The organism is Erythrobacter sp. EC-HK427, assembly GCF_902498745.1.
Classification (GTDB): domain Bacteria; phylum Pseudomonadota; class Alphaproteobacteria; order Sphingomonadales; family Sphingomonadaceae; genus Alteraurantiacibacter.
In genome coordinates this window covers 623782-681452 of sequence record NZ_LR701479.1, presented here as the reverse complement: position 1 = coordinate 681452, position 57671 = coordinate 623782, and the positions used below count along the sequence as shown (strand labels likewise).

The window sequence follows — 57671 nt, the reverse complement described above, 5'->3', positions numbered from 1 at the left end:
CATGAACACATTCTGGTTGTGGCTGGTAGCCGATGGCTGCGGCTACGCCTCGCCTTACTGGATGACCTACCACCAGTGCCAGAAGCTCGGTGGACAGGTCCGCAAGGGTGAGAAATCGACCATTGCGATCTTCTACAAGAGTTACACCAAGGAGGTCGAAAGCGCCGCACGCGAAGTAGATATCGAGAACCGGCGCGTGCTCAAGGCCTATGCCGTGTTCAATGCCGACCAGTGCGACGGTCTCCCTGCGTTCTATCATCCCAAGCCGTTGGTCGCAGCGATTGAGCCCGAAGGACGCGCAGACCGTCTTGATGCCTTTTTTGCGCGCATCGGCGCAGATCTGCGCCATCATGGCGCGCAAGCCTATTATGAGCCGCTGCGTGACCGCGTCACCATGCCGCCAGCCGAGCTCTTTGCAGCCTATGACCACTACTACGCGACGCTCGCGCACGAGTTGTCGCACTGGACCGGACATTCTTCGCGGCTCGATCGAGATCTCAAGAACCGGTTTGGCAGCGACGCCTATGCCGCTGAGGAACTGGTCGCTGAACTCTCTTCGGCCATTCTTGGGGCCGAACTGGGTCTTCCGGTCACCCACCTCGACCATCACGCGAGCTACATCGCATCTTGGCTCAAGATCCTCAAATCGGACGAGCGCGCGATCCTGACGGCTGCGGCCAAGGCCGAGGAAGCGGCCAGCCTGTTGCTTGACCTTGGGGGTCACCAATCCCGTGAAAGCGAGAGCGATTTCGATCTCGCTGATGCGGCTTGAGCAGGAGACTGTAGATGGGACGCTCCGTCAGTTATCCGACCGGCTCCGTGGTGGCCTTTCGTCTGCTTGATGGCAGCGAAGACGAAGATTTCGACTGGGCCTATGAGTGCCTCGTCGACGAGATCATCGATACCGCGAAAACGGCCTTTCCATCCTTCGAGCGTTTCGATGGATGGCGCGGGCGCGAGGACCGCATCTTCTTGCGCAACGCGTTCGCCGATTGCGGCATATCGACCTATTGCGGGCTCGCCGCGATCTGGATCGCCGAGCGCGATGATCCCGGGTATTGGGAAGCTGATCTCTGCATACCAAGAACGGCGAGGGCACAGCACTGGCTCGCCCAGGTGTCGGGAAGGTTCATCGATCTGTTTGGTGAGCTGCGCATGATAGGTCGCTTCTCGAATGGCGAAGCGATCTTCGAGCGCTCCCGATCCGCCGGTGACACAAGGTCCTGATCCTTCCTTGTCCCTGTCCGCCGGGAGAGGCCCTTGGGCCGGTCGGGGCGCGCCGCAACCTGCGACCCGTCGGCCCGTGTTGCCCGCGCCAGCCTAGGGCCGCAGGTTTCCCGCTACGCGGTGCGTCTCACCCCTTGCTCCGGCCCTGATCGGACTCCGGCGGACAGAGCCGAGGCAATGATGCCTCCTCTTCTTGTCCGCGCGATCAGATCAGGAGACACCCTATGTACGACAGCTTCATCGACCAGTTGAGCGGCCTCGACCTGTCAGGCCTCAGCATCAAATCCGCTCCTTTCAGCCAGACCGACTTTCCCTGCGAAGACGCGATCGACCAGACGCTCACCGCAATTTGGTCCGACCTTTTCGCGATCTTTTCCGACACAGCCTTGGAAGCCGATGCCGAGGATATTGCGTGGGGCGTGGTCAATCTGTTCCACCGTGCTGCCAGCCGCAAATCGGCTCAGCTGGACCGGGCCAGCGACGAGATACGCGTCCTCCTCGCATCTTCCGATGGTTCCGAAGTGCATTCGAGCAATCTGGAAGAACAGATTGAACGCGCGCAGGCTGCCGAAGCCAGCATGTTGGCTTTTGAACAGATGCGCGAGGCCGCAGCAGCACTCTATCGCGACGAGACCGGCTCCTCATGGAAGCCTGTTTCCGGCTCGCGCACGAGCCATTCGCGCCACCTCACTTCGGCCGTGATCGATGCCCGCGACTTCCTCCGCGCTCGCACGGAAAATCGTCGACTTGCCCTGATCCCCGAAGGCACTCCGGTCCTCTTTGCCGGGGGTCGCCCGAGCTTCGAAAGTGCCGAGGATGCGCGTGCTTATGCCGACAATATCTGGGCGACCCTCGACAAGGTCCGCGATGTTGTTCCTGATCTCTTCCTTGTCCATGGCGGCGACGGCAAAGGTGCCGATCGCTTGGCTGCGAGCTGGGCTGAACGCCGCGAGGTCCAGCAGCTGACCTATTCGCTCGATCGCCGTCTCGGGGCGCGTGCAGGATTCAAGCGCAACGAGCAGATGCTCTCCCTCAATCCGCGCTACGTTGTTGCCTTTCCGGGCAATGGCGTGACCGAACGGCTCGTGATTGATGCCAAGGCGCGCCGGATCACTGTGGTTGATCGCCGTGGCCCGTTGGGCACCTCTCCCGGGTCCTGATGGGCCTTTCATCATCTGGTTCTGAATTCCCTGGATGTGCATCCGGCGTCAACCCGGCTATGCTTCAGGCATGCAACTGGACGATCTGCTCCGCCGCTATTTCGCTACAACCGACCTCTCTGGGGCGGCGCCCGACACTTTGGCAGCCGGCATCGAGCATTGCCGGGTCGATCTCGGCCTTGAGGAAGACCGGGGTAAGCGCTTTGCTCTGTGGTCGCTCCTCCACATGTTCGGGTCCGCCCCTGACCTTGATGTCGCGTTCGAGAGTGAGGAAGACCGGGACGCTGCCCGCAGCTTCATGGATCTGCTCGCGGCAAGCGAAGGCGATGCAGAGGGGTAAGGAAGCGTTGGATCTGCGGATCACCTTCATTCCCGACCGAATGCCAATCCGGCTTTGTTGCGAACCTGTCTGAACCAGGTCAGCGAAGGACAGCAACCTGTTCCTTGCCGGCCGTGTTGCCTGCTGCGCAGGCTGCCCGCACCACCCGACAAGGAACAGGTTTCCCTTAGTCCCTACGGGCCTGCGGTGCAGTCCTCCCATGCCCTGTTTCTCTTCGACGTTCGCAAGCCGGAAATGCCTTCCGGTTTGAGACCTGAAGGAGAATTACCATGACCAATCTCGTTATCCTCACTGGCCGCGTTGCCCGCAAGCCTGATGTCCGCACGACCCAGGGTGGAACCAACGTTACCGGCATTACCGTCGTCACCGATCGCCCCGCACGCGACAAGGATGGCAAGACCTACAAGGATGAAAACGGCTACACCGCGAAGGACAGCGAATTCCACCGGGTGACCTGCTTCAACGGCCTCGCCAAAACCGTTGGCCAATATTGCTCCAAGGGCCAACTGGTCTCGGTGCAGGGCCGTCTTCACTACACCCAGTGGGAAGATCAGGATGGCGTCAAGCGTTACGGCTGCGAGATCCTCGCCGACAAGGTCGACTTCCTCTCCCGCGCCAATGGTTCTGACGATCAGGAGAACCAGGACGCTCCCGAGATCGAGTGACCTTCACAGCACCGCTGCCACGAGGAAGAGGCCCCTGCCGCAAGCGGCAGGGGCCTCTTCTGCTGTGACTACCGCGCTTGCAGAGAGGGTTTTGCGTTTCGGTCGCTCGCGGCTTCTGCCAGTCTTTGCGTTGCGGCCGCTTCACCCAGCTTGCCGAGCGCTTCGGCGACCTGCCTCAGACCTTTCTTCGAAAAGGTTTCAAGGCCGCTCCCGAGGATGATTTCGCCAAGTTCTCTGGCTGCTTCGGCTTCGAGTTGCCGCTGCCTTGTATCCAGCGCTTTGCGGTCCGCTTCGAGCTTTTGCAGGGCAGCAATCGCGCTCTTGTTTCGGGGCATGTCTGTGGTCCTTTCCTTCCCCCTTCAAAGCCTCCCGAGGACCATCATGTGCGCATCGACGGGGTGTAGGAAAGCCTGCTTGTGCCCGTCTGCCAAATTTTGCGCACTGGGCGGGAGGGGGAGGGTCCTTGCTCACACTTGTCCCAGTATGATGGCCTTGTGTCCGCCGCATCAAGGACGCGCGGGGCCCCACCATTTTGCCCGCCACCGGATTGCATCCGGCGTCGAACAAAATCGTTTCCCCCGCCGCCGCTGACGCGGTCGCCCGAACGGGCGATCCTGTGACCCGGCAGCCCCAACACCATCACGCACGCCTCCTGTCGTCTCACGACAGAAATCAGGAGGATTATCATGACTTATGCCAAACGTTACGCCGTGCCGTCCCGGAGCTACTTCGAGGCTTTGGAAACCGCTGAACGCAGAGCATTGCACAGCTTCTTTGATCAGCACGTCATCGAGGATGATCAGCTCGGGTATTTCGCCATCGACGAGGGTGACTACAACGCCCTGCCGGCGCATCTTGCAGGCCGCGTCGTCCATACCGTCCACGGGGGTATGCTCGACGAATTCTGACGCTTTCGACAGGGCGGGAACCGGTGCCGGTTCTCGCCCTATTTTCTTGTTCGCCGTATATGCGGAGCGGGTTGGTCATACCCTCTTTCGGACGTGCTGACGGGCGCGCGCCGCAATGCGGCGGCGCCCGAAGAATTGAGCGGGGCTGCGGACGCTCTCTGTCCCGCGCATCTGACGATGCGCTCCTGAGGGAGCGGCCTGATGGGCTCTTGGGCCCCGCAAGCACTTGCGCACCGGCAACGGGTCGGGCGGCGGGAAGCGGCGGCCGCGACAGCTCCCGCGGGCCTTGCTGCCCACGCGCCCTTGGCCGCTGCCTCCTTCGCAGGTGCTGTCTCTTCCTGGTAGCGTCGTTGTTCGGCCGAATTGCTTGCGAAAACGTGCCGTATGACCGCTGCTCGCGCTCCGTTCGGGACATGGGCAAAAGGCATCAGCAGCAAGGACCCCGGAGTTACTGGTTCGATCCTGCGCATAGGGGAACAGGGAGCACACCCTACCCCGCGAATTCGGGAAGTATCATTCGGAATGTATTGAGAAATCCCGTTTTGGGCGGAAACAACCCGTCTGCGGGTCGAGCGGGTTTGCGCTGATCCGTGCACAACTCACATCGGCATAGAACATTGTAATCATGTCCTAAAGTTTCCATTGACTGTGAGTTGTTCACGATTTATTCTCATCCTCACCTTCCGCAAGGTGAGCCAGGTTCCGTCGGCCCGACAAGGAACCTGTTTCATGACCCGACAAGATCGGCTCCAGACATTTGTATCGCCTCCTGTCGGCAACTGGGTTCGCCAGTGTGCTGCGGATCAGGGCGAGAGTGTGAGCGTCTTCATCCGCGACCTCATTGTTGCGGCCTGGCACCGCGATAACCAGCCGAAGGACAGGCCTCCAGCACTCGATCCGGCGCGGCAAAACGTCTTCATTTCCGTGGCTCTCGATGCCCTGCTTGCCGGTCATCCGGACCCGACATTGCGGGACCGGACCCACGAGGCTTACCGCCGCCGTCTTGAACGGCTTGGCCTGCCGTTGCGCACCAACATGGGGGGCAGTTCCCATGAAGCATAACCTTCTCAACTTCACCCGCGGAAGCCAGTTGCTTGGGCACTTTGCCTTCATGTTTGCAGCGGGCTTGAAGGGCCCCGCAATCGTCACTGCGCTTGTCGTTCTTGGTACTTGTTACTGGGAAGTGCGAACGACCCTGAGCGATAACCAGTTCTACCTGGTCTGGATGCATGTCTATGCCAGCCTCTACGCCTTTATGGAGTTTGATCCGGCAAAACTGGTCAACCTTACGTTGGCCGACGGAGAGAAGGTTGGTCTCCCATTCGCGGTGGTCCGCGACTTCCCGCCCATGATCGCCGCGATGGACGCATTCCGAACGGCAGCAAAGCAGGGTTTGCTTACCTCTGCAGTTCTTCTCGGTCCGGCTTTCGTGTTCTTCTGGTGGTTCGCCGAGCGCTTCGGAGGAAAGTCAAAAGAACGTAAGCACGAGCGCGGAGCCATGCTGGTTTCGCTCGATGACCTCGAGGACGAAATCGAACGCTATAACGCCAAGCGTCGTGCCGAAGAGCTCGGGCAAAAGTTCGGTTGGAAATGGCGGCTGGCAAGCTCTTCTGCACTTGCAGAAGCAGGTCATTACGCGCCCGCGCATCTTGCTGGCGTGAGCTGGCCATGGCGGCTCGAGCAGAGCCACACCATGCTCATTGGCACGACCGGAACCGGTAAGACGGTCGCGTTGACAGAGCTCGTGACCGAGGCCCGGGCGCGCGGCCAGCGCGCGGTGATCTTCGATCTCACCGGTGCTTTTATCGAGGCCTATTACGATCCGGCACGCGACATTATTCTCAACCCCATCGATGCGCGTTGTCCGCTTTGGAGCGTGTTCAACGACTGCTCGAACGAGGCCGAATTCCATGCCGCAGCCGAGGCGCTGGTGCCTCATGATGGCGGCGGATCGGAACAGTTCTGGGTGCTTGCGGCGCGGATGCTGTTTGTCGAGATGTGCCTTCATCTCTCACGCAATGGTGCCGCAACCAACGAGGCCCTCGCACAGAAACTGATGACGGCGGATCTGGCCGAGGTGCACAAGCTGATGCGCGGGACAATGGCCGACCCGCTCACCGCTCCCGAGGCTGCCCGCATGGCAGAATCGATCCGTGCGGTGTTCAATGCGAACGCGAAAGTGCTCAAGCTGTTGCCCTCGGAAGGGCCACGCTTTTCGGTCCGCGACTGGGTCAAAGGTGACTGCGAAACGGGTTCGATCCTGTTCCTCTCCGCGCGCTATGTCGACATGAGCATCTCATCGCAATTGCTCACGCTTTGGCTCGATACGGCGATGAACACGCTGATGACGCTTGAGCGCACGCAGGACCTCAGAATGTGGTTCCTGATCGACGAGCTCGGTGCCCTGCATCGGCTGCCTGCCCTCGAAAAGGGGCTGCAGACCGCACGCAATTTCGGCGGTGCGATCATCACCGGGGTGCATGCGTTTGCCAAGCTCAAGGAAGTCTATGGCGAGAACATGGCCATGACCTTGTCTTCGCTTGCGCGGACCAAGCTTATCCTGGCAACAGCCGACCGCGAGACTGCGACATGGTGCTCCGATTTCATCGGTCACCGGCAGGTGCGCGATATGGAAGAGGGCTATAGCTACGGCTACAACAATGCCCGCGACGCAGTCAGCCTGACACCGAGGCGGCAGGTCGAGCCTCTGCTCCTCCCGGACCAGTTCATGAACCTTCCCAGGCTCTCAGCCTATATCAAGTTTCCTGACGGGTTCCCTGCCGCCCCGGTATCGCTCATACCCCGTTCGCGCGATCGTATTGCCGAGGGTTTCATTCCGCGCGAGAAACCGTCTGCGAAGAGCGCAAAGGGTTCGGGCACCGCTTCGGCGAAGATGCGAAAGGCCCGCTCCAAAACGGATGGTGAGCATCCTGCGTCTAATGACGATGGTGCTGGAAAGCCTGTCGATCCCAAGCAGCTCAACCTCAGTTTGTCAGGACCAGATAGTCCCGTTGCTGAGGCGCGAGATCATCAGCAAGCGGATTCCCGCGAGCAGTTGGAGGCATGGCGTCAGGCCGGAGAGGCCAGGTCCAGAGCTGGCGGCAATGCAGTCGTTGACGCGTCTGCGACGCTGCCACCATCTGCCGTGCAAACGGGCGATAACTCTCTGGTCGAGGCTGGTAAAAAGGACCTGGCTGAGCCCGGATCTGCCAGCGATCAAAACCCCGACAAGGCTCTTCCTCCAGCCCAGGAACGATCACGCGAGAGTGAGCGCCGGTCCATCAAGCCGGCCGAAAGGGATCTGCGAGAAGGCGCTGTAAGCGATCCGCCTGCGAAGGATTTGGGAGAGTTTGAGCCCGATATGTGACGTGAACAAGGGAAGGGATTTTTCGGCCCGGAGGGGAGCCGTGACGAGGATCAGAGACGATGCTTTCCGTTGCCAATGTGCGCTCCCCTTCGGCTGCAGCGGCCTACTTTGCCGCCGACAATTACTACACCGGCGCTGATGCCGATCGCTCGGGAACCTGGACCGGCAAAGGAGCCGAGCGACTTGGCCTTGAGGGCAGCGTCAATGCGGAGCAGTTCGACGCCTTGCTGCGCGGAGAACTGCCCGGCGGCATCCAGGTTGGTAACGCTGGCCAGTCCCACAGGCCCGGAACCGACCTCACCTTCTCGCTCCCGAAGAGCTGGTCGCTCCTTGCGCTTGTTGGCGGAGACAAGCGGATAATCGAAGCCTACCGAGAAGCAGTGGTCGAGACATTGCGCTGGGCCGAGACCAACGCGGCACAGACCCGGATGGGCAGCAAGGAGGGGTACGGGAAGGTCGCGACCGATAACCTTACAATCGGCCTCTTCCAGCACGATACCAATCGCAACCAGGAGCCCAACCTGCATTTTCACGCGGTTGTCGCCAACGTCACGCAAGGTCCCGACGGCAAGTGGCGGGCGCTGCGCAATGATAAGCTCTGGTCATTTAACACGCTGCTCAACGCGATGACCATGGCCCGCTTCCGCATGGACGTCGAAAAACTGGGCTACGAAGCCGGTCCCGTCGGCAAGCACGGCAATTTTGAAGCCGCCGGCATCACACGCGAGCAGATCAGGGCGTTCTCGTCGCGCCGCGAAGAGGTCCTTGATGCGGTCCGTCACCTTGGCGAAAACTCCCCGAAGGCGCGTGACGTTGCCGTGCTTGCTACGCGGAAAAACAAAGCACCTGTAAGGGACCGTGAAGGCCTCCTTGGGGAGTGGCAACAAAGTGCAGGGGAGGTCGGGCTTGATCTGCCGGGTATGATCGATGCATCCCAGATGCGGGCAGCAGCCAGGACCATCGCAGATGCAAAAGCGGAAAGCCTCCTCCACCGCGGCATGGCCAAGCTGCGGGAGTTTGCGCAGCGGATCAAAGGCGATCCGGGAGACCCCCTTATCCCGGCCCATGTGCTGAAGAAAGACGCGCCTACGATAGCCGCTGCGCAGGCAGTCGCTTCCGCAGTACGCCACCTCTCGCAGCGCGAGGCAGCGTTCCCCCGCGAGGGATTGCTCAAGGCTGCGCTCGATTTTGGGCTTCCGACGACGGTAAAGCATGTCGAAACGCGCGTAGCCGCCCTGCTCAGAAGCGGTGCGCTCGAGCGGGGCAAGGGCGAGCATCAGGGCTGGCTGGCAAGCCGTGAGGCGCTTGATCTTGAGAGCTCTGTTCTGGCCGATGTCGATCTAGGGCGAGGAGCCGTATCGCCCATTCTGGATCGCAAGGATGCCGAGGAGCGGGTCCAGGCCGTCGCCGCGCTCAATCACGGCTTCGCCCTTAATGCGGGGCAGCAGAATGCGGCCAGTCTAGTCCTGTCCTCGCGCGACAGAATTGTTGCGATCCAAGGCATTGCCGGGGCGGGCAAGAGCAGTGTGCTGACGCCGGTTGCGCAGCTGCTTCGCGAGGAGGGCAAACAGGTACTGGGGCTCGCGGTGCAGAACACGCTCGTCCAGATGCTCGCGCGCGACACCGGCATCCGTTCGATGACGATTGCCCGCTTTCTGGCCCAGTGGGGCAGGCTCTTGCAGGAGCCCGGCAATGCCGCGCTCGTGAACGCGGCGCGCGATGCGCTTGGCGATCATGTGCTGGTGCTCGATGAAGCATCGATGGTGTCGAACGCGGACAAGGCAAAGCTGGTTCGCCTCGCGAACCTTGCAGAAGTCCATCGCCTCGTTCTGGTTGGCGACAAACGCCAGCTGGGTGCCGTCGATGCCGGCAAGCCCTTCGATCTTGTCCAGCAGGCGGGAATCGCGCGCGCCATCATGGACGTCAATCTGCGCGGGCGCGATCCTGATCTGCGCCGCGCGCAGGCAGCCGCGCAGGACGGGCGCATCGATGATGCACTGAAAGCGCTTGCGCCTGCGACCATTGAGACCAGCGGGGACAGTGCAATCGTGGCTGCCGAGCAATGGTTGTCGCTGGGCCCGGCGGATCGCGAGCGGACGGCGATCTATGCCTCGGGCCGGGCGCTGCGCTCTGCGGTTAACGAGGCCGTTCAGCGCGGCCTCAGGGCCAATGGCGAGCTGGGCCCGGGCGCTGCGCAGCTGACTGTCCTGTCGCGGGTGAATGCGACCCGCGAGGAGCTGCGCCACCTGCACGTCTATCAACCCGGAATGGTGCTCGATTTGCGTTCACGCGACAGCACGCAGAAGCTTTCCAAAGGGCACTATACCGTCAACACTGTCGACCATGCGCGCAAGCGGATCGTGCTCGAAGACAAGAAGGGACGGCTTCGCACATTCACGCCGGCACGCCTGCGGCCGGGCGCGGACGGCGACCGGCTGTCGCTCTTCGAGCGCCGGCAGCTGGCTCTGTTCGAGGGGGACAAAATCCGCTGGACGGACAATGACCACAAGCGCGGGCTCTTTAATGCCGGCCAGGCGAGGATCACGCAGATCGACGGCAAGGGCATCACCGTGGAAGCCTCAGAGGGCAAAGTGCTTCGCCTGCGCCGCGAGGATCCGATGCTCGCACGCGTCGACCTCGCTTATGCCCTGAATGCCCATATGGCGCAGGGACTGACGGCGGATCGCGGGATTGCGGTGATGGACAGCCGCGAACGCAATCTCGCGAACAAGCAGACCTTTCTTGTTACCGTCACCCGGCTGCGGGATGGGCTGACGCTTGTCGTGGACAATGCAGAGAAACTCGGCCGAGCCATCAAGTCCAATAGCGGCGAGAAAGCGTCGGCTCTTGAAGTCACGCAACGGCTCAAGATGGCAGCGGCGAAGGGGCATACACCAGGCAAGGGCAATACCGGTTCGTCACCGGCCAGCGAGAAACCCGAACTCACCCGCGAACTCACCAAAGAGAGGGTTAAGCCGTTCGAAGTTGGTATCTGACGCTTGTCTGACCTACTAGATCGCGCGGCCAAACCAGATCACCCGCCCGACCACCTGGATCCCGGACCGGTCGACATCGTCCCAGCTGGGATAAGCCGGATTGTCGCTGCTGATAGTGAGCTTGCGGCCACCAGGCTTGAGCGTCACCCGTTTGACAACCAGCGTGTCATCGGCACGCAGAACGTAGATGCCATCGCGCAGGCGCGAACCCTGATCGGACGCATCGACGAGCACCTCGTCACCATCGCTGAGTGTCGGCTCCATGGAGTCGCCCAGCACATGAATGATCGAGAGGCTGGGGCCTTTTGCCCGGGTCAGCCGCGCGAGCCAGCGCTCGTCGAAGCCGAAACGGGTATAGGCCGTCTCGCTTTCGGCAATCGCGCCAAAGCCCGCCGATGCATCAACATTCAGTATCGGGATTTCGATCAGCCCGTCGCGGACCGGTGCGGCCGGGCCGCCGAGGACCTGCTCGTCGACGCCGAAGAAGCTGGCAAGCATGCGCCGGTCGTCGTCATCCAGCTTGCGCGGCGATCCGCGCTTGATGAATTGCTGGATGTAGGACGCATTGCGTCCGATCATTCGCGAGATTTCAGAATATCCGAGCCGTCGCTGCTGGATCAGGCGATCGAGCTCCTCTCTGACATGTTCCATCGTGTCGTTCCTTCTGAGGGTCTGAGGAGAGAAGGAAATCTCCTAGACTCGATGGAACCTTCCTAATAAGAACATAACAAGAACGCAAGTCTTGGGTGAGTCGAGGAGAGCCATGGAACTGCTGGAGCGCATTGAGGAGCATCTCGAGGCATCGCATATGTCGGCGACACGATTTGGTCGTCGCGTCGTAGGCGATCCGCGTTTCGTGGCTGACTTGAGGGCAGGACGCAGACCGCGGCGTCGGACGATAGAGAAGGTGGAGAGTTACCTGCAAACCGATACCGTCCCGCAATAGCTCCCGCATGAAGGATTTTCTCCCCGTTTAGAGGAAGTTGGGTTGGCGCGGGCTGGCATTGCCGTTATCGTCATTCCCGACTTGGGGCATTCCTTGCGTTTGCTGTCGGAAAGCTAGGCCTGCTTTCGAACCGACGGCCGGGGGCCACTGCGACTGCTGGTTCAGGGGGTTTTGCGTGGAAATTACCGAATGGCTCGGCCAAGGGCTAATATACTTTTTCACTGAAATCCCGCTTATCGGCGACGCGATGGCGGCGTTCCTGGCCATTGTCCTGGTAGGAACAGCCTTTGCCATCTCGTACAGATACCAGCGTCAATATCATGCACCACTCGCTCACGCGATCGAAGCAAGAGTCCGGTTGCTCGACGAGGTAACTGGCGGAAGCACTGCGGATGTTGATCACGCGCGCCTCGAATTCGCACGACGCTTCAACGATATCGATGTTCAAATGATGGAGGCGAACGATCCCGAGGCTTTGCCGCTTAGAAGAACCTGGGAAGAATATCGCGAAACCATCGTCGATCCGAGTGCTGAAATTCTCCAGAACTCTGCACGTCCGGAACACTTTTTTGTCAATCTAGGTGATCGTCATCGCGGACTGAACTGGTTCGCGAATATCTTTATCGCCATCGGTCTATTGATCACGTTCCTTGGCATCATTGCAGCACTTTCCACGCTCGACTTTAGCGGTGGTGTGGATGAAATGCAGGAGCGGCTGAATGATCTCATGAAAGTCGCAGGGGCCAAGTTCTGGGCCTCGGTCGGGGGTATCGTGGCGTCCATCATCCTGCGGTCTTACGATTATCGCTTCGGCAAGCGGATCAACGATGGGCTCTCGATGCTGTGTGACAAGCTTGAGCATGGGATGGCCTATTTGCCGCCGCAACGGATCGCGAGCGATCAGCTGGCACAGCTCAAGGAGCAAACCCCGGCACTCCGGTCGTTCTCGGAACAGCTTGCTGCCGCGCTCGATGGAGCGTTGGAAAAGCAGATGGCCCCCATGATCACGCACCTCGGGTCGATCCAGCAGGGCATAGATAAGATTAGCGGCGGGGGAGGGGAAGCCGTCCGCGATGCAATCGCGACGAGCGCCGGTGCCGAAATGGCCGGCCTCGCGGATGCCATCGGCGCCATGACCGTCTCGATGGCGACGATGTCTGAACGCATCGAAAAGCAGAGCGGCGAAGCCGACCGCCAGATCGAAGAAGCCGTCAGGCGCTTCGGACAGGCTTCGGAAGAGATGCGTTCGGCATTTGGTGAACTCAATCGAAATTTTGGCGTTGTCGCGGACCGCATGCGCGAGGAAAACGAGCAAGCCAGTGAGCTTGCCAGACAGCGGATGGACGAATTGTTGAGCAACCTCGGCTCTACGCTCGACGATATGAAGACAGGTCTCGCTTCGGCGGCCAGTCAGATGGGTGAGGCCTCTGCACGGGCAGCGAATGATGCGGCACGAATCGGCCAGGAAGCGATGGAAACGTCCTTCTCGGAGTTTGTAGAACGGTTCAACCAGACCGGCGGTCCGCTGGTTGGCAGCATGAAAGACGCAAGTGATGCGATTTCCTCATCTGCGGACCGTCTGTCGTCTGCACAAGGTGCGATCGGAGACCACGCGCGCGCCATCGAGCAGGTTGCAGCGCGTTCAAGCGATCTTGCAACGGCTTTCGGAGCGGTTGCCAACGACGTTGAAGCGGCGACTGGGCCCGTAAGGCAATCGGCGGTTGCCATCGCCGCAGCGGTAAGTTCGGTGGAAGCGATTGTGTCGAGAAATGCGCAATCGTCCGAAAGTGCTCGTGACGAAATGCGCCAGCTTGCAGCTGCCCTTAGCGAGACTGCAAACGCCGCTTCTTCCGCCTGGTCGGAGTATCGTGCGCGTTTTGAAGACGTCGACCGCGCTCTTGGCGATGCAATCGAGAAAATAACGGATGCCGCTGGCAATCACGCGTCGAACCTGAATGAGCGTGTAGGACAAATCGACAAGGCTCTCGGCGACGGTGTGGCGCAGCTTGCCGGTGCACTCGAGCCCCTGACGACCTTGCGCGATACCGTCGAAGAGCTTGCAGACATCCTCGCCAAGCAGAACCAGGGAGCCGCTGACTAATGGAGGGCGCGGTTCGCCGAAAACCGCCCGAGGAGGGCGAAAGCTATTTCATGTCCATGACCGACATGATGGTGGGCCTGCTCCTCATTTTCATCATCCTGTTGGCCTACTTTGCCCTCAACCTGCAAACCAAGACAGAAGAACTGACCGGCGCGAACAGGACCCGCGCCGAGATACTCGACAATCTCCAGCAGTCTCTCCAAGACAGAGGGCTCCAGGTTGAGATCGACACCAAGACCGGAGTTCTGCGGCTCCCCGACGATGTTCTGTTCGACAAAGGCCAGTGGGAACTCACCGACAGAGGGGAGGCAGCCATTAGCAAGATTGCCGGCGCAATGGTCGAAGTCCTGCCTTGTTACACCACATCCGACTTGTGTGACGGTGAGCGATCACCGCACCTGATCGATGCCGTTTTCGTGGAAGGGCACACGGATTCCGACCCGATGTCCGGCGGCATGAACAATTATGAACTTTCGGTTCGTCGGGCAGAGACGACCTTCACAATGTTGCAACGCAATCAACCGGCCTTGCGCGGCTTCCTCAACAGGCCGGTGGAAGAAGACGGATCGGCACCGATCCTTAGTCTGAGCGGTTATGGTCCCGATCGCCCTGTGGACCGGGGTGACTCGGAGGAAGCGAAGAAGCGAAATCGGCGCATCGACCTTCGTTTTCTCATGGCCACGCCAAGCTCCGGACTTGATACTGAAATACTGAGGCAGGAGCAGTGACTTATCTACGGTCTGCTATTGGCCGAATGGAAGCGTTGGCTTCAGCCGGACTGGCAAAGCCTCCGACCACGCAGCCTGAGTTGCAGCGGCAGCTGGCAAAGCTTGATTCCAGCGTCGGCGAAGCCGAACCCATTGTCGAGCTGAAGCCGTTTCTTCGGAAAGCTGCCACCAATGGCGCAGCGGGATTGCCCAGGTTTCAACTTAACCGGGTATTGCGCGGCGTATGGTGTGACGATGAATTTGATGACTTGGGAGCAGCAGCACTTGCGCGCGCCGATGGTGATCATCGGCGTAGCTCCGACCAAGCCGTGATCGATGGCTACCTTACCTATTTCCCGACAGGCCGGTCAATAATGCCAATGCTTGCAGAAGCTGCCTCCCGTGCGGCCAGTCGGCATGACTGGGCGTGGCGCGAGCGTGGCGCACGGTGGGATTTGTTCAAGCCACATCTGGGCCCAGCGAACGTAGCTCGCGAATTTGTCGCGCGCGATGCGGACGGCATTGCCTCGCTGATGCGCGAGACGGGCCTTGGCGCAAACCTCGCCGCGAGCGGGTTTGGTCAGGCAACTTTCGCCGAGACCTGCAAAGCAACCGCAGAGCTTCAGCCTGCCGAAGCAGTCGGACCGCAGCGCAGTATCCTGCGTATGTTTGATACAGAAGCGCAGGCAGGACAGTTGGAACTGGTTGTCCGCGCTCTGCTCGAGCCCTGGATCAGCACAAAACCTGAGCCCGAACATCGAAAGGCGATTTCTGAGTTTCTGCTCATTCAAGTCGGTGATCCACGCTTTCAACTCAAATCGAACCGTTGGGAGCAGATTGTGGCTTCGCTCGCAGAGTCTTTTGGCAAAGAACGTGCGCGCGAGGTTACCCAGGTTTTCAAGCGCTGGCTGACTGAAGTCGCGATGCGCGAGTTCTTCCGCGCCATTGCTAAGACGACAGATCGACCTGATCAGTGGAAGCAACGTGAAGCGTTTTGGATTGCATATCTCGATGAGGGGTTGGTCACCGACGCCTGGCCTGCGCTGGGATCACGCGCGAAACACCAAATCGATTCTCTTATCCGCCAGAGTGGCGAGCGACCAGAATACGGTCAAATTCGAGGAGGTCCCTCCCAATCTTCATCCATCATTATGCAGATTGGCGACCTGCGCATATCGGAATGGAGCGATAACGGATCCTGCCGCTTCTGGAGTGACACCGATCCCGGAGCCCCGAAACTCTACGCAAAGGTCTACGACGGCGGGAAGCTGCGAACCACCAGCGGACGGTCGGATTTTGAGTATGAGTCTCATGTCCCTGCGAGTCCTGGATGGGAAGGCAAGTTCGCTGGTATCATCCATCGTCGGACGTCAATCGCCCATCCCCGTCATGGGAGAGGCCGGGGCCGCAACTGGAATGATCGATGGTAACAACCAAGTTCATTGCCACACAGAACGAGGACGGCGGTGAGACGATTGCACTTCTCCGCGAACAGCCAGGCGGGCTTTTCCGGCGAGCATCAAGCGAAATCATTCCGGTCTCGGAGTGGCCAAGAGCAGCCCCGGAAGCCGGGCAGGCCGCTCTGGCGCTGGCTCGAGCTCTCGATGAAGATGGTCAGATTAGCGAGGAAGCGAAAGGCATAGTTCTTCCACCGCAGATCGTTGCACGGCTCGATGAGGCCGACGCCTTTGCCCTCGGTCTTCCTCCGGCTACGTCGATAACCCTTCAGCTCAACTCGGGAGGTTCGCTCGCTGAAGGAACAATCAAAGTTGATACGAAATGGGTCCGCCGCGGTGGCCTGCCAGTTCGAGCGGACATCGCTGGTGCACGTCTGCGCGAAGGCGGGCGTGTCGGAAGAATTCCTGAGCCGATCTACTCGGCCTTCCAGTCCGCACTTGCAGTCAACGCGGGTGCTGATCCCGATCAGCGCCGCGCAGCTTTTGCCGAGCTTCGTTCGACGCTTGGAGACGACATCGGCACCGGCATCCAGGCGGATGGCTTTCTCGAGCGTGTTCGGATTGCCTATGCCGCGAATTTTTCACTGAGCGCAAAGACCGACCATGGGCGTTTCGACTTCGACCCAGTCCTCTTCTCTAGAAGCGAAAACGAAAGCGCTGAGGGTGACCTGGTCGACGAAGAAGAAGCGTCGCTTCTGACGCCGCAGGACAATCAGCATTTCCAGCGCCGGTTCAAGGGGCAGGAGGGCGGGCGGCGAAGCTATCTGCTCTCCGACGGCACACTTTTGTTCCTTGATCCGCTTCTCGGCAAAGCACTTGACATCGTGCGCGCCAAACAGACTGGCACGTCACAGGAGAAGCGTGAGTTTCTGCGGTCGCCGCAACGTGTTCTGCGAGAAGAGCTCAAGCTCGATGCAGGAGGCGATGACGAGGCGGCCGATCGCCTCTTCATTGAAACGCAGCAATTCTCTGAACGGGTCAGCGGGATCGAGGTCTGGCAAAAGCCCGTCTTGCCTTGGATCAAACCCCAGCCGAACAGTTGGCTGCCGGAAGGGTTTGGTTTGCGGATTGGGGATCCGCCCGACGCGCGTCATGTCGAGTTGGCTCCAGGTGAAGCCGAGACGATTGTATGCGAAGTCGAGACTGCGATTGGCGCAGGTCAGGAAACGATCGCCTGGCGCGACGGAAGCATCCCCGCCACTCCCGCGACACTGCAGGCTGCACGCGCAATCGCAGACCTAGAACGTGAGATAGCTCTCGAGGTCGGAGGACCAGGCTCGGACAGAACCGAACGCGATAGCGTCGATATTTTCTTCCTTCAGGTCGGTGAGAATTTTGAGCAGCTGGACTATGCGCGGCTGCCTCGTCCCGACGCCGAAGTGCAGAATTTCGATGCTCCCGAGCTCCCCAACGGACTGAGATCAGAACCCAAGCCTCACCAGGTGCAGGCGTTCGCCTGGCTTGCCGAGGCCTGGGAGCGCCGAATGCCGGGCGTCTTGCTTGCCGACGATATGGGGCTCGGCAAGACCTTCCAAGCGCTCATGTTCCTGCTGTGGCTGCGCAGTAAAACGCCTCACCAGAAGCCCGTCTTGATTGTCGCGCCCACAGGTCTTCTGCGAAATTGGCAAGCCGAGCTTTCGCAGCACATCGAAGAAGAGCTCATGGGGCCCGTTGTCGAGGCGTTCGGCGCAAACCTGCGCAATTTCCGTCTTGGGTCGGGGAGCGATATTCGCGGGGGAACTTCGCGTATCGATGTATCCGAATGGTCTGACGCCGGAATTGTCCTGACGACCTACGAAACGATGCGCGATTATCATATGAGCTTCGCGCGCGTTCCGTTTGCAGCCATCGTCTACGACGAAATCCAGAAGCTCAAGAATCCTGCCAGCCAGATGACGCGGGCCGCAAAGGCGCTGAATGGAAGAATCCAGATCGCTATGACGGGCACACCGGTCGAAAACCGGTTACAGGACCTCTGGTCAATTGCCGATACTGTCTATCCAGGGTTCCTCGGCTCAAGCCGGGAATTCGAGAACAGCTTCCCCGCGAACGATCTCGAGCGCCTTGGCGATCTCCAGCACCGCCTCATCGATCGCGACAAAGAACTTCCACCGTTCATGCTGCGTCGAATGAAGGACGAAATTCTCACCGGTTTGCCGGAGAAAAGGGCGCGCAAATATCCGGTCGAGATGCCGCCTTCACAAGCGCAGGCTTACGACCTCGTACTCGCGCGAGCGCGAGCGCTGCGGGAAAGCGGTGAACAGGGAGCGATGCTCAAAGTGCTGCACATGTTGCGCGGTACATCGCTCCACCCGTCGCCGCCGCGCGGAATTACCAACATCGACGATTACATCGGGCAATCTGCACGCCTGAAGAAGACCTTTGAGATCCTTGAGGAGGTCAAGCAGCGCGGCGAAAAGGCTCTGCTATTCTGCGAAGATCTTGAGATGCAGGCTTTTCTCGCAATGGCAATTCAGGAACGCTTCTCGCTCGAGCGCCGCCCGATGTGCATCAGCGGGAAGGTCGCGGGCCATAAGCGCCAGGAAATGGTCGCTGCTTTCCAGAATTCTCAAGCCGCGTTCGATGTTCTCATCCTTTCTCCAAAGGCGGGCGGCGTCGGGCTTACCATAACCGCTGCAAACAATGTGATCCACCTGTCTCGCTGGTGGAATCCGGCGGTTGAAGATCAGGCGACGGATCGGGCCTACCGGATCGGCCAGACCAAGCCAGTGACCATCCACATCCCGATGGCTGTACACCCCGACGAAGCCATTGGCTCTTCAAGCTTCGACCAGCGTCTCGACGCCCTCATGGAGCGCAAGCGTTCGCTGAGCCGGGGTCTGCTGATGCCGCCGGAGAGCGATCGCGACGTAGAGGATCTGCTTTCCGACGTACTCGATGGGCGCCCTACAACAAACAGCGATATCCGCAGTTCGGCTGTTGCCGCCGAAGAGGCGCCAATGGAGATTGAAAGCTCCCTTCAAGGTGACAGAGCTGGGTCTCCCGACCCGCTTGGCCCTCAAGTGGTGTCACCTGCGCTTGAGAAACCGGCTGGCGACAGTGCAGGCACCCCTACCTTCGAAACCCCGCGCGAAAGCGCACGGGATGGTAGGCCGCTTGATCAGGATTCGGAGATCACGGTTGATCAGGCTTTTAAAGACGCGGTCTCTGCTGGTGCGCTGTCTGAGCCTGGAGAGGTTGCGTCCAGCGATGCCGAGCATCAAGAGCGGCGCCCGATACTTTCAATACGCACACCCGTCGAAGCGGCCGAAGCGCGTGTGCAATACGTTCGGCGTGTCGTGTTTGAGCAATATGGCCAACGTGACTGGACAATTTTCGAGCAATACGTCCGCGATGCGCGAATTGGATGGCTCGAAATTCAAGATCCCTATTGTTGCGCAGACGAGCAGGCGCGCGGGCGTCTCATCAATTTCATCAGCCGCCTCGCACAGCTGGCTTCGGAGATCGCCGCAGTCCAGATCGTGACCTTCGACGCCGATTCTGTGCAAACTCGCGAGCCCGAGAGCACGCATGACCAGCGGCAAGACCTCGAAGATCGCTGGCGGCGTATGCTAGCCTCGGTTCGCCTCCATCTCGCACAGAAATCGCGGCGCTCAGGTGGCGACTTACACGATCGTTATGTCAGAGCCCAATTAGAGAATGGCGATACAATTATCTGGGATCTTGGACGTGGTATCGATGGTGTGATGAATGCGCGCTGGTCTTGTGTGGTGAACGCGTTCCACGAGAGTTCGACGTCAGGCAGTGGAGTAATGCACTGAAAGGCCAGACCTTCGTCATTGTTTCCGGAACAAAAATCAGGGATGCTTTGGAACTTCCAATGTGGGTTCGTGTCAAAGGGTAGAATTGCGCAACTGGGGGGATGATGTGGAGGGCAATACGCGCGAACGGTTTCAAGAGGGACTAATTTCGGCTTTCCAAGGCAATGAGGTTTCGGAACCAGAATTAGTCTTCTGCAACTCTGGCTTTGAAGCTCTGCTTAAAGCCACAATCCACGTTCTTTCGACGGAAATGCAAGAGGTCATGGAGGTCGAAGAACAATGGGATTTCGATACCAGAAATGTAGAGTGCGCCATTGAAGCGATTGATAGTGGCGGGTCTGTATCAGATGCCGGAGACCTGCAGGAAGGGTTCTTTGCGCTATTCACCTTGGGTGGTCTTTATTCTCGGAATGTCCTTAAGTCGGGTCCTTTTGAAACGCTCCGGTCATGGCTTGAAAGCTCGTGCCATCTCATGGTTCCGCAGGCCCCAGCTCAGGACCTAAACGTGTTCTTTGCGAATTGTCGCGGGCTTGAGGCTATGGTCGAAAATTGTGTGAGCACGTGCATAAAGACGAGGGCTTCCGAGCTTTGCAAGCCAGACATGGACACGATGGTCGACCTCTATGACACGATCGATGACGGGCTCCAAGAAGCATGGCGGCATATCCAAAGGTTGACGCCTGCTGACCTTTGCGATCCCCGGATCAAGTCACCCCTTCGATTGTGGTGGATGTACTCATACAAAAATATCGTCTGGGCAAGCGAAGGTCCCAAGCACGTGTGGCAGGATCAAATGGGCCGGTTACATCGCGATGATGGCCCGGCAGTCGAACTTGGAGAAGCGCAAGAAGGATACTTTTGGCATGGCGACCTGGTGCCCAAGCATTGGATCATGGAGGGACCCTCGCTGGATGAAGTCGCCAAAGTACGGAACTTTTTTATCGAGTATCGCGAGATTGGCCCCTACCGTGCCCAGAGCGTGATCGCCGATATCTTGCAGGCTAGAAATGACGAAGGCAGAGGGAAGCGTTCGCCATGACCCGGGACTTTAAGCGCGAGATCGATGCGGCGCGAACCGACCCGGTACAACTGCGCAAGATCGCCGATGACATACACGCAATCAGCGGTTCCCGCATTTTGATGATCCGTGCCATCCATCTGGCCCGGTCCGCAGAAAGCGGCCCGCATCCGTTGGGAAAAGTCTGCAGTGATCTTGGTATACCCCGTCCTACGGGGATGCCGCTTTACCGCTACAAGCTAGCTCCGGAGATTTTTCAGCGGATAGAAGCCAAGCTATCCGCCACTCTTGGATCAGCAATTCTGCGCCACTCTCTGGCCCCCGCTTTCGTCCTTTGGGCCGCCGACTGGTTTCGCCGCTCTTACCAAGGCGGCATCCAGCGATGGTCCGACATTGGAACCGTTTTGGGTCTCCAGCTTCCGCAGTCGGAATGGCGAGCCCTTGCGGATCGAGGCTTCGATGCCTGGGGCGTTAATCCGCTCATTACGGCGCATGGGAACCAACGACTTTCCAATCTGGCGCGACAGGGAGGATTCCCGGCAGCGGCAATCTCGAGCGGCGCCAGCTGGCCACGCCGTTACCTTGAACGGGTAGTCGGCGAACTGCTGGGAGTAGAGGTGCAGGATATCGCTAACGCTGTCTCGATCTGCGAACGTAACGATTATCTGCTTCCCTCAATCTGGCGCAGCCCGGAAATGCACGCAATCTGCGGGGAACTTGCCCTCAAGATCGTCGAGCTTCGTGCATTCATCGACAAGGAAGTGCCAGTTGACGGTCGCCCTTATTCGGCCCGGCTGGACCACGCTTACGAAGACTGGCGCGATGAACTGCCGATGACGCTCGACGGGGCAGCTGCGAGCCTCATCGATACGCTCCTTGAAGCCAGAAAGCTGACCGGAACAGGGAGTATCCGGGTCGGACGGCTGATGCGTTCGCAGGATGGTGAATGGTGCGAAAGCTTGGCTTTCCATCTCGAAGGTCGCTGGGACGACAAGGATCGTGTGCTGTCCGCAGGTGAATATGTCCGCGTGTTACTTCAGCCCTCGGGTGCCTTGGCAGACCGTATTTCCGGTCGGCTGGCTTACCTTGAGGTCGAATCAGGCAATTGCTGGGTAGCGCGCGCAATGCGCAGCGAAGCTGCGATCGATTTTCCCTTGGACCTCTCCGTCACCGCCGAATTCCATGCGCGCGGCGAAAGACTAGCCCAAAGCTTTGTCCTGCCGGGCGGCAAAGCGGTTGGGGATGGACTGCGGATATTTGAGCGGCGGACCGGAGACACGGAGCTAGGCACGTATTCCCTTATCGGTCAGGGGTCAGGTGGTTATCGCGCCGAACCAGTCTTTGTCGATGTTCCGCAGGATTGGATGCTTCGCGGCAAGGACAGCAATACAGAGATCGAAGCCGAGGACTTTGCTTTTGCACCTGGTCGCTCGCTCTACCGCTGTGCTGGCCAGATCATCGCCGAGAAGCCCAACGGCGACGCATTTCTGGTGCGGACGGGGCAGAGTGCAGATCGTAAGGATCGCCTGACCATAGTGGCCCAAGAGGCGACCGGTGTGCAGGCACCCGGCGGCGAGCGGTTGATCAAACATCCGCTGCATGCAGAAGTCGAAGACGGGGTTTCCCGGCGCACTGCAACGCGTGGAGAGGTCGGCTGGCGGTTTGCAGGGGAAAGCACTTGGCGCGATGATCTTGTCAACGCGGGCCCTGGGCATTGCGAGTTCGCCTGGCTCGATGGCGCGACCAAGCATGTTCGGGACCGGACGAATGCACTGGTTCTGCCGGCTGAATTCGCACTCAGCCAGCGGATAAATGCGGCCCATGCGGAAGTCCTTTTGGAAGGTTGGACCGGAGAAGCGGTGCTCAGCGATGAAACGCCGATTGCGGACCATCGCTGGCGGGTGCGGATCGATCCGCCCCGTCGCGCGGTGCTCGGCTTGCGCCTCACCCCCTATCATGGCTCCACTTTCGACCTCAATGTGCCTTTGCGATCGAAAGAATGGCTGACGACCTGGGATGGCGAACTTCTCAGGCGCGATACTATCGTAGGCCTCGCCGATCTTCGTGACACCGTTGCCCGCGCGCCGGGCCGTGCGATGCTGATGGGCGAAGTTGCCCATCACGCTGGAGCGTCGCTAGAGGCGAGTTGGAAGGTCGATGTCGAACTGGGCCTGTCGGCTCTGCGCAACGATATTGCCGCCTTGATGCGGCCGCTCGGCATCGATGCCCAGGTCCGGCTCGACTTTCACAACGGCAGCAATGACAACTGGTACGTCACGGAATTCGGCAATTCTCTTGAGTGGGAGCCTTCGGGAGGGCTGCGTCCGAAAACGGCCATTGTCGGCGAGGATGTCCGCGTTGGCGGCCGCTTTCTTGGTGCTCCCGAGAAAGAGGTGGATTTCGGTCCGTTTGACGGATTGCTTGGCGGCCTCGGAGGGCAATTGATCCAGCTGCCACGATTGCGCGGTCCATGGCTCGTCTATCTGCGCGAAGGTTCTCGCGTCCTCACGAGGCCAAAGTTTATCGACGGCGATCCGGTTCACGACGTTCCGCAACACAGGCTCGGCCGGGCCATGGCACAGCCTCTTTTGCAGGCGCGCGAGGACTTGGTGCGGCTGGCGGAGGAACTCGCTGCCGAGCCCATGTCTTCTGAAGCGACCCAGACCATTCGTGCAGTCATGGATTTGGCGCTGTCGCTCAATGGCTTGCCTCCGCAGACGTTCGAAATCTTCAGCAAGTTTGAGATTGCCGGTCCGCTTGCGCCGCTCCTTCTTTATCGCTGCGAGGAGCAACACCTCTCGACGATCCTCGAGCTGTTTGATGGCCTGTGCTCAAGCTGGTCTCTTTTGCCGATCAAGGCCTGGGACGCTGCCTTTCAGGCTCAAGGCAATTATCTGGTCAGCCGGCTCGATGACCCTCAGTGGGCGTTGGCAAACATCACGGAACGTCAGAACGAAATCGCGGCGCGTGCGCCGCAGCTTGCGCCACTCATTTGCCGGGACTTCTCACCGTTGAGCTGGGAAGAGCTTCGCAACCACTTCACGAGCCATACAAGCGAGGGCATCAATATGGATGCCGGCGGCTTCAACCCTTTTCGGCCTGCTTACAGCGAGCTACTGCCAAGAGAGAACTTCGTCGAAGCGCTGATGCGGGCCTTCGATGCTCCTTTCGCCGCTGCTCTGTCCGCTACCGGACGTGCTTCTCTCAAGAAGGAGCAAGTCCTCACCATCAAGGACGTCGAACGACGTCACCCCGACTATTTTGCCAAAGCCTTTGGCTATGCCCTTTCGGAGCTCAAGAATGGCCGCCAGTGATCCCCTCCCTACATCCCGATTGTCGCCGATGGAGGTGCACCAGCGGCTGAGGACTGGTCTCGCCGAAGCGGTTGTCTCGCGCGCAGGTATCCGGCACCAAGGGCTTAACGCTTTTCTCCGGAGCACTCTTGCCGGTACGGACCCCGTAAACGGTAGCCTCCTTTCCGAACAGCTTTTTCAGGCTGCTCCCGGCTATGTGTCGTCAGGAAAAAGTCCTGACCAACTTCATGCGCTGCTGCATCAGCGCACAATCGACGCGATCACGCAAACATCGGATACTGAATTACGCTTCGATTACCCTGCCTACGCGCACCAGCTGGCGGCATGGGAACTGCTCAGCACGCAAGAGCCGCATTCGGTCCTGGTTTCGAGCGGCACGGGGTCGGGCAAGACCGAGTGTTTCCTGGTCCCGATGCTCGATGATCTGGTCCGGGAGTCTGCAGAGTATGGTCCGCTGACAGGGGTGCGAGCCCTTATGCTCTATCCTCTGAATGCTCTCATTGCGAGCCAGGAGAAGCGTCTTACAGCCTGGACCAAGCCGCTCGGCGGCGCTGTCCGCTTTGCCCTCTACAACGGATTGATGGGAACGGCGCGGAAGTCCAATCGCGACAAGGCTGAGCACGAGATACCGCATCAGGTTCTTTACCGCGAAACCCTCCGGGCTAACCCACCACCGATCCTCGTTACCAACCAGACGATGCTCGAATACATGACGATCCGGCGCGAGGATCGTCCGATCCTCGACGCATCAAAAGGCAAGCTGCGCTGGATCATTATCGACGAAGCGCACAGTTACATCGGCTCGGCAGCGGCGGAGCTCTCGCTCCTGCTTCGCCGGGTAATGAACGCATTCGATGTGACGCCGGATCAGGTCCGCTTCGTTGCGACGTCGGCGACCATCGGCTCTGCTGACGACCAGAAGGCCCGCAACGACCTTCAGAAATTCCTTGCCGACATTGCTGGCGTTCCGCTTGAGCGGGCGCATGTCATTGTGGGCAAGCCTCAGCCGGTCGACCTCTCGAAGGTCCTGACAGCGTCCGATGATCCGGCAGCATCGTCGGTTGCCGAGAAGCTGGAAGGCGAGCCCCAGACCCTGGCCTCGCTTAAAGCGCTTTCGCCGGATGCCGAAAGGATTTTGCTCGATCTGTCGGCCCATAATGCAAGCGAAGCGAAGCCTGTCCTGCCGATGCGAGCACACAGCTTCACGCGGGCAGTTGCCGGGCTCTGGACCTGCATCAATGTCGATTGCCCGAGTGAGATGCGGCCCAAGGATTGGCCATTTGGCGCTGTGCTCTTCGACCATCGGGACCAATGCCCGCATTGCCAGTCGATGGTGTTCGAAATTCAGAACTGCCTCGATTGTGGCGAGCCCTTCCTTCCGGCCGATGACATGGGCGATAGGATCGTACAGCGGCGAAGTGATCATGATGCAGATGAGTTTCGCGAAGATAGCTATCGTGATCGCGATCATGATGATGACGATGAAGAAGATGAGCATGAGGGGATCGGCCATCCACGGCTGATTGCCATCAACCCGAAACCCGAAGCTACCGCGACCGCTTTCGATGTATCCAGCGGAGAGTTTACTGGCGAGGCGGGACATTTTTATCTGACCCAGCTCAATGAGGGACGTTGCCCGGCCTGTCTCGGGAACAAGCGGCGCGGGCGACCGGCCATCTTCCCCTTTCGCTTTGGCACACCATTCCTCACCCAGAATGCAGCACCAATCCTTCTTGACGGTGTGTCGCCGCATCAGGCGGAGCACGCCCTGCCGTTCGATGGCCGTCAGCTGATCAGCTTTTCGGACAGCAGGCAGGGAACTGCCCGCTTCGCTGCCAATATTGAAACCAACGGTGAGCGGGGCTTCGTTCGCGGCTTTATCTACCATGCCGTTCAGAAGGCCGCCCGGGGCAGCGACCTGACCGTTGAGCACAGGGAAGAGCTACTCAAAAAGAAGGCCGTTCTAGCGGGTTTCGTGGCAGATATGCCTGCCTTCCAAGATGATATCGCCAAGATCGACGCTGAGCTTGCTGGTGGAGCGGCAACCGGCATACCCTGGACGGATCTCGTGTCAGCGCTTGCTTCTGAGCCGGCTATTGGCATGATGGCCAAGGTCTGGGACCTTGATCGCAGCGAACGATTTCACGATAACCGGGAAGCGCTGGCCCGCTTCATGCTCTTGCGCGAACTCGCCCGTCGCCCCCGCAATGCCAACGCAATGGAAACGCTAGGGCTTGCGCGGTTACGATTCCCAGACATCGAGAGAATTGGTGTGGACAAGCTACCGCCAATCGTGAGCGAGAACGGCTACTCGATCGAGCACTGGCGCGATTTCCTGTACTATATGGTCGATTTTCTTCGGGGCCAGTTTGCCATTGAGGTGGATGAGGGCGACGCACGCTGGATGCCCGGACGGGCTCGGCCACGCAATGTGACCGGACCCGAGGAGCTTCTAGGCGAAAAGCGTGACGCTTCCTGGCCGACCGTCAATTCTAAGGGTCGCCAGCCCGACTCTATCCTTCTCTTGGCGTCAGCTCTGAACCTTGATCTTACTTCTCAGCGCGACCGCCATGAGATCAATCAGGTTATGCATGCCGCTTGGAATCAACTCTCCCCCCTTCTTTCGGGTGTTGGTGGGACATTCACCTTGCGTCTCGAAAAGAAAGCCGAGATCGAGGCGGTTGAAAGAGCTTGGCAATGCCCCCTGACTCGCCGCGCATTACCGCGTCTTGTATTCGGGAGGTCGCCCAATCTGGTACGGCCTGGAAGCAAGATCGACGGGAAAGCCGTCTTGCCGATAGAGTTTTCCAAAGTTCCGCGTACGCGACCGCTCTCGTCAGACGATAAGAAAGAGATCAGAGATTGGCTGGTTGAAGACACATCAATCCAAATCCTTCGACAGTTGCACCTTTGGACCGATCTTCACGATCAGGCAGCGCTCGGCACGCCCTACCTACGAGCCGAGGAACACAGTGCTCAGCAGCCCCCTCAACGGCTGCGCGACTTCGAGGAGCAGTTCAAGGCAGGCGATATCAACTTGCTCGCCTGCTCCACCACAATGGAAATGGGTGTGGACATCGGCTCGATCGAAGCCGTGCTGATGACCAACGTTCCACCCTCGATTGCCAACTACAATCAGCGAGCCGGCCGAGCGGGCCGCCGCGGACAGGGCTTCTCTACCAGCCTCACGATCGCCCGGAATACGCCGCTCGATCTCGAAACATTTGCTGATCCGGCTGGCTATATGCGGCGCAAACTGGCCTCTCCGCGCGTATCGCTCGATTCTGACCGGATCGCACAGCGTCACGCCAACGCTTACCTGCTTGCGCAGTGGTTCCGTGAGGTTGACGGTGAGTTCGCCAAGACAAAAACGGGGGATTTCTTCGGCTGCCGCTCGGACCTGCGTACCTTTGAAGATCTCGTGCCAGTTGACGACTTCTGCAAGTGGCTTGAACTTCCAGCGACAGCCTCGGCTACCGAGCAGGGGCTCAAACGTCTTCTCGCGGGAACTGGCCTCGCATACGATGCTGAGATCAGGAAACACACGGCAAAGATGTTCGCCAAAGAAGCCGCAAACTTCCGGCGCACCTGGCAGCGCCTCAAAGAGGATGCGGACGCGCTTGATGGTCCGGCGAAGAAGGCGATCGAGTTCCAAGCACGGCGCCTCTGCAAAGAGTTTCTTTTGAAGGAGCTTGCCAATCGTTCGCTTATCCCAGGCAGCGGCTTCCCAACAGCAGTTGTTCCATTCGACACTCTTTGTGCTGAAACCCAGAAGGCGCAGGAGCGCAATCGTTCGGAAGATGAAGGCACCCGTGACAGGCGCTACGAATGCCCTACGCGCAACGCTGATATCGCCATCCGAGAGTATGCCCCCGGGGCTGAGGTCGTTGTCGACGGTCTGGTTTGGAGGTCCGCCGGGGTAACTCTGAATTGGCTGAGCCCCATCGACAGCGGTCAGCGTGAGCCACAGAACCTTCGCTGGGCCTGGTGGTGTGATCATTGTGGCGGCGCAGGAAGCGATCACCAGATGCCCGATCACTGTGATCATTGCGGCGAGCGCAGCATTACCATTGAGCAGTTTCTTGAACCGGCCGGGTTCCGCGTCGACTGGAATGCGCAGCCGCATGCCGACACTGACCAGGCAGTTTATATCGAGCCAAAGTCTCACAAGGTCAGCGTGGGCGATGCTCTCTGGCAGCCTTTGTTGCAGCCCGAAAGTGGCCGGATCCGCGCGTCGCGCGAAGGATATATCTACAACCATTCGCGTGGTCCTGACGACAAGGGCTACGAGATTTGTCTGGAATGCGGACGGGCTGGCGACGCGGGGACCGATGCGCTGAAAGACCACAGGCCGCTTACCCCCAGAAACCAGAAGGCTATGGAGCGCTGCCCTGGCAACGACGAGGGCTACGCTATCACGGGGGCCCTCGCTTTGGGTCACGAAGTCCTCACCGACGTTGTCGAGGTCCAGTTGCCAGGTCTGGGAAGCGATGGTGCGGCCTGGGCGTTTGGCGCAGCGCTGCGCGAGGGTCTTGTGCGCTGGCTAGCGATCGAACCTCGGGAACTTGGGATTTCCGTGGCAGCTCGAGACGGCAAGCTGGGTCGCAGAGTGCCGTCGGTCTACATCTTCGATAAGGCATCTGGAGGTGCCGGATACGCTCCGAGACTTCTTGACGATATTTATCATGTCTTTGAGCGAGCGGCTCACGTCCTCGATTGCCCGAATGAGTGTGAGATGGGCTGTTCCGCGTGTGTGCTTTCTGCCGATCTCTTCAAGCAACAGGGAAAGCTCGATAGGCGTGCTGCACTCGTTGCCGTCCAGGCCTTCATTGAGAAAAATGCCGAACTGCCAGAGGAAGATCAGGCTGTTGCCGATGCAAGGCCCATTAATGATGCGGCAAACACGCTTCTGCTGAAAGCAGGCGGCGGGGACAGCATCTCTATCTTCTTGCCATCGACGTTCGATCTGGCTGAGCTGACATCAACTAAGATGCGATCGTTCTTCTCGGCAGCCTCGGTACGCGGATTGCCTGTTGCGCTGGTGCTCGATACGAAGTCGTTTGAAAGCCTAGAAGAAGTTGAGCGGAGATTCCTGCGCGATGCATCGGTGCGCTTCGAGTTTGCTCTTGGCCTGGCAAGCGCACAAGGCGTGGCATTTGGCATCGTTCGCCTCGCTGAGCTGAAATCGAGCGAGAGCATTACGGGGTTCTTCTCGCGCGATGCGAACGCGGCTCAGCCCGGAGAACTCTGGGGGGTGGGGGCAACGCACGCGGTGGTTGCCGGTACGCTGGATAGTCACACTATCTTTGAGCCAATCGACCCAGAGGAACTGGAGCGTCAGGTTGCAGCGGGTGATCAGGTTGAGCTGATGCAGGGGTTTGGCCAATGCCCTGTGAGCCAGTTTGGGAAACGCTTCGGAGCCAAGCTGAAGCACCAATTGGAGGCGGCTGGCGTCTGGAGGCCCGGCAGTCTTGTGCGGATCACCTACACCGACCGCTATCTTAACGCGCCTCTACCGATGCTTCTCTTCCTGCGGACATGCGAAGCTCTATCTGCTGACCTGAAGTCGGATAGCCCGGTCGAAGTCGATATCCTGGTCCAGCCACTGAAGAAGGATCGGCCACCCCATCGGATCTTCCATGACTGGGAGTATGAAGACGACCGAGCGGAAGTAGCCGAGCTATTGGGCGAAAAGTTTGGCCTCGATGTCGATCTGCAGGTCACGGAAAATTCCGACCATGGCCGCAAGCTCGAGCTTGAATACGCCGATGGTCAGAAGGTGTTCGTGCTGCTCGACCAAGGGTTTGGATATTGGCGCGTAGCCGGCACCCCACCGCGGCATGACTTTCGTTCGGCACCCGCTGCGCAGGCGAATGAGCTCTTGCGCGCATCGACTGCGGTCGCCGGCGTTGGGGAAAGCTATTTTGCTGTTAAGAAGGTTTGAAGCGCCGGCTCGCAGCTTTGCTGCGTTGGATCTTTTTGGAGTGTGGAATTCGGATGATCAGAAATGAGTAAAGGCGGCACCAAAAAAGCAACGGCCGGTGGAACGGGTGGCGATCTTGGTTTCGAGGCCGAGCTGTTCAAGGCGGCGGACAAGATCCGCGCCAATATGGAGCCGTCGGACTACAAGCACGTCGTCCTCGGCCTGATCTTCCTCAAGCATATTTCCGATGGCTTCATGGCGAAGCGCGCCGAGCTCGAAAAAGAGTATCCGGACGGCGTCGAGGACGAGGACGAATACCGGGCCGACAACGTGTTCTGGGTGCCGAAGCCCGCACGCTGGGCGCACCTGCAAGCGAGCGCCAAACAGCCCGGTATCGGTAAGCTGATCGATGAGGCAATGCTCGAGATCGAGAAGGTGAACCCTTCGCTCAAGGGGGTGCTGCCGAAGGACTACGCCCGCCCAGCGCTTAATCCGGTGATGCTGGGTGAGCTGATTGACCTCATCTCCGGCATCGGCTTCAAGTCCGACGTGGGGAAGAGCCGCGATGTGCTCGGCCGCGTCTACGAATACTTCCTCGGCCAGTTCGCCGGGGCCGAAGGCAAGCGCGGGGGCGAGTTCTACACGCCGCGATCGGTCGTGCGCACCATGGTCGAGATGCTGCAACCGCATGATGGCCGCGTTTACGATCCGTGCTGCGGATCGGGCGGTATGTTCGTGCAGTCCGAAAAGTTCGTCGAGAACCACGGCGGGCGCATCGGCGACATCGCCGTATATGGTCAGGAATCGAACCACACGACCTGGCGGCTCTGCATGATGAACCTTGCGGTGCGCGGTATCGATGCGGACATCCGCTGGAACAGCGACGGCAGTTTTCACCGGGACGAATTGCCGGACCTGCGCGCCGATTACGTTCTTGCCAATCCGCCGTTCAACGTGTCGGATTGGGGCGGCAACCGGCTGCGTGAGGACGGCCGCTGGAAGTTCGGCATTCCGCCTGCGGGCAATGCGAACTTCGCCTGGCTGCAACACATCCTGCACCATCTGGCACCGGCGGGCACAGCAGGAGTGGTGTTGGCCAACGGGTCAATGTCTTCCACGCAGAGCGGCGAAGGCGAGATCCGGCAGGCGATGGTCGATGGCGATGTGATCGAATGCATGATCGCCATGCCTGGCCAGCTGTTCTATTCGACGCAGATCCCGGTGTGCCTGTGGTTCCTTGCCAAGGACAAGTCGAACGGACTGGTCGGCGATGCCAAGCTGCGCGACCGGCGCGGCGAGATTCTGTTCATCGACGCACGCAAGCTCGGCCACATGGTCGACCGCACCCGGCGCGAGTTTTCGGACGAGGACATCGCGAGGATCACCGACACTTATCATGCCTGGCGCGAAGGCAAGGATTATGAGGACGTGCCGGGCTTTGCCTATTCGGCGAGCCACGAAGAAGTGGCGAAGCACGGCTATGTGCTGACGCCGGGGCGCTACGTTGGCGCGGAAGAGGCCGAAGATGACGGTGTGCCATTCACCGAGAAGTTTGCAGCGTTGCAAGTGACCTTGGACAAGGAATTCGATGAAGGGGAACGGCTAACGAAGCTGATCAGGGGCAAGCTTGCGTCGGTTTTGATATGATGGCTGGGTGGGAAATAATGACCCTGCGCGAAGCGGGTGTCACACTGATAGATTGTGTCCATGCTACCCCCGCTGCTGTCGAAAGCGGCTATCCTTATATTGGCATTCCACAGATGAAGGATGGTCGATTAGACTTCGACGACGCTCGAAAAATATCGGACGCGGACTTCATAAAGTGGACGGTCAAAACAAAGCCGCAGATGCACGATATCGTGCTTTCTCGCAGAACGAACCCCGGCGTTATAGCGCCTGTCCGTGATGACACGCCTTTCGCTCTCGGTCAGAATCTGGTGCTCCTGCGCGCAAGCGGTGAACGTGTCTCTCCCGGTTTTCTACGCTGGCTGGCATCAAGTCCCCTCTGGTGGGATCAAATTGCCAAGTTCATCAATGTGGGCGCAGTATTCGATAGCTTGCGCTGTGCAGACGTTCCGAATTTTGAGTTGCCGGTGCCGCCAATTGCCGACCAAGAAGCAATCTCTGGGCTGCTCTCCGCCCTCGACGACAAGATCGAGTTGAACCGGCGGATGAACGAGACGCTGGAGGCGCAGGCGCGGGTGCTGTTCCGCGACTGGTTCGTCGATTTCGGCCCGGTGAAGGCCAAGATGGCTGGCGACACCCCCTATCTGGCGCCGGACGTCTGGTCCCTCTTTCCCATCCGCCTCGACGACGACGGCGTGCCGGAGGGGTGGAAGCGCAGCACTATTGGCGCCAGTTTCAACCTAACGATGGGTCAATCCCCCCCAGGCGATACTTACAACGATGACGGTGAGGGCTTGCCGTTCTTCCAAGGGCGAACCGACTTCGGCTTCCGGTATCCTGAAAATCGAAAGTATTGCGATGCGCCGAAGCGCGTTGCTGAGGCAGAAGACACCTTGGTCAGCGTGCGTGCGCCAGTCGGCGATATCAATTTGGCATGGGAAAAAAGTTGTGTGGGCCGAGGGGTCGCCGCAGTGCGACATAAGTCGGGATCGGCGAGCTTCACGTATTATTCCGCCGCAGCCCTTCGTTCGGAACTGGAAATCTATCAGCATACCGGGACGGTATTTGGCGCGATCAATAAGAAGCAGTTTGAAGCACTAAAAACAGTCGAGCCTGACATGGCCGTGCTCAAGGCCTTCGATGAGCTGGTAGGCCCAATCGATCAAAAAGTTCGAACCAACGAACTTGAGTGCCGAACTCTGACGCGCACCCGCGACCTCCTCCTGCCCAAGCTAATGTCCGGCGAAATCCGCGTCGGCGATATGGCTAGCAAAGAGTTTTCCGCTGCATGAGCGACGATCTGGACTCGGCACTCCGGAAAGCAGCGTGGCGGTTCTCCGATTCCCGTATCCAGGCGCTCGCGCGCAAGGTGATCACCGCCATGCAGCGTATGCCGGCAAGCGGCATTTTCGGAGACGACTACCGATTCAAGTCGGTCTGGGATGAGTATTGCCGAGAGGTGCAGGAAGGCCCGCACCCGATGCTGGAAGCGGCGTTCGACCAAACCGTCGATCCAATGATAGCATGGCAGGTCGACCGGCTGGAACAGTCCGAACGCCAGCTCCTAGAAATGGCGCTTGCCGAAGGCGCAAAAGAGTGGGGCGACATTGCAATGGCTGTCCGTAAATCTTTGCAAGGGATTGCGATTGATCGCGATTTGAGCAAGTTCGCAACCTATTGATTACGCAGCAGGAGGTGCGCGTGAGTGAATTGAAGACCTGTTTCAAGCGCGTCGACTACGACCTTTCCAGCCTGCTGCACTTTATCGACGTGGGCGATATCGGCCTGCCTGATATCCAGCGCCCGTTCGTTTGGAAAAACGCGAAGGTCCGCGATCTTTTTGATTCCATGTATCGGGGTTTCCCTGTGGGATATCTGCTGTTCTGGGAAAACACCGCAATGAACGGTGCCAAGCAGATCGGCATGGACGACAAACAGCGCGAGGCGCCAGCACGTCTTATTGTTGATGGTCAGCAGCGCCTGACTTCACTCTACGCTGTATTCCGTGGGCAGAAGGTGTTGGATGAGAACTACGCCTTCCGTCAGATTGAAATCGCCTTCCGGCCCCGCGACGGAAAATTCGAGGTGGCCGACGCAGCCATTCGCCGCGATCCAGAGTGGATCCCCAATATCTCTGAGTTGTGGTCATCTGGGGCTTCAAGCCGGAAGCTGGTGAACAGCTTCATTGATAAGCTTGCTGACAAATCCGAGCTCAGCGACGAGGAAGAGGAGCATATCGCTCACAATCTTGATAGACTGTTCGATCTGCAGAAGTATCCGTTCACGGCCCTAGAAATTGCTCAGTCGGTCGACGAGGAGCAGGTCGCGGACATCTTTGTCCGGATCAACAGCGAAGGTGTGAAGCTCAACCAAGCCGACTTTATTCTGACTTTACTATCGGTATTCTGGGACAAAGGTCGCGCCGACCTTGAGACGTTCTGTCGGAAAGCCCGTGTGCCGGCAAAGGGCTCGGACACGTCCCCGTTCAATCATTTTCTTGAACCCGATCCCGACCAACTTCTGCGTGTTGCCGTAGCACTAGCTTTCAACCGCGGTCGTTTGAAGAGCGTGTATCAGGTCCTTCGTGGCAAGGATCCGGACACCGGAGAGTATGATCCCCAGCGCAGGCAAGACCAGTTCGATGTGCTCTCCGAAGCACAGGCGCACGTCCTGAACCTCAATAACTGGCACCAGTATTTCAAAGCGCTAGTGGGCGCGGGCTTCCGCAGCGGAGAGCTTGTTTCTTCGGTCAATGCGCTCCTGTTCGGCTATGCCTTCTACCTCATCGGCAAGGTGCGCTTCGGATTACCGGAATATAAACTCCAGAAGGCCATTGGCCGATGGTTCTTCTTTTCCTCCTTGACCGGGCGCTACACCAGCTCCCCGGAGACAGTCATGGACGGCGACCTTGCGCGCATTCGCGAGATCGGCACAGGCGATGCTTTCATGCATTGGCTGGGCGGAGAGATTACGAGCGAACTGACGAACGATTATTGGCAAATTACCCTGCCATCCGAGTTCGACAGTTCCTCAGCGCGCAACCCGCAACTGTTTGCGTTCTTCGCTGCGCAGAACAGACTGGGTGCGCCCGTGCTGTTCTCGCACAAGACCGTGGCAGACATGCTCGATCCGACGGTGAAAGCGACCAAGAAAGCGCTCGAACGCCACCATCTTTTCCCCAAGGCGTGGTTGGAAAAGCAAGGGGTCGAAGACCAACGTTCACGCAATCAGATGGCGAACTACGCCTTGGTGGAATGGCCTGACAACATTGATATAAGTGATAGGGCGCCGTCGGACTACGTTCCGGAATTGCAAACACGGTTTAGCGATAGTGATTGGCAGACAATGCACCGTCTGCATGCTTTGCCCGACGCATGGCAGGCCATGCCCTATGATGAGTTTCTTGGTGAGCGGCGCAAGCGCATGGCGCAGATCGTTCGCGAAGGTTTCGAGAAGCTCGGTTGATGGGCAAGCTCGCCGAATCTCATGTTGAGGAAGCGGCCCTCGAGTGGCTAGGCGAGATCGGCTGGGAAATTGCTTACGGAATCGAAGTGGCGCCTGACAGTGCCAAGCCGATCCGGCCCTCGTTTGGCGACACAATCCTGGTCGATCGGTTGCGCGAGACAATTGATCGCCTCAATCCGACTTTGTCGTCTGATGCACGCGACGAGGCTCTTCGTCGTGTCTTGGCGAGCGAAACGCCGTCACTAGTTGAGGAGAACCGGCGTCTCCATCGTCTGCTTGTCGAAGGCGTGCCTGTGGAATTCCATGATGGTGAAGGCGTGCGGGGCGATAGAGTAAGGCTCCTTTCGTTCGAGGACCTGGACGGAGAGAATGATTGGCTCGCGGTCAATCAGTTTACCGTCATCGAGGACGGTCATACCCGTCGACCCGACGTTGTGTTGTTCGTCAACGGTCTGCCTCTAGCCGTGATCGAATTGAAGAATCCCGGCGACGAGAACGCGACCCTGCATGGGGCATTCAACCAACTTCAGACATATAAGTCGCAAATCCCATCACTGTTTCGCTCCAATGCGCTGCTCGTAACGTCTGACGGCATAAAGGCGCGCGTCGGATCTCTGACCGCAGACGAAGAGCGGTTCATGCCGTGGCGCTCGACCGACGGCGAAACTCTCGCCCCTACCAGTGATCCGCAGCTCGAAACCGTCCTCAAAGGTGTGTTCTGCCGCCGCGCGCTTTTGCAGCTGGTTCGCGATTTTACCGTCTTTGGAGAAACAGGCTCCGGGACTGTGAAAATCGTGGCGGGATATCATCAGTATTTCGCGGCACAGAATGCGCTGGACGCTACCCTTCGCGCTCTACCCTACGCCGCGACGACAGGTGAACGGCGCCACCTGCCTGATCAATCCGTCTATTGTTTGGATGATGGACCCGAAGCAAGGGACGGCGATAGGCGCATCGGTGTTATTTGGCATACGCAAGGCTCAGGCAAGAGCCTGCTTATGGCATTTTACGCCGGATTGTTGGTCCGAGAGCCAGCGCTTGAGAACCCGACTATCGTGGTCATCACCGACCGGAACGATCTCGACGATCAACTCTTCGGGACATTCTCAATGTGTCGCGATCTCATTCGGCAAGCACCGATCCAGGCTGACAGCCGAGACGACTTGCGCGAGAAACTCGACCGAGCTGCGGGCGGTGTGATCTTCACGACCATTCAGAAATTCGCTCCCGCCGAGGGTGACGAGCTTCCGGTTATCAGCGATCGGCAAAATGTGATCGTGATTGCCGATGAGGCGCATCGCTCTCAATATGGCTTCAAGGCTCGCATTGACAAGAAATCAGGTGAACGCAGTTACGGTCATGCAAAGTACCTTAGGGATGCGCTGCCAAACGCGTCCTTCATCGGCTTTACAGGAACGCCGATTGAGCAGAACGACGTGAATACTCCCGCTGTGTTTGGCGGCTATGTCGACATCTATGATATCAGCCAGGCGGTCGAGGATGGTGCGACGGTCCCCATCTACTACGAGAGCCGCCTTGCTCGTATCGAATTACCCGAAGACGAAATTCCTCAGCTCGACGAGGAAATCGAGGAGCTCACCGAGGACGAGGACACGGCCAGCCAAGAGAAGCTGAAGGCACGCTGGGCTGCCGTAGAGCGCTTGGTTGGTTCGAAAGAACGCCTCAAGATGATTGCAGCCGATCAGGTCGAGCACCTTGAGAGGCGTCTCGAAGCTCTGGATGGTAAGGCGATGGCGGTCTGCATGAGCAGGCGCATCTGTGTCGCTCTTTACGATGAAATTGTTGCGCTTCGACCCGAGTGGCATTCCGGCGATGACAAGGAAGGGGTGGTCAAGGTCGTCATGACCGGGAGCGCGTCAGATCCCCAGGAATGGCAAGCGCACATTGGCGGCAAAGCGAGGCGCGATGAACTGGCCAAACGAGCCAAAGCACCCGACGATCCGCTCAAACTCGTGATCGTTCGAGATATGTGGCTAACCGGCTTTGACGCTCCGTCGATGCACACGATGTATATCGACAAGCCAATGCAGGGGCATGGTCTGATGCAGGCTATTGCTAGGGTCAACCGGGTGTTCCGCGACAAGGAAGCGGGGCTCATAGTTGACTACATCGGCATCGCTCAGAATTTGAAAGCGGCGCTCGGTGTTTACTCGCCCTCGGATCGCGAACAGACGGGTATCGACGAAAAACTCGCGGTTCGAGTGATGCTCGAGAAGTTCGATGTCGTCCAAGCGATGTTTAGAGGCTTCGACTCCGATCTAGGTATCGCCGGCACACCAGCACAACGCTTGAAGTGTCTGGCGCAGGCCATCGAGTGGATCCTTGCCCGGCAACACGAAGACGCTCAGCATCAAACGAGCGACGATGCGAAAAGGGCTGCACATCGCCGCTATCAGGATGCAGTTCTGAGCTTGAGCAAGGCTTTCGCCTTGGCTTCTGCGAGCGATGAAGCGAAATCCATTCGCGACCAGGTGGCGTTTTATCAGACAGTCAGAGCGGCGTTGGTGAAGAGCGCCAGCAGCGGTCTCTCCAAGCGCGAGCGAGAGTTCGCTGTCCAGCAGCTCATCGACCGTTCCGTGGTGTCCACAGACATTGTCGACATCCTCAAAGCTGCCGGTATGGAGACACCCGATGTCTCGATCCTGTCAGATGAGTTTCTGGCAGAAATGAAGGGTAGTGAGCGCCCAAACCTTGCCCTCGAAGCCTTGAAGAAGCTCCTCGCCGACAAAATCCGTTCCCGCTCCGAAACCCATGCGGTCGAAAGCCGCAAGTATTCAGAGCGATTGAATGATGCGATCGCCCGCTATCATACGAACGCAATCAGCACTGTGGAAGTGATCCAAGCTCTTATTGAGCTCGCGAAGGACATTCGCGAGAAAATTGAGCAGGGCAACGCAGACGGCCTTAGCCAGGAAGAAATGGCCTTCTACGAGGCGTTGGCGGACAACGAAAGTGCCGTTGATGTAATGGGCAATGACAGCCTCAAAGTGATCGCTGCCGAATTGGTGCGCAGCCTCCGCTCGAATGCAACCGTGGACTGGGCCCGGCGAGAATCAGCACGTGCTCGGATGCGCGTCCTCGTGAAGCGTATCCTGCGTAAGTATGGGTATCCGCCCGACCTGCAAGACGACGCTGTGAAGACCGTGATTGAACAGGCTGAGCTGCTTGCTGCGAGCTGGCGATAGCGTAGCTATCGTTGACGGAAACAACACTGATCTCCGTATCAGCGCACCCTTCTAATCGCTGCGACGAGCTCATCGAAGCTCGACCGCTTATTCGCTATTCTATCGATTGCCCAGCCAAAGGGTTGCAGAGCTTCGTCGAATTCATCCACAGCGAATGCTTCTGCTAGCTTGTCTTTCTCAATTGAAATGAGAGCTGCAAGTTCTCCTTTCTTTGGGTCGCACAAGAAGCCGCCTTCAACGAGCTGGTCAATGACTTTCGTTTCGGTACGAAGCAGCGCTTTCCAGTCGCGCGGACCAAGTGCATTGGTATTTAGGCGGAGGCGAACTCCGGCTCCTGCAAAGCCGCAGAAGGCACCAATCCAAGTGTCCGCTTCCTTCCCATCGAGACAATTTGTTTCCTTGAATTCAACGTAAAGGTCGTAACTTTCTTCATCGTTATCCGCAGTTCGCCATTCGCTTGGCGCAAACCAGATTCCTTCGTTGAGGTCACGATTGACCTCGCCGTCCCAATCGAGGGCTCGCCTGCGATCATCCACCAGATCGGCGAGGGCGTTGCCGAGCGACTGGCTCATCGGCCCTCTCGAGTAGCGGAGAGCTGCTTCCAGCTCCTCAATGTGCCGAACGATCAGTTTACCAACAGAAGTTTCGCTCATGATCTCCAAATCCTAGAAAATTTGCACATGATCGCCAAAACTAACGATAAGTTGCTCGGCGAATGAGCGGTGTTGCAACCTACTTGGGGCTGATGCTCTCGCGGCGCGCGCAATCTCCCTCCAGGTTATGGAAGGTGTCAGAGGATTCGGGCTTGCGAACGGGGCAAGCAGGAAAACGTGCGACTGCTTGCCCGTCATTGATGCACGGCGATTCATGGAGGCCGAATATCTCTCCAGCTGTTGGTATCCGAGCGTTGCGTCGATCTTTACTTCGATGCCGACGAGATGATTTTGGGACTCGATGACCAGGTCCACGCGATCAGAGATATCTCCGATCGGGCTGAACTCGGTTTCGACCCGGTAACCCTCGGCGAGTTCTTTGCTCCATTCTTCGCTCGGCAATGCCGTATTCAGAACATTTGCCAAGAAGCGCATTGAAGCTGCCCCGCCAAACTCAGGGAGCCATATTCCGGCGAGAGCAGCAGCATTTCTGACTTCGTCGCGCTTGAGTCCTGCAATCGACCATGGATTGACAAGCCCACCCTCGTCTATCGCTTGGGAAAGGCCGGTTCGGAGTTCCCCAAATGCACTCTCAAGGTTTGTGAGGTGGTAAGTCTGCTTGGGCGCGCGCGGCAGCCCGCCGCGTACCAAGGGGCGCAAGGCCAGAAACGCTTCCTGCAGTCTTGCGATTTCCGGAAGCTTGATCTGACGATGCTGTGTCATCGCATTCTTCTGCCTGCACAGATGGCCGAAGTCGACTTTATTTCAACGATTTCCATGAAATTCGATCCTGTTACCGAATGTTCGAACGAAGGCCGAGCATCGCCCTTTGCGCCATTTCATTCGGCACTCCCGCTACATCGCAGTGCTTTTCCCAGTTGCCGATGGCCTCTTTGATCTCTTCGATCATGGCTTTGATCTCGCCTGTTTTTAGGTCTGCGAATTTTCCGAAAGTCAGTAGGTCCTCGAGCTCGAAGCCATCGGTCTTCCCGGCTAGTGACATCTGGTGCTCGCTGGTCCACTCGCCATCAGGGTTGTAGGCGTATACGACATCGAATGCGGGCGAGAGGCTCCATCTGCCTGAGCTGTCCATGAGGAATGCAATGTTCTTGGTGTGGTCGTCCTGGTTGCGAATGAAGACATTGAACAGCGCGCGGCGCACCTGCTCCTTGATCGCTTCGCGTCCGAGACCGAGCATGCGGATGGTTTCGATCGCCTGTTCGTAGCTGTAGGCGCGGGCAAGGTTGAAATCGAAATGCCGCATTGCGCACAGCGATTGCATATGGAGCTTCTTGCCGTCTGGCGTGCGATCGAAGCGCTGGGTCATGAAATGCGCCCTCCCACCTTCTTCGTGCAAGCGCGAGCGGGCCATAGTGACACCGGCTTCTTTGGCTAGCAGATAGCAGGCGTATTCGAGGCGGCCGAACCCCATCGGGTCGGCGAGTTCCTTGTCGGAATTGCCCGACACGCCGTCGAATTTGACCAGCCATTGCGTGTAGCCGGGCCCTGCAGTCAGCTGCCCTGAATGGAATTCTCCGGTTGCCTCGTTCCAGGCGAGGACGGCCTTGGCCCGAGCGCCGCCGGCAGAGGTTCCGACGCGCAGGATCTCCTGGAGTGCGCGCTGATCATCCTCTCCCTTGAGCACACCGGCGAGTTCTTCACGCGCAGCAATGACCCTGTTCGCCAGATCGACAAGCGGAGCGATATCGACCGGCCGACCCTGTTCACGCCGCTCACCGGTAGCAGGCTCGAATTCGAGCGCGCCCATGCCTCGGCGACCGGTATAGCAAAGGCGCTCGACCGGATCGAAGCTGTCGGCTGTGCGGCCCTGCTCGGCAAGCCAACGGTTGATCAGGGCGTTACCAAACTTGTCGGGCAGGCTGTCGGCCAGCATGCCCGGAAGCCCTTTGAAGGTCTCGTAATTCAGCGCGGGAAAGTCGTAGACGCCACTTCGCAGGGGCATTGTGAGCGGGGCGACTTCGATACCGCTGCGGCTGAATTCCGGAGTGTATTCGAAAACCCCGACATCGCGATCCTCATCCCACAGGACGGCGCCGATCTGACGGCCCCAGAGATTGACTACGGCACGCGTCATGGGGCCTCGTCACCCCAGCTCCATTCCTCGCCAGCCTCACCTTCAGAAGACTTGCGCACCCTTTGCCGCGCCTTGCCGGTGTCGGACCGGGGATCGAGCGGGCTCAGCTTGGCGTCCGGCATGACATCCAGAAGGCGGTCTTCAATTTCAAGTGCACGCATTATCCTGACAAGGCTATCGATGGTTCCGCCATTGCCGGCTTCCAAGCGTGCGAGCGTTGAACGCGAGATGCCAGCCATTTCCGCAAGCTCGGCCTGCTTGAGATTGCGTGATATGCGATATGCTTCGATCTGTTTTCCGAGGTCGGATAACAACACCGAGAGAGGCTGTAGACTTTTTGAATCATAATGTGGCATTATCGAAACATTATCTGCAAATTGACTCTTTGTGTATCGATTTTGCGTCCTTACACGGGGCAGGTTAATGTGTCAACATCGAGTCGTAAAGGCGCAATCGGCCTATAATGTATCAACTATGGTGCTTTATAGGGCGGGTTAATTCCAAGGGAAATGGAAAGGTCGGGCGACAAGTCAGACAGGGACGGCCTGCTATCGATCACCCGTGCTAACTTCGAAAGCCGGATGACTGCCTATAGCCGGGGCAACAGCCTGGCTTGTGCGCGGCGGAAATGGCTACTTCTCCGCTGCGCACCAATTTTCGAAGGGCTCATCCTCCTTCCAAGCCAATCGCTGAGAGACTTGAGGCAAATTGCGCCCTTCAACGCGTTGAAGCTTCCTCAACCGCCGAGTAACACGTCAGCACCAGGTTTCGCGACGACCGCTCCACGTTCTGGCAAGACCTTCCCTCACCAGCTGGTCGCCAATCGAACCGCGAGAGTTGGTCACGACTGCGAGCGTTCGTCCGTATCGGTCTTCGCCATCACGATGAATGCGATAGGGTTCTGCGTTCAGGAGTTCGACCAGACGGTCTCTTGCTCTGATGGCAAGACGGCTTTCGCTCGCGCACTGGCCTTCCAGTTCAGGCGTGTCGATATCCATGATCCGCATGCGTTCCCGTTCGACGATGAAGCTGTCTCCATCGTGGACACAGGTTATCCGAACACCGCTTTCAGGACAAACCCCGATGGGCGGCGTCCAGGCCACCAAAGCTGCGAGAATGATGGTCATAAGGCTGCGAAGACAAATGGTGCAGCAACGAGCGCGAGTATGCCAAGGCCATAAAGAGCCAGTTCAGCGTAGGGATGGATTGAGCCATCATCCTCTTTGTCCTGCCAGTCCCTAAGCATCACTCACATCCTGCACCGTCACCACCTTGCTTTGGCATTCTAGCATGGCCGGGGTCGCTTCTGTAGTCCCGTGATGTGCCCGATGCACGCACATGACGGCAGTGGCGACAAAAAGGCACGATGTCGGAGAAGCGGCGAACGAGGGCGAAACAAGCGGGTCAATGCTCAGCCGCTGGCCCGGCATTTTCGTCTACAGTCACCGCTGCATCTGCCGTCGCTTTGTCGGCTTCAAAGTCTACGAAGTCGTCATTCCACTGGCGGATGCCTAGATCCCTAAAGATCCGGTTATGCTCGGCAGCGTGCTCATGCTTCAACGTGAGACGTATCGTCATGGAGCGCGCTGCCGAGGAAGGAAACGCCGATACCGGGTGCAATAAGGGGACTGCCGCCGAAATGCTTTTCAGCTGGCTGCGGACTTCGTGACGCTGTTACTCTACTTCAACCTCCGCCATGTCAGGCATGACCTCGCCTGATGTGTCCTCTTCGTCGATTGGCGGAGTGACCACGGCTGCACGAATGTTTGCCTGACCTGCCGCTCTGTTTTGTGCATCAGCAATGGCAGCATCGCGCATCTGGCGCGCTTGCATCACGCGTGCTGAAGGTGTGAGGTTTCGGTCGGTGTATTGATGGTATGTCCGCCAATCGGCATCGGCTTCGCTGATTTGGCGTGACTCGTTTTCGATATCGCTGGCCAGAACATCAATCTCGATGCCGTTTTCGAGAGTCACCGTGAGCTCGCGCCCTGCCGGAATGGTTGCGCTCTCTCCCGTGATGAAACCCGCAAATACACCTGCGACGAGCACGCCGCCAAGGGTTTCGAGTGTGGCACCTTCACCTTCCTGCCGGAATGTCCCGTTCACATTGATACGCTGGTTATGGACTATGATATGCTCGATCTCGATATCCATTTTGCCAGACCGCCCGAAAGCACCTCGGCTCGAGAGTTCGGTTATGCGGCCCTGGGCCGGCGAGCCTGCTGGAATAACGATGTACTGGCCAAGCATGATGTCGTGCGCCACGACCAGATCGAACGTGTCGCCTTGCTCCCAAGTATCTCGGCTGGTGGTGACCGTATCAACCATTCGCAGCGGGATCTGGGTCCCCGCTGGCAGGATTGCATTGCCCTGCGGTCCGTCTGCCACGCGCAGCGGTATGTTCTGAACCTCCTGTGCCATTACTGGCGATGAAATTGCCACAACAATGGCAGCGGCCACTGCCAGCTTCATGTCACTTCCCCTGTTAGCCCTGGGTCTTGATGCGTCGAAAGGAAAACAAAATCTAGCAAAAACAGCGGATCAGGACTCTAACGAGCAAGCCGTTCCCTTTCCTGCCTTGTTGAGGGCGAACGTTGTGACAGTCTTGCGCCCTAATGTCTGCCATTCATCCCCGCGTAGTTTCCGCTTGGGAGCGGTCACAGTTGCAAAACCGGGCAGATGGCGGCTTTCTGGGACAAAACCACCATCCCAGAGTGATGGGTTTAACGACAGCTCTTGTCTGGAGCGGACTCCGAGCGTTCGTCTGACCGGCATCGCATGGCCAAAACGATTAACTGATTACGGGATGACGGTGTCGCTCACAATTAGCGGTCAGTCATCCCCGATTTTGACTTACTCGGCAGGACCGGTTCAATCTTGCCAAGTGCGGTGTCGGTGGCGCCTGTCAACTGATAGACCTGCCAACCCAAGCCCTTGATATCCTCGGTTAAGGTGAACTGGGTAACCACCGTTTGAAAACGGCACTCGCTGCTCGAAAAGTAGTCAAGATAGAACCCGAACCCGGCGTCATCGATACAAAGATTCGGTCGCTCGACGATAAGCAGTGCCGGGGCAACCGATGCGACACTCGTCATGTGCGCGATTGCGAACTCCATAATGACCCGCCCCTGTTCGCCTCCCGATAGCGCAGCGAAGGGCACCTCGGAGCCATCTTGAAGTCTGCATTGTAGGGTTTCCCGCATCTCGCCCTCATCGTCGGTCTCTCGTTCGAAACGCGCTGAGCGCAGGTAAAGCGTTGTGCTGTCGATCAGTTCGGCAAGCGAACGGACGCTGATGTCGTCTAGATGAAAGAGCTTCATCATATTAGCGAGATCGTCTTCCGCAGAGTGGTCGTAGCGCTTTGTGAGGGCGGTTACAGCGATGCGATGATGGTTGAACGCCACTTGACGAGCATCCAGGTTAAATCGGACAGCGCCATTACCCGTCTCGATTTCCAATCGATGCTCGCCGGGGGCATCGAAGAGCAGTGCGTAGTGAAGCTGGCGGGGTTCCAACCATCGCCGCAAGCGGCGTGGGCTGTCGAGAACCGACAGCCAGTCGAGCAGCGCTGTCTTGCCGCTCTTATTTCCGCCAACTAGAAACGTGGTCTTGCCGAACTCGATCGTCGTTGGTTCGAAACGCGGCGAGGCCAGCAAGGTTAATGAACGCACGAAGCCAAAAGCGGCGGCGCGTCCGCTATGTTCATAGGCGATACGATAATCGTGTAGCGCCTTCCAGCTCTTGAGCACCGCGACCGGATACCGTTCACCGCTATTCTTGTCGATCAGATCGGCGTGATGGCCGCACATCCATATACCATTGGTGATTGCCTTTAGCTCTTCCGGGGTCAGTAAACCCTGTCCGCGGGGGCCATATTCGGATGCGGCATAGATGTGCGCGGCCTTTCCGCTATTCTCGATCTTGTCGGCTTGTACACCGGGGCCAATTGTCAAGCGGTTGCAACCGGGAAAGGCGCAGCGATAGGCAGCTCTCTGCCCGAGCTTGAGCCGGGTCGTTGGCGTGAATGATTCGCGTGCCATACTTCTTCCTGACGCCTCGCTAAACAAAAGCAGCCACCAAAACAGCGCAAATAAATTATCAGATTTCAACCGCCACCGGCGATGATCTCGTCGACACCAAAACGTCGGCTTTCGAAGTCACGACATCCGACATCAGACTGACCGATAACGGCCCATTTGCCGCCGGTTTGGAATGCGCCCTAAACTCAGCCATTTGTAATTACCTGCAGTGACCCTAAAAGCCGCAATTCTTCGGCCGCGAGTTGCATTCACCTGTTTCACCTGGCGAGGGCGCAAGGATCGAGCAAAGCATTCTTATGATCTGGGAAAAAATCAGCCCGGCCACCTCCCAAGTAGACTACGCCTAGGTCAAACGGTTATCGCCTTCACTTGAATATCTAATTCGCGCCGGGTCGCTATCTGTTTGCCCAAGCCAATTTCCGGAACTCTTCGAGCCAAAGCAGAAGCAAAACTGCGCCCGCCTCGTGCCGTTGTCAATTGAACAGAGGTTGGAGTTAGTGAAGCTGCATGCTGCATGCTGCATACTGCGAGCATTGAGCCCGCAGCGCGCAGAAACAATTGACGTCAGTCGACCAGCAATCTTTCGCTGAGTAACGCGATCCAAAAATTCGAACTCGCTGTGATCAGGTGATTTGGACGCTCTCGACAACAAACCATTCAAGGTGCTGCTGTCTCCCAAAGAGGGCGACTCCCAAGTCGTGTGTTTGATCATAGGGGGAGCCTGTGTCGGACCAAGGATTGGAAGCGACGAAACTGGAACGATCAAAGCGATCATCCTCGATTTGCAGAGATTCCATTTGGTCGAAAAGGTTCTGTGTCTCACCAATGTCCAAATCGAGCTCGGCTAGACGTGGCGCAATATACTCATCCTGGATGAAATTGCGGAACACGTCATCTCGCGCACCCCTTCCTTGCATTCGCTCGATCCTGTTCTCAAATGGATCAATCGAGAATTGCGATCTCCCTGGTGCCGAAAAATAGCTCAGGGCAGCGTCATAGAGCATCCCCTCAGTACCATCTGACCGCACGAAACTGCCTTCGTTTACCACGACTACATCACCAAATCCGTAGGCTGACTCCACAGCACTACCGGATAGATTGATAGCTGCGATATCCGCATCGGCCAGACTGAGAATCTCGTCAGCTTCGGCACGTCCATTGCCATTGCGATCGTTCCATAAGTTGAACTCAGAGAAACGCTCATCGGCAGCGTCAAGAACGCCATCTTTGTTGGAATCGAACGCGGCGAGCCCTTCAAGATCAGTTTTAGCTCCGGGGTGATCATCGATGAACGACATTTCGGAACCGCCGCTGAAAGTCCCGTCTCCATCACGATCAAGGAACAAAAATGCGTCGGTTGCACCAATCCAACTTGTGTCATCGGCGCGGCCATCCCCGTCGAGATCAATCCGTGCATGGCTTTCACGGCTAGAAAGCGTGGTGATTCCATCACCGCCGATGTCGACTATTATCGGCGAAACCAATGACACGGTTTCACCATTCTTGAAGGACAGCTTCTCGATGCTCTCAAGCTTGTCGGTGCCATCGTCGCCATCTGCGTGCGGACTCTCGTCGGTCACGTAGACAGCACCACCAGATACCACGATCGAGTAACTTGACCTAGCACCGAAGTAGTATGCCGTATCGAAGCCGCCATTGCCGATCAGTTCGTCATCGCCAGCATTGCCCCAAATCATGTCGTTGCCCGACAGACCTTGGATCTTGTCATTGCCCGAACCACCGGCAAGCGAGTCATCGAGCTGGCCACCCTTGATATGGTCATGACCTCCGGCACCAAAAATCTGGTTTTCCGCCCTGTGATTACCGAAAAGCCTGTCATCATCTGAGGTGCCTTGCGACCACCCCTGATAGAGGCTGTCAATGCGCAATGAAACGGAGGCGGTCGCCAATTCCTGCCCGTCCGATACGGTATAGGAGAAAGCGTCAAGCCCGACAAAATCAGCTCCGGCGGAATAAACCAGGTTTCCGTTACCATCGATAGTGACTGTTCCGAATCCACCGTCACTCACGGCTACGATGGTCAACGGGTCTCCATCGGGGTCACTGTCATTTTGCAGCAAATCGCTCGCAAGAATGACCAGACTCCGGGCTTGGAGTCCGATGAACATGCCATCGTCATTGACCAGTGGCGGCGAATTGGACGAGATGACGGAGAGCGTGAAGCCGGTCGAAGCGGAAAGGGATCCGTCGCTTGCGTTAACGGCGATGTCGAACAATCCGCTCACGCCGCCGGGGACCTCACCGGCGAAAGCCAATCCGTCGAATGAAAGCCAATCTGGCAGGGCCGAACCATCGGCGAGCGAGGCGGTAAGCGTCAGCCCATCACCATCGACATCGACGAATGTACCGGGCGGGATCGTCCAATCGACCAAATCGCCCGTGGCAATTTCGCGTCCGGGAAGCGCGCCAACGGCTTCAGGCGCGTCATTCACGGCAATGATGCGCAGATCAAGCGGCGCATCGACATGCAACGAGCCATCAGAAGCTCGCAGGAGGAGTTGGAGTTCACCGTTGAAATTGTCCGGCGCCTGACCCGATAGGTTCAGGCCGTCGAAGGCTAGCCAGTCGGGTAAGTCGGATCCGTCCGCGCCCAACAGGCTGAAGGACAACGGATCTCCATCCGGATCGGAGAAGAGATTGGTTGCAATTGCTATTGCGAAAGGCTCGTCTTCCAGCGCCTCTATCGCCGGAACACTACCGGACACTACAGGACCTGCGTTGCCTCCCACGATGCCTACGTTGAAAAGGCTCGAAACGCTGTCGAAACCATCGCTAGCGATGAGTGCGAGGGAAAGGTCTTCGCTGCCCACTGCAGGCGCAGTCCCCGAAAGCGTGAGACCATCGAACGTCAGCCAATCCGGCAGATCGCTGCCATCCTGCTGCAGGACCGTATACTCGATAAGGTCAGCGTCAGCATCGAACACGAAATCTGCAGGCACAGCATACTCGATCATTTCACCCGCATCGACAGTAATGGACGGGATCATGCCCTGGAATACCGGTAACGTGTTGCCGCCACCGCCGTAGGTTATGATCATGACGTCGCTGGCGGAGCCCACATTGTCGCTTGCGGTGATCCGCAGGGAGTAATGGCCGCTTTCGCCTGCCGGCGGGCGGATCGAGAGGCCACCGCTTGAAAAAATGCTTATCCAGCTCGGCGCATCGCGGCCGTCGGCAAGTGAGACCGAATAGGACGGTCGGGTGCCATCCGGATCAAGGAAGTAGCCCGCAATGCCGATGAAAATGCCGCTTCCTGCAATATCGTAGTCGGGGATTTCACCGACGAGGCGCGGAGCATCCGGAACATTCTCGACCACGAAGGTGACGGGCACGTCGATTGCGCCGGCCGATCCTGTTGCAGTAATGACGAGATTGAGCGAACCGAAGAAATCGGCAGGCGGGGTGCCGATGAACTGACCATCGGTGAAACTCAACCAGTTCGGAAGTGCCCTGCCGGTAGACAGACTTGCGGTGAAACGAATTTCCCCGCCATACGGATCAACTATGCTGTCGACAGGGAATGGGAGCGCGAAAGGCGCATCCTCCTGAGTAATGAATTCTCCAACCGGACCGAGTACTACCGGCTTTTCCAACAACAAGAATTGATTTTCACCGGTCTCTTGTAGGAACTGTATGCGCTCGATGCCATAAAGAACATCGGTGCCTTCTCCGGTCGTTCCGATTGCCGAAATCTGTACGCGGCCACCGCCGATGAAGGTGACCTCATAATCGGCACGTGTTCCTGCATAGACAGCGGTGTCCCCGTTGCCTCCCGCCTCAGACTGATCAGATCCTCCACTCAAGTAGTCGTCACCCGCACCGCCGCGCAGGGTGTCGTCGCCCGCGTTGCCAAACAGCTCGTCATCCCCGTCATCGCCGGAAATCGTATCGTCACCGCCGAGACCGAAGATCCGGTCGTTGCCACCAGCGCCCGAAAGTGTGTCGTCGCTGTCGGTTCGCCCGCGCATGAGATTGGCCTGCGCGTTCCCAGTTCCGGACGTTGCTTCGCCTGCGAGGTAAAGGTTTTCGACATTGGCGGCCAAGGTGTAGTCGACATGCGCGATGACAGTGTCCTCGCCTTCGCCTTCCAGTTCCACGACATTGTCTCCGGCATCGTCGACCACGTAACGGTCCTCGCCTGTTCCACCACGCATGTCGTCTGCGCCGGAACCGCCGTCGAGGCTGTCATCACCCGAACCCCCATTGATTACGTCATCTCCCGAGCCGCCTGAAAGAATATCGTTTCCGCCATTTCCGTCGATGATATCGTTGCCACCGAGACCATTGATCGTGTCGCGCCCGCTTCCTCCTTCCAGAACATCATCACCCGGCGTCCCATCCAATCGAATGCCGCGCACCGGGAATTCACCGGCAACAAGCTGGTCGATCGAGTAGGATGTGTCGTCGGAAATTGAATAAACGGATTCGAAACCGATCAGCGTGCTTTTGCCGATAATCCCCCAGCGATCCCTTACGGTGATCACCCCATCAACCACGCTCAGCACGTAATCGGTGAGATCACCGAACAATTCGAACGTATCGAAGCCCTCTCCCGCATCGATCGTTCTGTCACCGCGTTCGTACGAATAGGTGTCGTTGGTTGCAGGCTCGACTGCGGCTGCGGATGCGACTGACGCTGCAGCGTCGGTACCGTCGCCTGCCATTGCCGCTTGCGGCACCGCAGAGAGAGCGGAAATACCGCCGGTAGCTGCAGCGAAATCGCTCTGCGCTCTGAAGTATTCGCTCGAAATCGTACCGAACCGGATCTGGTTCGCGAATAGCGAATTGGGTGATCCATTGGTGGAGTAGATCGGGATACCCTCGATGCCAAAGCCGAACGCCGTGACGGAAGAATCGGCCGGGTTGCCGGCTTCGAGCGCCGCAGTGGTTCCGATCGCCCTGCCAAAGGCGCTCATGTTCTCTATCACGATACTGTCACCGCCACCCGGGAAAGTGATCAGTAGTGTGCCAGTATATCTCGCAAGGTAGAACGGCCCGTCCTGGTACATTGAGGGATCGAACTCGTCGATCGGGATTAGTCCTTCCGACCCCTGACCGAAGAGTTCGACCGAAGTCTGCTGGAAGGTGAAACGCATGTCACGAGCAGCAACGCCGCTAACGTTCAGCCTGAAGCCGCCCTCCTGGGCGATTGCCACGTCAGACAGGACGATATGATCCCTGCCATCACCGGGAACGAAGAAGCCTCCACCAGGCCCGCTGGAGGTCTGGCCGCCGAAATAGTTGTACGTGAAGCCGCGAGATGCGATCCAAGTTGAACCGTCGAATTCCTGCTCCCAATCCTGCGGGTTGTCCGTCGACAGATAAACATAGTCGTTGCCGGATCCGCCCGACACCGCGACGGACATCGGATAACCGAGGTCGTTTTCCACCACGCCGACAACAATGAAATCGTGTCCAGTACCGCCTTCTATGCGGGTGGGGTCCGGTGTGTTGCCGGCAAGCAAATCCGGTATGGTCGCGTAAGCTCGCGATAACTCGTCCGCGATGATGAGATCTGCGCCATTGCTTCCGCGTAAGGTATGCGAACTGCCAGTGCCGGCGATGATGATATCATTACCGTTGCCACCAGTGATGTTGTCGTCACCGGCACCGCCCATCAAAATGCCGTCACCCGGCGTAAAGCCCAACGAAATGGTATCGTCGCCTTCACCGCCGAAGATGATTTTATCATCATCGCTCAGGTCGGTGATACTGTCATCGAAATCGGTACCGCTGATTGTAGTGCCAAATCCGATGAGGTCGATCTGACCGTCAGACGCCTGCGCGCTCCTTAAAGCACCGCCGTCCTTGTCTATAACGAGATTGATCCCGTCTTCCAGCTTGCCAAATTGTAAGATATTGCCTCTCTGCCCACCATTCCCATCGATGGTCAGCTTGATGCCCTCGGACACAATGCCGTCGAACAATAAGCGATCGTCAAACTCTGTCAGTTCAACGTGCTCTATGGAATACAAGTAATCTCGACCGCTAAACCCGCCATCGACTTTGATTTCCACTGCCTTCGCCTGGCCGCTGAAGGTCAGGGTTACGGACTGGATCTGATCGGCATAGGTTACAAAGTCGATATCATCGTCAGATTGGGATTTTTCGCCCTCTTCTCCGCCCCAGATGTAGTCCACACCAGCGCCACCGATAAAGAAGTCGGAGCCACTTCCGCCGATCAGAGTGTCACTGGCGTCGCTACCGATGAGCATATCGTTTCCGCCACCGCCGTTTAGAGAATTGGCGCTACCGGTGGCATAAATCAGCTCGACATTATCGCTGTAGACGTAATTTGTAGTCACACTGCCCACAATTGAGAACACGACACCATCGGAATCGGGATCATAATAAGACGCTCCCTGCGTCGCAGAGATCCGGACAATATCTATATCGTCTGCCAGCCCGGGGCCCAGCAGGCCCGCTGGGTTGCCTTCTCCATACTTCTGCTCTCGATACCATCTGGCAGCGAGCAAATAGGCGGAAGTCCGGCCGCTATCCGGGAGAAGGCTCTCAATAAGGTTTTGCCGTCCCAGAATGTTTGCAGTCGTTCCGTCAGCGAGCTTCCACCGCTCTTCTGAAAGATGAATATCCAGTGCCCCGTTATCAAAGTCGAGCACACCTGCAAGCTTAGCTGAATCGGGGCTACCATTCAGTCCAAGAGCCTTGTTGACCGATGTGAAACCGGCAAATTGCGCAACCAGCTTTCCGATTTCTTCGCGGGCGTCCGCATCAACCGTCGCGGTGAATGTGCTCGACCCCAGAGCCTTGCCCAGATCATCGGCATCGTTGAACAGTGCGCGAATGCCGACATCACCAAACGGCTTCTCGCCAGTGTCGATCAGAGAATAGGCTATGATCGTCGACATCTGAGAACCCGCATCGGCTGCCCCCGTGTTGGCGCCCAACCCCAAATGAGCTCCGAGTTCGGCGTCACTGGCGTGCGGCAAAACGTAACGGATACTTTGCTCCCATTCCGTGCCGCCATTCTCATTCTTGGACCACTGCTCCTGCCCAAACAGCATCAACGTCAGTGTGCTCATACTGTGCAACGCGACGGAATCGCCAAGCCCGTCCGAGGGCAGCCCCCGATTGCTTACATCGATCACATTATCGCGATCACCAATCAGCGCATTGCTGGCACCTTCTATAAGTTGTTGGAGCGCCAGCGCGCTCAGCGGGCCGACGTCAAGCAGTGCAGCACCGCCAACGATCTGCAGGTTGGTTATGAGTGAAGCAATTTCACCTTGGAGATAGTACCCTCCAACCTGCTCAAATATCGGCTCGCGAATGTTGATATTTGAGGAGAGCCTGTCGTAGAACTCCTGCCACGTCCGGTCGTTGCCGGGAATAAGCTCGCCGAGAATGATCTCGCCTGCCGCAGCCAGGGCATCTTCCAGCGTCTGCACGTCAGCAAAGAACTCTTCAATAGTGGCCGCCAGGGCATCACTGAAGACTTGCCGAAAGGTATATGCCCCAAAGGGAACGGGATCGAACGTTACCGCGTCAGCATATGTGCGCGCGCTCACATATCCTGCAAGAGCCCCGCCCAACGAGTGGCCAGTCAGCGTAATGTTTGAGGGGTAAACGTAAACACCGGTATCACGAAACTCGAGCCCGGTGACGTTTTTATAGAACTCCTCCGCCAAACTGGCATGGGCACCAGTTCCCAGCCCCGTGAATATCGTCCAACCTTGGCCAAAATCCTGAGCAAAGAAGTCGGCCACTTCTCCAATTGTAGAAAAAAGGCCACCGCCACCTGTCGGAAAGTTCGTGCCGCGATACGAAATGATCGTCTCGCCATTCCAATTATAGGCGATGGCGTAGAAGCCTGCGGCTTGGGCTTGATCAGTAATATCCTGTCGAACGATCTGTGCTGTCCCTATGAAACGACCTAGCTCGTTCTGTCCTGCGGCGGAGTCGCCAGATGTTGTGACCACATTTTGACCATATCCGCGGTTGTAGGAGTCCAAGGCCAGAAGTGAGAGAAATACTTCCCTGATCATTGTAAAATTCCCTTACTGAATGCGCCTTGCGATAGATCGTTCGCTAATCTGTTCTCAGCGTCGATTGAATTAAGCCGCTGACCGTCAAGCATCTTGTCGTAAAATTCCGGCAGCCACCCCAACCGTTCCTCAATACCTGTAGTAACGGGATCGTCGGTGATCTGGACGGTTATGCGATGGAGGGCGTATCCCTCGCCGAAGGTAGCGGCCAGATTATCAGGATCGATCTCCATGACGCTGGTGGGATCGGAAATGTCGCCAAATGTGACCAGCATGGGATAGGCAGACCGCTCGGGCAGGATTGCATTTGCGGGCCAGTTGCGCGGCAATCTCTGCACACCGTCCATGCGAGGGAGCTCTGCATAGACCTGTTCCCAGCTGAGGTTACGCCCCCGCATGATGGCCATGGGCACCACTCGCGCCGGCCATTCTACGTCATTGTTGGAGCGCAACAGAGCAAAAAGCGTGCTTCCGTCTGGCATGTCAACAGCAACAGCTTCCCCGCGCACTTTCCAGCTGACGGCGCTTCCCGCCGGATTTGATCCCGGGCGCACGATTTCTGTCTCGACCTCGATAACGCTCGAACCCGAGCGCAACCCATCGGGTGTTTCGACCTCAACAGTCAGGCGGTAACGATAATCATCGGTTTCTTCTGTGCACCCCGCGAACGTGAGCGGCACGCACACAAACAGCGCCAGAGCGCCGCCTAAGCCACGCCATCTGGTAAACGCCCAATTTGCCATTACGCGACCCTCTCCCCTCAATGCGGTATCATGCAGAGTCCTGTGATTCCCGCAAGCAGAAAACCGAATTATGTCGCTGAAATACAAAGGCGTGCGAGGTCCAAGCGACGGACGGGTGATTGAACTTGGAGGCGCTTAAGGCCAAAGCGCCCCAGGACGACGTTGAACACTTTGCATTCCGCCCGTGTTCGGTTGAGCAGGCGATCCTTGACCGACTTGGTGAGTTTGACCGGTTGCTTGTCCATGGGAGGCGAAGGCTTCGAGATGGGGTTGCATCTTCTTCGAGACTCTGCCCTCGACAGCCGCTTGAGCAATTTCGCCGGGCCGCGCTTTGCGTTGTTCGATCATGGCGCGAAGGCCTTCGATTGCGACAAAGCGGTCCACGAGCTTCGGTTTCCTGAAGACATCCGCGATCGTTTTGGGTCCGGAATAAATGGGTACAGATACGCCAGCGATCCGGTTTTGCCCGCCGCCTTGATGGGGGGAGTTGTCGCTAAATCGAAAAGTTCGGATGACAAATCCCGACAACACCGCCATCTCCCGAGGGAGACTGGCAAGGCTTTGGCGAAATCGATCGCGCCATCGCCGCGAACAGAATAGCCGCTTACAATTGGAGAAAGCCTGGACCGATCCGCGGGGACGTGCGGGATTGCTCCTCTTTGCCCTTTTGCTCATCGCTTTCGTGATCTTCGTCGTGATTTACGACGGGCCGCTCTGACCTACCACTCCTTGATCCCGTCGGCCGCTTCAGCGCTTGCGCCGCGTGCATTGCGGGTTCGGCCATCAAGGTAATCGCTAACCCTGTCGACCCGTTCACCACCCCGGTCTTGTGCGCGGCCAACGCGCTCGCCAATGTCGCCGCGCGAAACAGGCGATCCGCTCAGCCCCGAGGGTACCGAGCCAATTCTCACCGAGCCCCGCACATCGCCCCTGCTGTCAATGTCCGGGCGTGCGACCGGGGCTGTCTCGGGGAAAGCCAGCTCACCTTCGATTGCGGCATGGATCTGCTCGGCATAGCTTGCCACGAAGCGCGCCTGCAATTGCTGACCGGCGGGGCTCATCTGGAAACCGATATCATCGAAGCGCACAGGGCCATAATAGTCGCGGTTGGCTTCGATTTCGGCCATACCCCACTCCCTGTAGGTCTGGCTCAGATTGAGGGTGCCTGCTGCGCTGGCATTCTCATGCCAGCTTGCCTGATCCTCAAGCCGGCTCGCCAATTCCTCGGAACGGCGCGCTTCGATCGTGTAGCTCTGTGCTTCGGTCAAAGAGGTGGTGAGGCCCGATGCGACCGAGGAAACGTGGCTCTCCGAGCTGGTGCTGGTCTCACGCAGGAAACCCTCACGGGTGCTTGCCCAGTTCCTGCTGTCCGAAAGCTGGGTGAGCGTTGCCATGAGCCGCGAGCGGTCCTCAGAAGCAATCCCGATATCGCTATCGGTCCAGGTCTGTGTACGCCCACCGCGCCCTCCGAGATTGCCCTGCAGCGGACCGACCCCGCCCTGCAGTCTCAGACCTGCCTCACCATTCAGGAACCATGACACGGTAATGTCGTCAGAAGCCCTGCGCGAGAGGCCGAATTGCTGCTGCAGCGTTTGCGACGCATTGTCGATCTCGGCAAATGCCGTGCTCATGCTGTCGCTGGTGGACACACCTTCGACCGTTTCATTCGACTGTCCGCGCGAATAGGTCTCGCGCAACTCGTAGAACTGGGCGACCGCCGAGCTCGTCGCTTCCTGTGCGAGATTGCTATAGGTTTCGCTCTGGCCGTGGCTTTGCCCCGCGATAGTCGACAATCTGCTCGAGAAATCCGATCCGAGAGTCGGCGAGAAGGGATAGCTCGATGTCGGTACGCTGGCGAACTCGGCGCCCGGGAAACCCGTCGTCTGCGTTCCATTGTCGGCCAAGCTTCGTATTTGGGCAGCTCCATAGGAAATGCTGGGTGCAAGATTGCCTTGCGCGAACTGGCGCGAGAACAGATTGGAATTCTCGAGGCTGGTATTGCCCAGCGAAATGTTCCCCGTGCTGGCCTCGCGCGCAGCTTCCTCTGCCGCATTCTGGCTCGGATTGAGATAGCTGGTCGCTTGCCCTGAAATCGCCAGCGCGCCCCGCGCGACCCCGCCGGCCAGAAACGGCACCGACGCGACCAGATAGCCTGCCAGAATGCCGATATCGGAGTTCACATCGCTCATCCCGACAAAGGTCGCGAGACTGAGACCCGTATCGCCGGCTGCCGCTGCAACATCATTCGCGCCTTTGAACATCAGGATCATGTGGAGGATCACGAACAGCGGTCCCCAGGCTGCGAGATAAAAGAAGCCCGTCACATAGCCGCGCAAGGCAACGGGTCCGGTCTTGGGCAGCAGGAAGAGCGGGAACAGCACCGGGAACAGGGCATAGAAAACGACCGTCAGCACCACATTGAGGATGGGCACCCATTTCATCGCATTGTGCGCGATCGAGGCGTAGGTGCGCTCGGTCTGGATATCCGCGCGGGTCTGCGCAAAAACGTCGATGCTCGACGTCCCGCTCGCCGCGGCAAAGCCGTGCATGGCCTGGTTCATGGCGTTGATCGAAAGCACCTGCCGGAAAATCTCGCTGGCATTGCTCGAGACCCCCGAGAGATAGCTGTAGGCGATCGGCAGGTCGGCGAAGAGCTTTGCGCGCGCCAGAGCTTCGGTCTGCCGCGGGTATAGCTGGCGTCCGAAGACGGTGCCCATATCGTTGATCAGGCCTGCCCATTGCGCGCCGAGCGTATTGTAGGCCTGGCGGCATGTGGTGATGACCGAGGTCACCTGACCGGTATGGACATCGCGGATCAGGAAGCGCTGTGCGCGCGCTTCGCTTCCGGGACCAATGCTCGACCAGATATCGGTTGCTTCGGCCAGCTCCTGCATCGAATAGCGGCCGAACAGCACGTCGTAGAAGACGCATTGCTGGAAATGCTCGTCGAGATTGGCGGCAAACTCGGGATCCGAGATGCGCAAGCCTCGGGTCGCTTCGAGCAGCCGTGCGCCGTAGATCATGCCGTTCTTCGAGTAATTGAGGTCGTCGGGCAGGCCGAACACGAGCTCGGCTGAGCGGGTCAGATAATCCCCTGCCTGGCTGGTAAAGCTCGCCATCAGGGCAAGACCGAGCGGGACATCTGCAACAGTGGCGGGAGCAAGTCCGGGGTTGACGCGGTCGGTGACCTGAACGTCCATGCGCGGAACCATCAGGCACATATAGATGAGCGTCGCGCCAAGGAACCAGTTGAGCCAGGCGCGCCAGTCCTGGTTGAACGCCAGTACAATGACGGCAAGCGCCATCCCCATGACCAGCGCGACCTGGATCAGGCTCTTGTATCCGCCGGACCCGGTCCAGGCGGCAACCGCGTTAAAGACGTTGACGAGATATTCGCCGCCGCCGATCGTGTAGACTTCGACCATGGTTCCGGCCTCAGGGTACGATCGAGCGGGACTGGATGCCCCGCGACCAGTCAAGTGCCGCCGCCATTGAAGGCGACATCGAGGCCGCCAGCATGTTCTCGATCATTGCGGTCTTCTCGATGATCTGCACGATCGCGGTAATGCGCGCCTGACCACTGGCCTGCCTGCTTGCCAGCTGGGTCCGCACCTCGGCGACCTGTGTGCGCCACAATGTCAATTTGCTTTCGTCTGCAGCAATGAAACTTGCCATGGAACGGCTCGCTTCCGACGAAATCCTCTCGAGGATCGCATGGAGCAGATCGATGCTGGTCACCTCGGCCAGGGTCGCCCGGTCATCGGTGGCCATACCGCGCCCATAGGCAGCCTGCACGGTCAGGATCTTGTAGAGCGGTAGCGAGGCGACCTGCAAAAGTTCGATCTCTGCAGCACCGATCGCGGTATCCTCGCGGATCGCTTCGACCATAGTGCCGATCATGGCCG

36 protein-coding genes (2 of these 36 only partly in view) are annotated in these 57671 nt (G+C 58.3%); 23 read left to right on the top strand and 13 right to left on the bottom strand.

The features are described 5' to 3' along the window. The 5 genes from GC121_RS03260 to GC121_RS03240 all read left to right on the top strand — a co-directional run. On the top strand, positions 1 to 772 hold the 3' portion of the coding sequence (locus GC121_RS03260) for an ArdC family protein (protein WP_151972742.1). It extends 158 nt beyond the left edge of the window; 772 of the gene's 930 nt are visible here — the last part of the coding sequence; the start codon falls outside the window, past its left edge; it ends in the stop codon at positions 770 to 772. Positions 773 to 786: 14 nt separating this feature from the next. Then, a complete protein-coding gene (locus tag GC121_RS03255) occupies positions 787 to 1227 on the top strand; it encodes a hypothetical protein (protein WP_151972741.1) in 441 nt (146 codons plus the stop codon). A gap of 224 nt (positions 1228 to 1451) precedes the next feature. Beyond that, positions 1452 to 2387 carry a DUF2493 domain-containing protein gene (locus GC121_RS03250; RefSeq protein WP_151972740.1) on the top strand — a complete coding sequence of 312 codons (936 nt, stop codon included), beginning with the start codon at positions 1452 to 1454 and terminating at the stop codon, positions 2385 to 2387. A 70-nt stretch (positions 2388 to 2457) separates the two neighbouring features. Beyond that, a complete protein-coding gene (locus tag GC121_RS03245) occupies positions 2458 to 2727 on the top strand; it encodes a hypothetical protein (RefSeq protein WP_151972739.1) in 270 nt (89 codons plus the stop codon). Positions 2728 to 2996: 269 nt separating this feature from the next. Next, the gene (locus GC121_RS03240) at positions 2997 to 3392 is read left to right on the top strand and encodes a single-stranded DNA-binding protein (RefSeq protein ID WP_151972738.1); all 396 of its coding nucleotides are present in this window, start codon (positions 2997 to 2999) and stop codon (positions 3390 to 3392) included. A 68-nt stretch (positions 3393 to 3460) separates the two neighbouring features. Here GC121_RS03240 and GC121_RS15650 read toward each other — a convergent pair whose 3' ends face one another. After that, the gene (locus GC121_RS15650; RefSeq protein WP_151972737.1) at positions 3461 to 3727 is read right to left on the bottom strand and encodes a DUF6437 family protein; all 267 of its coding nucleotides are present in this window, start codon (positions 3725 to 3727) and stop codon (positions 3461 to 3463) included. 351 nt (positions 3728 to 4078) lie between these two features. Between GC121_RS15650 and GC121_RS03230 the strand changes: the two genes are divergently transcribed. From GC121_RS03230 to mobF, 4 genes are all read left to right on the top strand, one after another. After that, positions 4079 to 4300 carry a hypothetical protein gene (locus tag GC121_RS03230; RefSeq protein ID WP_151972736.1) on the top strand — a complete coding sequence of 74 codons (222 nt, stop codon included), beginning with the start codon at positions 4079 to 4081 and terminating at the stop codon, positions 4298 to 4300. Between the two features lie 729 nt (positions 4301 to 5029). Further along, positions 5030 to 5362: a hypothetical protein gene (locus tag GC121_RS03225; protein WP_151972735.1), complete on the top strand. Its 333-nt coding sequence runs from the start codon at positions 5030 to 5032 to the stop codon at positions 5360 to 5362. Then, positions 5352 to 7667 (top strand): type IV secretion system DNA-binding domain-containing protein, encoded by a 2316-nt coding sequence (locus GC121_RS03220; protein ID WP_151972734.1) that lies wholly within the window; start codon positions 5352 to 5354, stop codon positions 7665 to 7667. Before GC121_RS03225 ends, GC121_RS03220 begins: the two co-directional genes overlap by 11 nt. Before the next feature lie 59 nt (positions 7668 to 7726). Beyond that, entirely contained in the window at positions 7727 to 10663 is a 2937-nt protein-coding gene (gene mobF / locus GC121_RS03215; protein WP_151972733.1) for a MobF family relaxase, read from the top strand. A 15-nt stretch (positions 10664 to 10678) separates the two neighbouring features. On the opposite strand, the gene GC121_RS03210 is transcribed toward mobF, so the two are convergent. Then, positions 10679 to 11314 carry a S24 family peptidase gene (locus GC121_RS03210; RefSeq protein WP_151972732.1) on the bottom strand — a complete coding sequence of 212 codons (636 nt, stop codon included), beginning with the start codon at positions 11312 to 11314 and terminating at the stop codon, positions 10679 to 10681. Positions 11315 to 11784: 470 nt separating this feature from the next. On the opposite strand from GC121_RS03210, the gene zorA reads away from it, so the two are divergent. The 12 genes from zorA (at position 11785) to GC121_RS03145 (ending at position 38208) form a co-directional block, all read left to right on the top strand. Beyond that, positions 11785 to 13710 (top strand): anti-phage ZorAB system protein ZorA, encoded by a 1926-nt coding sequence (zorA, locus tag GC121_RS03200; protein ID WP_151972730.1) that lies wholly within the window; start codon positions 11785 to 11787, stop codon positions 13708 to 13710. Then, the gene (locus tag GC121_RS03195; RefSeq protein WP_151972729.1) at positions 13710 to 14438 is read left to right on the top strand and encodes an OmpA family protein; all 729 of its coding nucleotides are present in this window, start codon (positions 13710 to 13712) and stop codon (positions 14436 to 14438) included. Before zorA ends, GC121_RS03195 begins: the two co-directional genes overlap by 1 nt. Before the next feature lie 26 nt (positions 14439 to 14464). Beyond that, complete coding sequence (locus tag GC121_RS03190; protein ID WP_151972728.1) at positions 14465 to 15847, top strand: EH signature domain-containing protein; 1383 nt, start codon at positions 14465 to 14467, stop codon at positions 15845 to 15847. Beyond that, on the top strand, positions 15841 to 19656 hold the full coding sequence (locus GC121_RS03185) for a DEAD/DEAH box helicase (RefSeq protein WP_151972727.1): 3816 nt from the start codon (positions 15841 to 15843) through the stop codon (positions 19654 to 19656). Before GC121_RS03190 ends, GC121_RS03185 begins: the two co-directional genes overlap by 7 nt. Positions 19657 to 19762: 106 nt before the next feature. Then, positions 19763 to 20695: a DUF6745 domain-containing protein gene (locus GC121_RS03180; protein ID WP_151972726.1), complete on the top strand. Its 933-nt coding sequence runs from the start codon at positions 19763 to 19765 to the stop codon at positions 20693 to 20695. After that, positions 20692 to 23988: an STY4851/ECs_5259 family protein gene (locus tag GC121_RS03175; RefSeq protein WP_151972725.1), complete on the top strand. Its 3297-nt coding sequence runs from the start codon at positions 20692 to 20694 to the stop codon at positions 23986 to 23988. Before GC121_RS03180 ends, GC121_RS03175 begins: the two co-directional genes overlap by 4 nt. Next, positions 23975 to 29932, top strand: a complete 5958-nt coding sequence (locus tag GC121_RS03170) for a DEAD/DEAH box helicase (RefSeq protein ID WP_151972724.1) — start codon at positions 23975 to 23977, stop codon at positions 29930 to 29932. Before GC121_RS03175 ends, GC121_RS03170 begins: the two co-directional genes overlap by 14 nt. Positions 29933 to 29995: 63 nt before the next feature. After that, complete coding sequence (locus tag GC121_RS03165; protein WP_151972723.1) at positions 29996 to 31558, top strand: class I SAM-dependent DNA methyltransferase; 1563 nt, start codon at positions 29996 to 29998, stop codon at positions 31556 to 31558. 17 nt (positions 31559 to 31575) lie between these two features. Continuing rightward, complete coding sequence (locus tag GC121_RS03160; protein WP_199857723.1) at positions 31576 to 32829, top strand: restriction endonuclease subunit S; 1254 nt, start codon at positions 31576 to 31578, stop codon at positions 32827 to 32829. After that, positions 32826 to 33218 (top strand): hypothetical protein, encoded by a 393-nt coding sequence (locus tag GC121_RS03155; protein WP_151972721.1) that lies wholly within the window; start codon positions 32826 to 32828, stop codon positions 33216 to 33218. The genes GC121_RS03160 and GC121_RS03155 overlap by 4 nt, the downstream gene beginning before the upstream one ends. A 20-nt stretch (positions 33219 to 33238) precedes the next feature. Further along, positions 33239 to 35002: a DUF262 domain-containing protein gene (locus tag GC121_RS03150; RefSeq protein ID WP_151972720.1), complete on the top strand. Its 1764-nt coding sequence runs from the start codon at positions 33239 to 33241 to the stop codon at positions 35000 to 35002. After that, positions 35002 to 38208, top strand: a complete 3207-nt coding sequence (locus GC121_RS03145; protein ID WP_151972719.1) for a type I restriction endonuclease subunit R — start codon at positions 35002 to 35004, stop codon at positions 38206 to 38208. Before GC121_RS03150 ends, GC121_RS03145 begins: the two co-directional genes overlap by 1 nt. Before the next feature lie 38 nt (positions 38209 to 38246). Here the strand turns inward: GC121_RS03145 and GC121_RS03140 are convergent, their stop codons facing one another. The 5 genes from GC121_RS03140 to GC121_RS03120 all read right to left on the bottom strand — a co-directional run bounded on the left by GC121_RS03140 (position 38247) and on the right by GC121_RS03120 (position 42083). Further along, the gene (locus GC121_RS03140; protein WP_151972718.1) at positions 38247 to 38861 is read right to left on the bottom strand and encodes a hypothetical protein; all 615 of its coding nucleotides are present in this window, start codon (positions 38859 to 38861) and stop codon (positions 38247 to 38249) included. Between the two features lie 12 nt (positions 38862 to 38873). After that, positions 38874 to 39584 carry a PD-(D/E)XK nuclease family protein gene (locus tag GC121_RS03135; protein WP_151972717.1) on the bottom strand — a complete coding sequence of 237 codons (711 nt, stop codon included), beginning with the start codon at positions 39582 to 39584 and terminating at the stop codon, positions 38874 to 38876. Between the two features lie 70 nt (positions 39585 to 39654). Continuing rightward, entirely contained in the window at positions 39655 to 40956 is a 1302-nt protein-coding gene (locus GC121_RS03130) for a type II toxin-antitoxin system HipA family toxin (RefSeq protein ID WP_151972716.1), read from the bottom strand. Next, positions 40953 to 41312, bottom strand: a complete 360-nt coding sequence (locus GC121_RS03125; protein WP_151972715.1) for a helix-turn-helix domain-containing protein — start codon at positions 41310 to 41312, stop codon at positions 40953 to 40955. Before GC121_RS03125 ends, GC121_RS03130 begins: the two co-directional genes overlap by 4 nt. A 399-nt stretch (positions 41313 to 41711) precedes the next feature. Continuing rightward, positions 41712 to 42083 carry a thermonuclease family protein gene (locus GC121_RS03120; protein ID WP_151972714.1) on the bottom strand — a complete coding sequence of 124 codons (372 nt, stop codon included), beginning with the start codon at positions 42081 to 42083 and terminating at the stop codon, positions 41712 to 41714. A 220-nt stretch (positions 42084 to 42303) separates the two neighbouring features. Between GC121_RS03120 and GC121_RS15200 the strand changes: the two genes are divergently transcribed. Then, the gene (locus GC121_RS15200; RefSeq protein ID WP_199857722.1) at positions 42304 to 42471 is read left to right on the top strand and encodes a hypothetical protein; all 168 of its coding nucleotides are present in this window, start codon (positions 42304 to 42306) and stop codon (positions 42469 to 42471) included. Positions 42472 to 42630: 159 nt separating this feature from the next. Here the strand turns inward: GC121_RS15200 and GC121_RS03115 are convergent, their stop codons facing one another. From GC121_RS03115 to GC121_RS03100, 4 genes are all read right to left on the bottom strand, one after another. Continuing rightward, entirely contained in the window at positions 42631 to 43428 is a 798-nt protein-coding gene (locus GC121_RS03115) for a hypothetical protein (RefSeq protein WP_151972713.1), read from the bottom strand. Positions 43429 to 43781: 353 nt separating this feature from the next. Then, on the bottom strand, positions 43782 to 44996 hold the full coding sequence (locus tag GC121_RS03110) for a hypothetical protein (protein ID WP_151972712.1): 1215 nt from the start codon (positions 44994 to 44996) through the stop codon (positions 43782 to 43784). Between the two features lie 623 nt (positions 44997 to 45619). Continuing rightward, on the bottom strand, positions 45620 to 53023 hold the full coding sequence (locus GC121_RS15195; protein ID WP_199857721.1) for a putative Ig domain-containing protein: 7404 nt from the start codon (positions 53021 to 53023) through the stop codon (positions 45620 to 45622). Continuing rightward, entirely contained in the window at positions 53020 to 53766 is a 747-nt protein-coding gene (locus tag GC121_RS03100) for a hypothetical protein (protein ID WP_151972711.1), read from the bottom strand. Before GC121_RS03100 ends, GC121_RS15195 begins: the two co-directional genes overlap by 4 nt. 207 nt (positions 53767 to 53973) lie before the next feature. Between GC121_RS03100 and GC121_RS15835 the strand changes: the two genes are divergently transcribed. Next, entirely contained in the window at positions 53974 to 54366 is a 393-nt protein-coding gene (locus GC121_RS15835; RefSeq protein ID WP_199857720.1) for a hypothetical protein, read from the top strand. A 119-nt stretch (positions 54367 to 54485) separates the two neighbouring features. Here the strand turns inward: GC121_RS15835 and GC121_RS03090 are convergent, their stop codons facing one another. Together GC121_RS03090 and GC121_RS03085 are read right to left on the bottom strand one after the other, a co-directional pair. After that, entirely contained in the window at positions 54486 to 57191 is a 2706-nt protein-coding gene (locus GC121_RS03090) for a conjugal transfer protein TraG N-terminal domain-containing protein (protein ID WP_151972710.1), read from the bottom strand. Between the two features lie 10 nt (positions 57192 to 57201). After that, positions 57202 to 57671, bottom strand: the 3' end of a protein-coding gene (locus tag GC121_RS03085; RefSeq protein ID WP_370513764.1) for a conjugal transfer protein TraH. The gene runs 928 nt beyond the window's last position; the window shows 470 of its 1398 coding nt (coding positions 929-1398); its start codon lies beyond the right edge, outside the window; the stop codon is at positions 57202 to 57204.

What these genes read in the sequence shown, in the direction of transcription:
- GC121_RS03255 (WP_151972741.1), top strand. Translation starts at nt 787, where the DNA reads ATGGGACGCTCCGTCAGTTATCCGACCGGCTCCGTGGTGGCCTTTCGT.
- GC121_RS03250 (WP_151972740.1), top strand. Translation starts at nt 1,452, where the DNA reads ATGTACGACAGCTTCATCGACCAGTTGAGCGGCCTCGACCTGTCAGGC.
- GC121_RS03245 (WP_151972739.1), top strand. Translation starts at nt 2,458, where the DNA reads ATGCAACTGGACGATCTGCTCCGCCGCTATTTCGCTACAACCGACCTC.
- GC121_RS03240 (WP_151972738.1), top strand. Translation starts at nt 2,997, where the DNA reads ATGACCAATCTCGTTATCCTCACTGGCCGCGTTGCCCGCAAGCCTGAT.
- GC121_RS15650 (WP_151972737.1), bottom strand. Translation starts at nt 3,727, where the DNA reads ATGCCCCGAAACAAGAGCGCGATTGCTGCCCTGCAAAAGCTCGAAGCG.
- GC121_RS03230 (WP_151972736.1), top strand. Translation starts at nt 4,079, where the DNA reads ATGACTTATGCCAAACGTTACGCCGTGCCGTCCCGGAGCTACTTCGAG.
- GC121_RS03225 (WP_151972735.1), top strand. Translation starts at nt 5,030, where the DNA reads ATGACCCGACAAGATCGGCTCCAGACATTTGTATCGCCTCCTGTCGGC.
- GC121_RS03220 (WP_151972734.1), top strand. Translation starts at nt 5,352, where the DNA reads ATGAAGCATAACCTTCTCAACTTCACCCGCGGAAGCCAGTTGCTTGGG.
- mobF (WP_151972733.1), top strand. Translation starts at nt 7,727, where the DNA reads ATGCTTTCCGTTGCCAATGTGCGCTCCCCTTCGGCTGCAGCGGCCTAC.
- GC121_RS03210 (WP_151972732.1), bottom strand. Translation starts at nt 11,314, where the DNA reads ATGGAACATGTCAGAGAGGAGCTCGATCGCCTGATCCAGCAGCGACGG.
- GC121_RS03195 (WP_151972729.1), top strand. Translation starts at nt 13,710, where the DNA reads ATGGAGGGCGCGGTTCGCCGAAAACCGCCCGAGGAGGGCGAAAGCTAT.
- GC121_RS03190 (WP_151972728.1), top strand. Translation starts at nt 14,465, where the DNA reads ATGGAAGCGTTGGCTTCAGCCGGACTGGCAAAGCCTCCGACCACGCAG.
- GC121_RS03185 (WP_151972727.1), top strand. Translation starts at nt 15,841, where the DNA reads ATGGTAACAACCAAGTTCATTGCCACACAGAACGAGGACGGCGGTGAG.
- GC121_RS03175 (WP_151972725.1), top strand. Translation starts at nt 20,692, where the DNA reads ATGACCCGGGACTTTAAGCGCGAGATCGATGCGGCGCGAACCGACCCG.
- GC121_RS03170 (WP_151972724.1), top strand. Translation starts at nt 23,975, where the DNA reads ATGGCCGCCAGTGATCCCCTCCCTACATCCCGATTGTCGCCGATGGAG.
- GC121_RS03165 (WP_151972723.1), top strand. Translation starts at nt 29,996, where the DNA reads ATGAGTAAAGGCGGCACCAAAAAAGCAACGGCCGGTGGAACGGGTGGC.
- GC121_RS03160 (WP_199857723.1), top strand. Translation starts at nt 31,576, where the DNA reads ATGACCCTGCGCGAAGCGGGTGTCACACTGATAGATTGTGTCCATGCT.
- GC121_RS03155 (WP_151972721.1), top strand. Translation starts at nt 32,826, where the DNA reads ATGAGCGACGATCTGGACTCGGCACTCCGGAAAGCAGCGTGGCGGTTC.
- GC121_RS03145 (WP_151972719.1), top strand. Translation starts at nt 35,002, where the DNA reads ATGGGCAAGCTCGCCGAATCTCATGTTGAGGAAGCGGCCCTCGAGTGG.
- GC121_RS03140 (WP_151972718.1), bottom strand. Translation starts at nt 38,861, where the DNA reads ATGAGCGAAACTTCTGTTGGTAAACTGATCGTTCGGCACATTGAGGAG.
- GC121_RS03135 (WP_151972717.1), bottom strand. Translation starts at nt 39,584, where the DNA reads ATGACACAGCATCGTCAGATCAAGCTTCCGGAAATCGCAAGACTGCAG.
- GC121_RS03130 (WP_151972716.1), bottom strand. Translation starts at nt 40,956, where the DNA reads ATGACGCGTGCCGTAGTCAATCTCTGGGGCCGTCAGATCGGCGCCGTC.
- GC121_RS03125 (WP_151972715.1), bottom strand. Translation starts at nt 41,312, where the DNA reads ATGCCACATTATGATTCAAAAAGTCTACAGCCTCTCTCGGTGTTGTTA.
- GC121_RS03120 (WP_151972714.1), bottom strand. Translation starts at nt 42,083, where the DNA reads ATGACCATCATTCTCGCAGCTTTGGTGGCCTGGACGCCGCCCATCGGG.
- GC121_RS03115 (WP_151972713.1), bottom strand. Translation starts at nt 43,428, where the DNA reads ATGAAGCTGGCAGTGGCCGCTGCCATTGTTGTGGCAATTTCATCGCCA.
- GC121_RS03110 (WP_151972712.1), bottom strand. Translation starts at nt 44,996, where the DNA reads ATGGCACGCGAATCATTCACGCCAACGACCCGGCTCAAGCTCGGGCAG.
- GC121_RS15195 (WP_199857721.1), bottom strand. Translation starts at nt 53,023, where the DNA reads ATGATCAGGGAAGTATTTCTCTCACTTCTGGCCTTGGACTCCTACAAC.
- GC121_RS03100 (WP_151972711.1), bottom strand. Translation starts at nt 53,766, where the DNA reads ATGGCAAATTGGGCGTTTACCAGATGGCGTGGCTTAGGCGGCGCTCTG.
- GC121_RS03090 (WP_151972710.1), bottom strand. Translation starts at nt 57,191, where the DNA reads ATGGTCGAAGTCTACACGATCGGCGGCGGCGAATATCTCGTCAACGTC.